Source organism: Cupriavidus sp. GW821-FHT07C08 (genome assembly GCF_059419025.1).
Genome location: NZ_JBWKQZ010000013.1, coordinates 1 through 55,637, shown reverse-complemented (window position 1 = coordinate 55,637; position 55,637 = coordinate 1). Strand labels below are relative to the sequence as shown.

Annotated in this window: 53 protein-coding genes and 3 pseudogenes (1 of these 56 running past the window's edge); 25 read left to right on the top strand and 31 right to left on the bottom strand. The window is 66.0% G+C overall.

What is annotated here, in order from left to right:
* From AC07UK_RS17800 to AC07UK_RS17790, 3 genes are all read right to left on the bottom strand, one after another.
* Positions 1–13: the beginning of an MFS transporter gene (locus tag AC07UK_RS17800; RefSeq protein ID WP_494686583.1), read on the bottom strand. Its footprint begins 1,295 nt before the window's first position; 13 of the gene's 1,308 nt are visible here — the first part of the coding sequence; its start codon is at positions 11–13; its stop codon lies off the left edge, out of view.
* A gap of 123 nt (positions 14–136) precedes the next feature.
* Positions 137–1,069, bottom strand: coding sequence for a 3,5-dioxohexanoate:acetyl-CoA acetone transferase (gene kce, locus AC07UK_RS17795; protein ID WP_494686584.1), 933 nt, complete (start codon positions 1,067–1,069; stop codon positions 137–139).
* A 74-nt stretch (positions 1,070–1,143) separates the two neighbouring features.
* On the bottom strand, positions 1,144–1,926 hold the full coding sequence (locus AC07UK_RS17790) for an SDR family oxidoreductase (protein ID WP_436220506.1): 783 nt from the start codon (positions 1,924–1,926) through the stop codon (positions 1,144–1,146).
* Between the two features lie 96 nt (positions 1,927–2,022).
* On the opposite strand from AC07UK_RS17790, the gene AC07UK_RS17785 reads away from it, so the two are divergent.
* A complete protein-coding gene (locus AC07UK_RS17785) occupies positions 2,023–2,805 on the top strand; it encodes a GntR family transcriptional regulator (RefSeq protein WP_436220507.1) in 783 nt (260 codons plus the stop codon).
* Positions 2,806–3,140: 335 nt separating this feature from the next.
* Here the strand turns inward: AC07UK_RS17785 and AC07UK_RS17780 are convergent, their stop codons facing one another.
* Both AC07UK_RS17780 and AC07UK_RS17775 read right to left on the bottom strand, forming a co-directional pair.
* Positions 3,141–4,916 carry an SWIM zinc finger family protein gene (locus AC07UK_RS17780; protein ID WP_436223024.1) on the bottom strand — a complete coding sequence of 592 codons (1,776 nt, stop codon included), beginning with the start codon at positions 4,914–4,916 and terminating at the stop codon, positions 3,141–3,143.
* Positions 4,917–5,098: 182 nt separating this feature from the next.
* Positions 5,099–5,392, bottom strand: coding sequence for a helix-turn-helix domain-containing protein (locus tag AC07UK_RS17775; protein ID WP_436220508.1), 294 nt, complete (start codon positions 5,390–5,392; stop codon positions 5,099–5,101).
* 363 nt (positions 5,393–5,755) lie between these two features.
* Between AC07UK_RS17775 and AC07UK_RS17770 the strand changes: the two genes are divergently transcribed.
* The 3 genes from AC07UK_RS17770 (at position 5,756) to AC07UK_RS17760 (ending at position 8,443) form a co-directional block, all read left to right on the top strand.
* Positions 5,756–6,106 carry a DUF2958 domain-containing protein gene (locus tag AC07UK_RS17770; protein ID WP_494686585.1) on the top strand — a complete coding sequence of 117 codons (351 nt, stop codon included), beginning with the start codon at positions 5,756–5,758 and terminating at the stop codon, positions 6,104–6,106.
* Positions 6,107–6,388: 282 nt separating this feature from the next.
* On the top strand, positions 6,389–7,735 hold the full coding sequence (locus tag AC07UK_RS17765; RefSeq protein ID WP_494686586.1) for an MFS transporter: 1,347 nt from the start codon (positions 6,389–6,391) through the stop codon (positions 7,733–7,735).
* Positions 7,736–7,750: 15 nt separating this feature from the next.
* Positions 7,751–8,443 (top strand): helix-turn-helix domain-containing protein, encoded by a 693-nt coding sequence (locus tag AC07UK_RS17760; RefSeq protein ID WP_494693887.1) that lies wholly within the window; start codon positions 7,751–7,753, stop codon positions 8,441–8,443.
* Between the two features lie 51 nt (positions 8,444–8,494).
* On the opposite strand, the gene hutG is transcribed toward AC07UK_RS17760, so the two are convergent.
* The 6 genes from hutG to AC07UK_RS17730 form a co-directional block, all read right to left on the bottom strand.
* The gene (hutG, locus tag AC07UK_RS17755) at positions 8,495–9,439 is read right to left on the bottom strand and encodes a formimidoylglutamase (protein ID WP_494687959.1); all 945 of its coding nucleotides are present in this window, start codon (positions 9,437–9,439) and stop codon (positions 8,495–8,497) included.
* Between the two features lie 2 nt (positions 9,440–9,441).
* Complete coding sequence (locus tag AC07UK_RS17750) at positions 9,442–10,203, bottom strand: amino acid ABC transporter ATP-binding protein (protein WP_492321519.1); 762 nt, start codon at positions 10,201–10,203, stop codon at positions 9,442–9,444.
* Entirely contained in the window at positions 10,200–10,868 is a 669-nt protein-coding gene (locus tag AC07UK_RS17745; protein ID WP_010811413.1) for an amino acid ABC transporter permease, read from the bottom strand. The genes AC07UK_RS17750 and AC07UK_RS17745 overlap by 4 nt, the downstream gene beginning before the upstream one ends.
* 18 nt (positions 10,869–10,886) lie before the next feature.
* Entirely contained in the window at positions 10,887–11,642 is a 756-nt protein-coding gene (locus AC07UK_RS17740) for a glutamine ABC transporter substrate-binding protein (RefSeq protein WP_494687958.1), read from the bottom strand.
* A gap of 88 nt (positions 11,643–11,730) precedes the next feature.
* A complete protein-coding gene (locus AC07UK_RS17735; protein ID WP_436223025.1) occupies positions 11,731–12,525 on the bottom strand; it encodes an IclR family transcriptional regulator in 795 nt (264 codons plus the stop codon).
* Between the two features lie 134 nt (positions 12,526–12,659).
* Positions 12,660–13,319 carry a methyltransferase family protein gene (locus AC07UK_RS17730; protein ID WP_494687957.1) on the bottom strand — a complete coding sequence of 220 codons (660 nt, stop codon included), beginning with the start codon at positions 13,317–13,319 and terminating at the stop codon, positions 12,660–12,662.
* A gap of 144 nt (positions 13,320–13,463) precedes the next feature.
* Here AC07UK_RS17730 and AC07UK_RS17725 point away from each other — a divergent pair, with 144 nt between their 5' ends.
* The gene (locus AC07UK_RS17725) at positions 13,464–13,787 is read left to right on the top strand and encodes a nucleotide pyrophosphohydrolase (protein ID WP_013955146.1); all 324 of its coding nucleotides are present in this window, start codon (positions 13,464–13,466) and stop codon (positions 13,785–13,787) included.
* Positions 13,788–13,809: 22 nt separating this feature from the next.
* Here the strand turns inward: AC07UK_RS17725 and AC07UK_RS17720 are convergent, their stop codons facing one another.
* Positions 13,810–14,664, bottom strand: a complete 855-nt coding sequence (locus AC07UK_RS17720) for a hypothetical protein (RefSeq protein ID WP_494687956.1) — start codon at positions 14,662–14,664, stop codon at positions 13,810–13,812.
* 270 nt (positions 14,665–14,934) lie between these two features.
* Between AC07UK_RS17720 and AC07UK_RS17715 the strand changes: the two genes are divergently transcribed.
* Positions 14,935–15,828, top strand: coding sequence for a restriction endonuclease (locus AC07UK_RS17715; RefSeq protein ID WP_436220517.1), 894 nt, complete (start codon positions 14,935–14,937; stop codon positions 15,826–15,828).
* A 43-nt stretch (positions 15,829–15,871) separates the two neighbouring features.
* Here AC07UK_RS17715 and AC07UK_RS17710 read toward each other — a convergent pair whose 3' ends face one another.
* Positions 15,872–16,375 (bottom strand): DUF2938 domain-containing protein, encoded by a 504-nt coding sequence (locus AC07UK_RS17710; RefSeq protein WP_436220518.1) that lies wholly within the window; start codon positions 16,373–16,375, stop codon positions 15,872–15,874.
* Positions 16,368–17,258: a class I SAM-dependent methyltransferase gene (locus AC07UK_RS17705; protein WP_436220519.1), complete on the bottom strand. Its 891-nt coding sequence runs from the start codon at positions 17,256–17,258 to the stop codon at positions 16,368–16,370. Before AC07UK_RS17705 ends, AC07UK_RS17710 begins: the two co-directional genes overlap by 8 nt.
* A 74-nt stretch (positions 17,259–17,332) precedes the next feature.
* On the opposite strand from AC07UK_RS17705, the gene AC07UK_RS17700 reads away from it, so the two are divergent.
* A complete protein-coding gene (locus AC07UK_RS17700) occupies positions 17,333–17,776 on the top strand; it encodes a helix-turn-helix domain-containing protein (protein ID WP_436220520.1) in 444 nt (147 codons plus the stop codon).
* Positions 17,777–17,884: 108 nt separating this feature from the next.
* A complete protein-coding gene (locus AC07UK_RS17695) occupies positions 17,885–19,003 on the top strand; it encodes a Fic family protein (RefSeq protein WP_494687960.1) in 1,119 nt (372 codons plus the stop codon).
* Positions 19,004–19,032: 29 nt separating this feature from the next.
* On the opposite strand, the gene AC07UK_RS17690 is transcribed toward AC07UK_RS17695, so the two are convergent.
* From AC07UK_RS17690 to AC07UK_RS17670, 5 genes and pseudogenes are all read right to left on the bottom strand, one after another.
* Complete coding sequence (locus AC07UK_RS17690) at positions 19,033–20,217, bottom strand: DUF3322 domain-containing protein (RefSeq protein WP_494687955.1); 1,185 nt, start codon at positions 20,215–20,217, stop codon at positions 19,033–19,035.
* Positions 20,214–23,588, bottom strand: a complete 3,375-nt coding sequence (locus tag AC07UK_RS17685) for an ATP-binding protein (protein WP_494687954.1) — start codon at positions 23,586–23,588, stop codon at positions 20,214–20,216. The genes AC07UK_RS17690 and AC07UK_RS17685 overlap by 4 nt, the downstream gene beginning before the upstream one ends.
* Positions 23,581–24,276 (bottom strand): DUF4194 domain-containing protein, encoded by a 696-nt coding sequence (locus AC07UK_RS17680; protein WP_494687953.1) that lies wholly within the window; start codon positions 24,274–24,276, stop codon positions 23,581–23,583. Before AC07UK_RS17680 ends, AC07UK_RS17685 begins: the two co-directional genes overlap by 8 nt.
* 2 nt (positions 24,277–24,278) lie before the next feature.
* Entirely contained in the window at positions 24,279–25,733 is a 1,455-nt protein-coding gene (locus AC07UK_RS17675) for a DUF3375 domain-containing protein (RefSeq protein ID WP_494687952.1), read from the bottom strand.
* 353 nt (positions 25,734–26,086) lie between these two features.
* A pseudogene (locus AC07UK_RS17670) lies at positions 26,087–26,692 on the bottom strand (cache domain-containing protein); the annotation flags it as partial.
* Between the two features lie 501 nt (positions 26,693–27,193).
* On the opposite strand from AC07UK_RS17670, the gene AC07UK_RS17665 reads away from it, so the two are divergent.
* The 3 genes from AC07UK_RS17665 (at position 27,194) to dbpA (ending at position 30,889) form a co-directional block, all read left to right on the top strand.
* Positions 27,194–28,399 carry a DUF4382 domain-containing protein gene (locus tag AC07UK_RS17665; RefSeq protein ID WP_494687951.1) on the top strand — a complete coding sequence of 402 codons (1,206 nt, stop codon included), beginning with the start codon at positions 27,194–27,196 and terminating at the stop codon, positions 28,397–28,399.
* A gap of 141 nt (positions 28,400–28,540) precedes the next feature.
* The gene (locus AC07UK_RS17660) at positions 28,541–29,446 is read left to right on the top strand and encodes a DUF72 domain-containing protein (RefSeq protein ID WP_494687950.1); all 906 of its coding nucleotides are present in this window, start codon (positions 28,541–28,543) and stop codon (positions 29,444–29,446) included.
* A gap of 33 nt (positions 29,447–29,479) precedes the next feature.
* On the top strand, positions 29,480–30,889 hold the full coding sequence (gene dbpA / locus AC07UK_RS17655) for an ATP-dependent RNA helicase DbpA (protein WP_494687949.1): 1,410 nt from the start codon (positions 29,480–29,482) through the stop codon (positions 30,887–30,889).
* A 32-nt stretch (positions 30,890–30,921) separates the two neighbouring features.
* On the opposite strand, the gene AC07UK_RS17650 is transcribed toward dbpA, so the two are convergent.
* The 3 genes and pseudogenes from AC07UK_RS17650 to AC07UK_RS17640 all read right to left on the bottom strand — a co-directional run bounded on the left by AC07UK_RS17650 (position 30,922) and on the right by AC07UK_RS17640 (position 33,381).
* Positions 30,922–31,347: a DUF2855 family protein gene (locus AC07UK_RS17650; RefSeq protein ID WP_494687948.1), complete on the bottom strand. Its 426-nt coding sequence runs from the start codon at positions 31,345–31,347 to the stop codon at positions 30,922–30,924.
* Positions 31,348–31,370: 23 nt separating this feature from the next.
* The gene (locus AC07UK_RS17645) at positions 31,371–32,762 is read right to left on the bottom strand and encodes a nuclease/transposase family protein (protein WP_494687947.1); all 1,392 of its coding nucleotides are present in this window, start codon (positions 32,760–32,762) and stop codon (positions 31,371–31,373) included.
* A pseudogene (locus AC07UK_RS17640) lies at positions 32,759–33,381 on the bottom strand (IS607 family transposase). The gene AC07UK_RS17645 and the pseudogene AC07UK_RS17640 overlap by 4 nt, the downstream one beginning before the upstream one ends.
* On the opposite strand from AC07UK_RS17640, the gene AC07UK_RS17635 reads away from it, so the two are divergent.
* From AC07UK_RS17635 to AC07UK_RS17615, 5 genes are all read left to right on the top strand, one after another.
* A complete protein-coding gene (locus tag AC07UK_RS17635; protein WP_494687946.1) occupies positions 33,374–34,072 on the top strand; it encodes a TetR/AcrR family transcriptional regulator in 699 nt (232 codons plus the stop codon). The pseudogene AC07UK_RS17640 and the gene AC07UK_RS17635 sit on opposite strands and share 8 nt — an antisense overlap.
* Positions 34,073–34,214: 142 nt before the next feature.
* Entirely contained in the window at positions 34,215–34,655 is a 441-nt protein-coding gene (locus AC07UK_RS17630) for a CBS domain-containing protein (protein WP_436220529.1), read from the top strand.
* Between the two features lie 223 nt (positions 34,656–34,878).
* Positions 34,879–36,444: an MDR family MFS transporter gene (locus AC07UK_RS17625; RefSeq protein WP_494687945.1), complete on the top strand. Its 1,566-nt coding sequence runs from the start codon at positions 34,879–34,881 to the stop codon at positions 36,442–36,444.
* Positions 36,445–36,524: 80 nt separating this feature from the next.
* Entirely contained in the window at positions 36,525–37,169 is a 645-nt protein-coding gene (locus AC07UK_RS17620) for a glutathione peroxidase (protein ID WP_456807539.1), read from the top strand.
* A 145-nt stretch (positions 37,170–37,314) separates the two neighbouring features.
* Positions 37,315–38,100 (top strand): oxygen-binding di-iron domain-containing protein, encoded by a 786-nt coding sequence (locus AC07UK_RS17615; protein WP_035826958.1) that lies wholly within the window; start codon positions 37,315–37,317, stop codon positions 38,098–38,100.
* Here the strand turns inward: AC07UK_RS17615 and gstA are convergent, their stop codons facing one another.
* The 6 genes from gstA to AC07UK_RS17585 form a co-directional block, all read right to left on the bottom strand.
* Entirely contained in the window at positions 38,101–38,724 is a 624-nt protein-coding gene (gstA, locus tag AC07UK_RS17610) for a glutathione transferase GstA (protein ID WP_494687944.1), read from the bottom strand.
* 144 nt (positions 38,725–38,868) lie between these two features.
* Complete coding sequence (locus AC07UK_RS17605) at positions 38,869–39,606, bottom strand: aspartate/glutamate racemase family protein (protein WP_013955163.1); 738 nt, start codon at positions 39,604–39,606, stop codon at positions 38,869–38,871.
* Positions 39,607–39,637: 31 nt separating this feature from the next.
* The gene (gene hydA / locus AC07UK_RS17600) at positions 39,638–41,059 is read right to left on the bottom strand and encodes a dihydropyrimidinase (protein WP_494687943.1); all 1,422 of its coding nucleotides are present in this window, start codon (positions 41,057–41,059) and stop codon (positions 39,638–39,640) included.
* Between the two features lie 4 nt (positions 41,060–41,063).
* Positions 41,064–41,792 carry a maleate cis-trans isomerase family protein gene (locus tag AC07UK_RS17595; protein WP_494687942.1) on the bottom strand — a complete coding sequence of 243 codons (729 nt, stop codon included), beginning with the start codon at positions 41,790–41,792 and terminating at the stop codon, positions 41,064–41,066.
* Positions 41,793–41,862: 70 nt separating this feature from the next.
* A complete protein-coding gene (locus tag AC07UK_RS17590) occupies positions 41,863–43,059 on the bottom strand; it encodes a serine hydrolase domain-containing protein (protein ID WP_013955166.1) in 1,197 nt (398 codons plus the stop codon).
* A 104-nt stretch (positions 43,060–43,163) separates the two neighbouring features.
* Positions 43,164–44,462: an MFS transporter gene (locus AC07UK_RS17585; RefSeq protein ID WP_436220536.1), complete on the bottom strand. Its 1,299-nt coding sequence runs from the start codon at positions 44,460–44,462 to the stop codon at positions 43,164–43,166.
* 41 nt (positions 44,463–44,503) lie between these two features.
* Between AC07UK_RS17585 and AC07UK_RS17580 the strand changes: the two genes are divergently transcribed.
* The 3 genes from AC07UK_RS17580 to AC07UK_RS17570 all read left to right on the top strand — a co-directional run bounded on the left by AC07UK_RS17580 (position 44,504) and on the right by AC07UK_RS17570 (position 47,781).
* On the top strand, positions 44,504–45,388 hold the full coding sequence (locus tag AC07UK_RS17580; RefSeq protein WP_494687941.1) for a GntR family transcriptional regulator: 885 nt from the start codon (positions 44,504–44,506) through the stop codon (positions 45,386–45,388).
* A gap of 25 nt (positions 45,389–45,413) precedes the next feature.
* A complete protein-coding gene (locus AC07UK_RS17575; RefSeq protein ID WP_494687940.1) occupies positions 45,414–46,262 on the top strand; it encodes a fumarylacetoacetate hydrolase family protein in 849 nt (282 codons plus the stop codon).
* 271 nt (positions 46,263–46,533) lie between these two features.
* The gene (locus tag AC07UK_RS17570) at positions 46,534–47,781 is read left to right on the top strand and encodes a M20 aminoacylase family protein (RefSeq protein ID WP_494687939.1); all 1,248 of its coding nucleotides are present in this window, start codon (positions 46,534–46,536) and stop codon (positions 47,779–47,781) included.
* 18 nt (positions 47,782–47,799) lie between these two features.
* Here AC07UK_RS17570 and AC07UK_RS17565 read toward each other — a convergent pair whose 3' ends face one another.
* Positions 47,800–48,678: an AraC family transcriptional regulator gene (locus tag AC07UK_RS17565; protein WP_494687938.1), complete on the bottom strand. Its 879-nt coding sequence runs from the start codon at positions 48,676–48,678 to the stop codon at positions 47,800–47,802.
* 127 nt (positions 48,679–48,805) lie between these two features.
* Between AC07UK_RS17565 and AC07UK_RS17560 the strand changes: the two genes are divergently transcribed.
* On the top strand, positions 48,806–50,041 hold the full coding sequence (locus AC07UK_RS17560) for an MFS transporter (RefSeq protein ID WP_494687937.1): 1,236 nt from the start codon (positions 48,806–48,808) through the stop codon (positions 50,039–50,041).
* 3 nt (positions 50,042–50,044) lie between these two features.
* On the opposite strand, the gene AC07UK_RS17555 is transcribed toward AC07UK_RS17560, so the two are convergent.
* Positions 50,045–50,596 carry a MarR family winged helix-turn-helix transcriptional regulator gene (locus AC07UK_RS17555; RefSeq protein WP_494687936.1) on the bottom strand — a complete coding sequence of 184 codons (552 nt, stop codon included), beginning with the start codon at positions 50,594–50,596 and terminating at the stop codon, positions 50,045–50,047.
* Between the two features lie 106 nt (positions 50,597–50,702).
* Between AC07UK_RS17555 and AC07UK_RS17550 the strand changes: the two genes are divergently transcribed.
* From AC07UK_RS17550 to AC07UK_RS17540, 3 genes are all read left to right on the top strand, one after another.
* On the top strand, positions 50,703–51,617 hold the full coding sequence (locus tag AC07UK_RS17550) for an EamA family transporter (RefSeq protein WP_494687935.1): 915 nt from the start codon (positions 50,703–50,705) through the stop codon (positions 51,615–51,617).
* Positions 51,618–51,662: 45 nt separating this feature from the next.
* Entirely contained in the window at positions 51,663–51,971 is a 309-nt protein-coding gene (locus AC07UK_RS17545; RefSeq protein ID WP_494687934.1) for a hypothetical protein, read from the top strand.
* A 103-nt stretch (positions 51,972–52,074) separates the two neighbouring features.
* Positions 52,075–53,058 (top strand): Bug family tripartite tricarboxylate transporter substrate binding protein, encoded by a 984-nt coding sequence (locus AC07UK_RS17540; RefSeq protein ID WP_494687933.1) that lies wholly within the window; start codon positions 52,075–52,077, stop codon positions 53,056–53,058.
* Here the strand turns inward: AC07UK_RS17540 and AC07UK_RS17535 are convergent.
* On the bottom strand, positions 53,055–53,735 hold the full coding sequence (locus AC07UK_RS17535; protein ID WP_494687932.1) for a response regulator transcription factor: 681 nt from the start codon (positions 53,733–53,735) through the stop codon (positions 53,055–53,057). The two genes, AC07UK_RS17540 and AC07UK_RS17535, sit on opposite strands and share 4 nt — an antisense overlap.
* 221 nt (positions 53,736–53,956) lie before the next feature.
* On the opposite strand from AC07UK_RS17535, the pseudogene AC07UK_RS17530 reads away from it, so the two are divergent.
* Positions 53,957–54,685: pseudogene (locus AC07UK_RS17530) on the top strand (response regulator transcription factor).
* Complete coding sequence (locus tag AC07UK_RS17525; protein ID WP_494687931.1) at positions 54,682–55,434, top strand: sensor histidine kinase; 753 nt, start codon at positions 54,682–54,684, stop codon at positions 55,432–55,434. Before AC07UK_RS17530 ends, AC07UK_RS17525 begins: the two are co-directional and overlap by 4 nt.
* Positions 55,435–55,637 lie beyond the last annotated feature (203 nt).

Genomic DNA, 55,637 nt, shown 5'->3' with positions numbered 1-55,637 from the left:
GTACGGTCTGCATGTGCGTAGTCTCCATCGGCGGATACAGCGCCACGCCCTGGGGCCGCGCGTCAGCCGTTCTGCCTGGTTGATGTCTTCAGTGTTCGATGGTTGGGCGGGGCCGGGCCGTGGCGGCCCCGCTTGTTCAGAACGCGGTGCCTGCCGCGCCCTTGAGGTCCAGGATGTCGCGGGCTTCGTCCGGCGTGGCCACGTCGATGTTCAGGGCTTCAAGCACGGTCCGGATGCGCGTGACCTGCTCGGCGCTGGAAGCCGCCAGCTGGCCCGGACCGATCCAGAGTGAGTCCTCCAGGCCAACGCGCACGTTGGCGCCCATTGCCGCGCCGATGGTCGCCAGCGGAAGCTGGCCTCGGCCGGCGCCCAGGATCGACCAGCGGAACTGATCGCCGAACAGGCGCCGGGCGGTGCGGTGCATGTGCATCAGGTCCTCGGGATCGGGGCCAATTCCGCCCAGGATGCCAAAGACGGATTGGATGAACACCGGACCGCTGACCAGGCCACGGTCAAGGAAGTGCCGCAGGTTGTACAGATGGCTGATGTCATAGCACTCGAATTCAAATCGCGTCCCGTTGACATTGCCGATGCGCAGGATGTTCTCGATGTCCTGGTAGGTGTTCTTGAAGATCAGGTTGCGGCTGTTCTCCAGGTGTTCACGCTCCCAGTCGTGCTGGAATTCCTTGAAGCGGTCGAGCATCGGGAACAGGCCGAAGTTCATCGAGCCCATGTTCAGCGAGGCCAGCTCCGGCTTGAAGGTCGTGGCCGGCAACATGCGCTCTTCCACCGTCATGTGCGGGCTGCCGCCGGTGGTGATATTGATCACGGCGTCGGTCTCGGCGCTGATCCTGGCGAGGAACGGCCGGAACAGCTCCGGGTCCTGCGACGGGCGTCCGTCCTTCGGGTCGCGGGCGTGCAGGTGCAGGATGGCGGCCCCTGCGCGCGCCGCGTCGATGGCGGCTTTTGCGATCTCGTCGGCGGTCACCGGCAGGTGGGGCGACATGCTGGGCGTGTGGATGGCGCCGGTCGGGGCGCAGGTGATGATGGCTTTGGCTCGCTTGGCCATGGTGATTCCTTGGTCGGGTGTTGTCTGGCTGCGGGCCGCGGATATCCGGCGGCCCCCGGAATGCGCTGGGCGCGCTAGCTGAGCGCCTGGGTCAGGCCGTCCACGACCATTTCCTGGCCGTGCACATTGGCCGCCTGGTCGCTGCAGAGAAAGCGCACCATGTTGGCGATGTCGCGCATCGTCACCATGCGGCACAGTGCCGCCTGCGACGTGTAGTTGCGCGTGACTTCGTCAAGCGGCTTGCCGAGCGACTCGGCCTTCGCGGCAATGACGGCGCGGATACGGGGGCCGTCGACCGCACCGGGCAGCACCGTGTTGACACGGATGCCATCCGCGCCCAGTTCAAGCGCCAGCGATTTGGTAAAGCCCACCACGGCCCATTTCGATGCGGAGTAGGCGGAACGGCCCGGCATGCCGAGATGCCCGGCAGCGGAGGACAGGTTGACGATCGACGGCGAACGCCCCTGCCGCAGGCGCGGCACCGCGGCGCGGGCGCACAGGAACTGGCCGGTGATGTTGACGGCAAGCGTGCGCTCCCAGTCGGCCAGGGACAGTGTTTCGACACCGCCGGTAGGGCCGGCAACCCCGGCATTGTTGACGAGGACATCCAGGCCGCCAAAGGCGCCATCCACCGCCTGGAACAGCGCCTCGACGTCGCTTTCCTTCGACACATCGGCCCTGACTGCCACCACGCCGGGCAACTCGGCACAGAGACGTTCGAGGCTGTCGCCAGCCACGTCGCAGACCGCAACGCGGGCGCCCGCCTCCACAAAGGCCCGTGTGATCTCCAGGCCAATTCCGTCCGCGCCAGCGGTCACCAGTACGCGTTTGCCGGCGAGCGATTCATCCTTCCACATGATTCCAATCCTCTCGGGAACAGGCGGCTGCCTGCCTTCCGGACGAAGATTAAAACTGTGATCACAGATCAAATATAGAGAATAACCCTATGTGCTATGCTTCGCGGCATGACCCTGAATGACCTTGTCACGCCCCTTGTCCGCCAGACGCTCAGCCGCGATGTCTACACGCAGCTACGAGACCTGCTGATCAGCGGCCAGATGATGCCGGGAGAGCAGATTTCCCTGCGCAACATTGCTGCCGCACTGAACGTCAGCGTCATGCCGGTGCGGGAAGCGGTGCATCGTCTGGTCGCCGAGCAGGCACTTGAGCTCACGCCAAACCGTGCACTGCGGGTACCGAGGATGAGCGTCAGCCAGTTCGAGGAAATCACAAAGATCCGGATTCAACTGGAGGGACTCGCCACCGCGACTGCGGCAGAGCGCATCAGCGATGAGGAACTGAAGCAGGTACAGGCACTGCACCGCCGGTTTGCCGACGAGATGTCGAAGCGCAGTCCCGACGGCGCGGATGTCATCGCCGCGAACCAGGCCTTTCACTTTGCCGTGTACGCGGCGGCGCGCATGCCGATCCTGTTGCAGATGATCGAGTCGCAGTGGTTGCGCATAGGCCCGATTCTTAACCACGACCTCCGCTCCGGATCGCGCCGCGTGGAAGAACGCGTCGCGGTCAAGCATCACGACAATCTGATCGAAGCGCTGCGCAGGCATGACAGTGCGGCTGCTTGTGCGGCGCTGCGCGGGGATATCGAGAGCGCGGCGGCCTATATTGTGTCGGCGGGAGTGTTAGTCAATGCGGATGAAGCTGAGGAAGCAGCGGCCACGCTGGTGCCGGTGAAGCGGGCGGCAAAGGCTGGGCGTGTGGGGGTGAAGCGCTGATCGGTGCTGAGGTCGTTAGCCATTCTGCGTGTGCGATTTGCGCGGACCGGCCGTGGCCGGCGCCGCGACCTGCGGTAGCTCCCCACCGGAGAGGATCCGCGAAGGCAGGCGTGGCTTGCGCGCTTCCGTCGGCCTAGCCCTCACCAGCATTGCCCTTCGGGTCACTGGTGTCCGGAATACCTGCCAGGTCAGTCGATAGGTGGCGCTGTCCAGCGGCTCGACGTGTGCACGCTCCAGCATCCGCAACAGTCCCCATCGGTCACTGAACTCATAACTCTTGTTGGTTCCCGCCTTCTGAGCCAGTGTCCGCTGAACATCAAGCAGACACGATAAATTCAGGACAATTTGGCGATCAACTTGATGAAGTTGCGCTTCGCGCGATAGGTGACGCGGATCTGCTCCAGTTCTCTGGTGAACTCGGCGCGCTCGCCCTGTTGTGCCCGCAGCCCTCCGATGGCGCGCACGATTTCAAATGCATCGTCATAGCGCGCACTGCCGGCGCCGTTCCGGACGGCCACCGGCAGCAGCCGGTGATAGAGGGCAATCGCGTCATGGGGGTGCGTTCTGCCGCGGACAGCTGCCATCCGAGGCCAAAGTTGCGTCGCGACCGGGCCGCCGACGAAGGCGTCCCAAGCCACATCGTTCTTTTCTTCGGAGAGGAGAATCTTGACCAGTTCGGTGCGCGTTGGCGTCTGCCAGTAATCGCGTTTCGATTTGTCGCTCGACTCCTCCTTTTTGATAAGCGCCCAAAGGTGCTTTAGTGCGCGTTCTCGGATCTCATCATTTTGACCGATGGCCGTAGCGACCTTCATCAAGGAGGGGAATGTGCCGGCCGCCGGCTGCATCTCGAAGCGACGCCATGCGAACGTAGCGGCCCGGTCGAATTCGCCGCGACGCAGATATGCTTCGACGCAAAAGTCGAGCAGGCGCGAGTCGACGTTCTTGCCCGACTCTCGAAGACCGCGTTCGGCCCACTCGAGACCCTCGTCCCGGCGCCCGTGCTTGACGCAAAGTTCCGCTATCTGGAGAAAGCAGTACGGGCTAGACAGGTCCTTGGTGCGAATTCGGATGAGTGCATCAATGTCGCCGTCAAGTTCCGCCAGCGATTGCATTGCGTGCGCTAGATTCAGGCGGCGCGGCTCGAATGACTGGCCACACTCATTGCCCGGAGCAAGCGGGACGAGGGCTTCCCAGGCCTCGCTGATCAGTTCACGGTAGCGACTCAACCCGCTATTGCCCAGAGGTCCTGCGTAAGCGGGCAAGACATCGAGGAAAGTACCCCACTTGCCTTCCACCTGCAGGCGGAAGAGCCGCTCCGCAAGCCTCACCGGGTCGGGGCGGGTCTGCTGGCATGCGTCGAGGTGGACAGACGCCAGCTCCAGGATGCCAGGCATCACGCCGCCGCCGGAATCGTCAATCTGCTCAAGGCTCTTTTCCGCCCCAGCAATTGCCAGCTCGGTGAGTTCGACAACTTGCGCGGCGTGCGGTCCAACCAGCCTCTGGCGCAGTGTCTCAGCCAGCGACATCACGCTGTCGCCGTATTCGCCGGCCTCCATCCAGCTCAGCGGCCGGGATATGCGCGTTATCTGGTGCACGGCAGTCCTCATGCTCGGCAAATCGGACGCTTGCGCCGTACGCGCGGCGAAGAGCAACCTGTCGCGTAACGTCCGGTCAAGCTCGACAGCTTCCAGCAGCAGTTCCTGAAGCGCGTCCCTGTCCAGCGTCGCCACGTATTCGCGAATCAGTTCCCCGTGGGTCTTTCGCTTCTTGCGCGGTTTCTCCTTGGCGGTCTCTTCGCCATGGAACACCTCTTCGCCAGTGTTTTCGAGCCAGGCGAGTGCAACGGCTACCGCGTGCTTGCAGAAAATGCCTTCATCGCCTACCGGACAGTTGCATACATAGGCGATTTCGCTTTCGCCTGCGACGGCCAGCTCAACGCGGTAACGGCGCGTTCCGCGCACGCTGGCGCGAACAGCGCCTTCGTCTGCGTCCAGACGAGACACTGCCCCGTCATGGAAATAAGCCATGCCACGCGCGAACGACCCGGCGTCGGCCTGCGCCTGGACTTTGGCGAGTGTGAGAATTTCAGCGAGCTTTGCTGGTGTGGACATCGAGTTGGCGTCGCATTGAAGGGATGCGATTAGTTTCCACGGAGCATTCTGTATGGCAATCCGGCTTAGCTCGCGTAGATCGCGGAATCGCAAGCGCTGTTGTCGTTTCGCATCGATTACCGCCGTGCCAACGTAGGGAGCGAATTTCATCGAACGACCGCATGAATCCGGCTGGGGCCTCCCTACTTCACGGTAGACACCGAACGCTTGCGGCCTGGCTTGAGCGACACCACAGGCTCCCTCGACTCCACGAACAATTCCTCAACCGTCACGCCAAGCGCGCTAGCAAGCAGGACCAGGTTGTCGAGAGAGATATTGACGATTTCGCGCTCTACTTGGCTGATGTAGGTGCGATGCAAGCCTGCGCGGCTGGCCAGAGCCTCCTGCGATACCCCCTGCTTGCCGCGTAAGGCTTTCACATTAGCCGCCAAGTGCGCCCGCACTTTACGCTGGGCTGAATTGATGCTCTCGTCCATGGAACGAGAGCATCACCTTAAGAACCTTATGAATCTACAGCCTTAGAATCTACAGATTTTAAATCTACAGACTTTACATCTCAAAAATACGGTTCTACACTGCTGCTCTTAACGGGCGGGAGCACGTCGGGGTGTGTGACATTGGGGTACGGGTTGGCACTCCCGCTTGCACCCGAAGCTTGCTTTGTTTGGATTCGTGCATGGCCACGACGATTTACGCCCCGTGAATGCTTAACGATGACGGACAGCGCTTGCGCCTAGTTCCGGCGCCGCACCGTACCGTGTTGGGGCCTGACGGCTCGCTTGGTATGCCAACGGTATCGCCTCGCTCCGCCGTGGAACGAACATTTCAGGAGGCTGAGAATGATTCAACCCCTTATCACCTCAGAACAACGCGAGCAACTGCTCGCAAACGGTCATGCATACGCAGCCGGTCACGGAAGCGACCCGGTGCCCGTAGTGCGGCTGTTTACCCCGGACGCGCATGCGATCTGGCTACTGGTCGCCCTGGATCCAGCCGATGGTGACACCGCCTACGGTTTATGCGACGTGGGTATCGGCATGCCCGAACTGGGCCATGTAAAGCTGTCCGACCTGGCATCCATCGTTGGACCGCTCAAAAAGCCGATTCTTCGCGACCTGTACTTCCAGCCAAACCGATCGCTATCGGCGTATGCACAGCTGGCGCAGGTAGACGGTTCGATCCCCGACTGACCGAACCCGCCGGCCACTCCGGTAGCCCTCTGCTGCGCCTCATTGGTTGCAGCAGGGGCGTCGATTCCGCACAAAGACCAGCATGGAAAGACGGTGCGCACGAATTGATGTCCGCGCGCCAACTGGGCATTTCCATGCAGGCGTGTCGCACCGGACGATGCCTGATCGGCATCGCTCACGCGCAATCAATGGGGTCTTGGTCTCAAAAGGACCGGCCCTAACCGAAGTCCATTGATCACTACCTGACGAGGACCGAACGTGAATCTACAACAGGAACCCCATGTGAATCCCCTGAGCGTCCCGGGCGGCGTCTTACCCGCTCCGGCACGCACGCTGGCTGCTCGCGACTATAAGACCTTGGCCCTGGCGGCCCTTGGCGGCACGCTCGAATTCTATGACTTCGTCATCTACGTCTTCTTCGTGACGGTGCTGGGCGCGCTATTCTTCCCGCCCAATATGCCAGATTGGCTGCGACAACTGCAGGCGTTCGGCATTTTCGCCGCGGGCTACCTGGCACGCCCGCTGGGCGGCATCGTGATCGCCCATTTTGGCGACCGGCTTGGCCGCAAGCGCATGTTTACGCTGTCGATCCTGCTGATGGCTGCGCCTACGTTGATGATCGGCCTGTTGCCCACCTATGCCAGCATCGGCGTCGCAGCGCCGTTGCTGCTGCTGGCGATGCGCGTGCTGCAGGGCGCGGCCATTGGGGGCGAGATGCCCGGTGCCTGGGTGTTTGTCGGCGAACACGTGCCGAGCGGGCATTACGGTTTCGGCATCGGCGCGCTGACCTCTGGCATCACGGGCGGCATTCTGCTGGGTTCGCTCGTTGCGGTCGCCATCAATCGCCATTACACGCCTGAGCAGGTGAGCGATTTCGCCTGGCGCATTCCCTTCCTCCTGGGCGGCGTCTTCGGAATGGTGTCGGTGTACCTGCGCCGGTTTCTGCATGAGACCCCCGTGTTCCGCGAGTTGGCTGAGCGCAGCAATCTGGCGCGCGAACTGCCGATCCGCACCGTGCTGCGCGATCACCGCTCGGCCAGTCTGTTCGTGGCACTGCTGACCTGGGTACTTTCGACCTCCATCGTCGTCGTGGTGCTGTATACGCCCGCCTACCTGCAGAAGATCCACCACATACCCGCCGCGCTTGCGCTCGAGACCAATGCGTTCGCCACCCTCATGCTGACCATCGGCTGCGTAATCGTCGGCTGGGCGTGCGACCGCATCGGCACCCGCGCCGTCATGCTGATCGGCTGGGGCGGGCTGTTCATGACCGCTTACCTCTTCTACGGCAGCCTGCCCGGCACGCCTGCCACGTTGTTCTGGCACTACGGACTGCTGGGTCTGTTCGTCGGCACCATCGCCACCGTGCCGATTGCCGGCGTGCGCGCCTTTCCGGCACCAGTGCGGTTCACCGGTCTCTCGTTCGCCTACAACATGTCTTATGCAGTCTTTGGCGGCCTCACGCCGATGGTCCTCACGCTCTGGCTACAGCACGACACCATGGCGCCTGCTCACTACGTAGCAGTACTGGCAGCTGTCGGATTCTTGCTTGCGTTCCGGCCCCTCGCCAGGAGCGGCCATGCCATGCGCAATGGCGTGGCCAGCACGGCTGGCCAGGTCGGTCGATAACGAAGGAGCAACGCAATGAATACGACGGAAAACACGCCACCAGTACGCCTGCTGACCCCCGCCGAGCTGGCTGTCTGCATCAAGGTGTTCCGCGACGCCCGGCAATGGACTCAGGAGCAGTTGGCCGTGATCGCCGGGCTCAACGTGCGAACCGTTCAGCGCGTCGAGCAAGGCTGGCCGGCCGACGCCGACACCTGCCGGGCGCTGGCCAGCGCGTTCGATTTCCTGGACATCGACGCGCTCAACAAGCCATTCGCGATTCCACCGGAAGACGAACTCAAGGCTGCGCAGGAACAGTTCGACCACGAACACGTCGCCTTCGCGGCGATTGCGCTGACTACGGGTAAGCAGTTGGCCGAGCTGGCGCAGACCAGCACGATGGACATGTCGCAGCTGGCCTTCGAGATGGGCCGCGAAGCGGATAAATGCTTCGCCGCGCTGATGGAATATTTCCGCAACTACCGGGATGGCCTGGACGCCTACACCGAAGCGCAGAAGCGCGAGGCGGCTGACACGATGCAAGCCAACATCGATGTGCTCAAGACCCTTGGCGTTTCGCTACGCTATGCCGAGCGCAACGTGCTGCTGAAGGGGGGCTCGGACCCGGACAGGCCAATGCCAGCTAACGTCCTGTACGTGATCGGGTTTCCGCTCGGCAAGGAACCCAAGCTGTTCGCCACGCCAACTTCCGTTGATATCCGTCTGTAGGCTGAAGGTTGACCAACCGCCGGGCGGCCGGGGGGGGGCGTGACCTGCCTGTCAGCCGAACAGGCGCCAGGCCAACCGCGCAGCCACGCGCGCGCCCAGGTGGTCGCGGTCGTACTGCGGGTTGTACTCGGCCAGGTCGGCCACGCGCAGCTTGCCGCTGCGGCGGGCAAGCAAGGCCACTTCCTCCACCACCGGCAACGGCACGCCATAGGCGGCGGGTGCCGACACGCCCGGCATCACGGCCGCCGGCAGCGCGTCGAGGTCGATGGTCAGGTACACGTGGTCCGTGGCATCGATGCGCGCCGCCAGTTCCGCGAGGCGCGATGCCAGGTGGCGCTCCTGCATGTCCACGTCTTCCACGTAGCAGACACCCAGCGCATCGGCGCGGCTGAACAGCGCCGGCGTGTTGCTGAGGCGGCTGACGCCCAGGCAGACATAGTCGAACGGCTGCCCGCGCTCGGCGCAGGCGTTGGCGATCTGGTCGAACGGCGTGCCGGAGCTTGCGGGCCGGCTGGTGCGCAGGTCGAAGTGGGCATCGATATTGATGATGAGCACGCGCCCGCCATCGTCCTGCGCATCCAGGTGCGCGCGCAGGCCTTGCCACGTGCCCCAGGCCACTTCATGGCCGCCGCCCAGCACCAGCGGCAGCCCGCCGCGCGCCAGCACGTCGCGCACGGTGCCCGCCAGCGCCCGCTGGGCTGACTCCAGGTCGCCGTCGTCACAGCTGACATTGCCGGCGTCGTATAACGCGGGCAGCCCATGCGCCGGCACGTTGGCCAGCGCCTGGCGGATGGCGTCGGGGCCGTGCGCGGCGCCGGGACGGCCCTGGTTGCGCAGCACGCCGGCGTCGCAATTGAAGCCGAGCAACACCGGTGCGCCGTCGAGGGGTGTCACGTTTGCCGCTTCCAGCGCATGCACGATGTGGAACAGGCGCGTGGTGTCGCCACGCTCGCCGTCGTCGACACGGCCCTGCCAGAGGTTCTGGGTCACAGCCATCGTCACGCCCGCGTCAGCACGGCCTGCAGGAAGCCGCGCGTGCGTTCCTGCGTCGGCGCCGAGAAGATGACCGACGGCGGCCCGGCCTCGATGATGCCGCCGCCATCCATGACGACCACCACATCGGCCACTTCGCGGGCAAAGCCCATTTCATGGGTGACCACGACCATGGTCATGCCTTCGGCGGCCAGCACCTTCATCACCTGCAGCACTTCGCCCACCAGCTCGGGGTCCAGCGCGGAGGTCGGCTCGTCGAACAGCATCACGCGCGGCTCCATGGCCAGCGCACGGGCAATGGCCACGCGCTGCTTCTGGCCGCCCGACAGGCTGGCGGGCATGGCGTGGGCCTTGTGCGCAAGGCCAACTTTCTCAAGCAGTCCCGTCGCCTTGCGCTCGGCTTCCTCGCGCGAGGCGCCGCGCAGCATGCGGGGACCGACCGTGACGTTGTGCAGCACCGACAGGTGCGGGAACAGGTTGAACGACTGGAACACCATGCCCACTTCCGTGCGCAGCTGGTTCAGCTCGTGCTCGCCGATCAGCTGGCCGTCGGTCACCAGGCGCTTGCCGACGATGTCGATGGTGCCGGCCTCGGGTTGTTCCAGGCCGTTGCAGCAGCGCAGGAAGGTGCTCTTGCCCGAGCCGCTGGGGCCGATCACGACCACGACCTGCGACGGCTCCACATCGAAGTCGATGCCGCGCAAGACCGTATGGCCGCCGAACGATTTGCCCAGGTTCCGGATCCGGATGATTGCGGAATCGCTCATTGCACCATGCCTCCCATGCGCAGCCGTTGTTCGGCGCGCCGCAGGATCAGCCCGGCCGCGCTCGTCAGGATCAGATAAACCAGCGCTATTGCCAGATAGACTTCCAGCGACCGGTACGACACGCTGATGATCTTCTGGCCCTCGTGCATCAGGTCGGCAATGGTCAGCAGCGACACCAGCGCCGAGTTCTTGATGAGGGCGATGAACTCGTTGCCCAGCGGCGGAATCATCCGCACGATGGCCTGCGGCAGGATCACCGCGCGCATGGCCTGGCCAGACGACATGCCGATCGAGCGGGCGGCTTCCATCTGGCCCTTGTCCACGGACTGGATCGCGCCGCGCACGATTTCCGACACATACGCGCCGGAATAGATGCCCAGCCCGATCACGCCGCACACAAAGGCCGGCAGCAGGATGTTGAACTGCGGCAGCCCGAAGAACAGCAGGAACAGCTGCACCAGCAGCGGCGTGCCGCGGATGAAGGTCACGTAGGCGGTGCAGATACTGTAGATGACGCGGCGCTTCGGGTCCAGCCGGCCGATGCCGACCAAGAGGCCCATGACGCAGCCCAGCACCAGCGCGCAGGCCGTCACCTCCACGGTGATGACGGCGCCGTGGACGATGTCATGCCAGCCGGCAAAAACAGGAGAAAAATCCAATTCCATGATGATGATCCGCGCGGCTTACTTGGCGGCCGTGCCGAACCATTTCTGGGTCAGCCTGGCGTAGGTGCCATCGGCCTTCACCTTGGCGAGTGCCGCATTGAGGTCGCGGGTCAGCTCGGGCGTGTCCTTGCGCACGGCCATGCCATATTCCTCGGTGGTCAGCGGCTGCTCCACCATGCGCAGGCCGCCGCGGGTCTTGACGTACTGCGTCGCGGCCGGCTTGCCGGTCACGGCGGCATCGGCGCGGCCGATCTCGACCAGGTTGAACATTTCCTGGTTCTTTTCGACTTCCACTCGCTGCACCTGTGGGTACGTGTCGCGCAGGAAGCTGACCGACTTGGTGCCCACCTGCACGCTGACCTTCTTGCCGTTCAGGTCGGCCGGGGCGTGGACGGTGGTGTTGCCGCTCTTGACCAGCGCCACCAGGCCGCCGGTGTAGTACGGCTCGGTGAAGTCCACCACCTTGCGGCGCTCGGGGGTGATGTAGATGCCCGACACTGCCATGTCGAAGCGGCGCGAGACCAGCCCCGGGATCAGGCCCTTGAAGTCGATGTCGGTCCATTCGACCCGCTTGCCCATCGTCTTGGCCATGGCCTCCACCAGCTCCACGTCAAAGCCGGTGCGCTTGCCGTTCTCGATAAATTCCATCGGCGGGAAGGTGGCGTCGGTGGCTACGCGCAGCACGGCATTGTCCTGCGCGTGCGCGGCGGTGCCGAGGGTCAGGGCGGTCAGGGTTGCCAGGCCGGCCATCAGGCATTTGCGACGAAGGTTCATGGAAGTCTCCTATTCTCGGGAACGAGGGATCTGCCGTCGCATGGGTGTGCCGACGGCGGCGGTAATGAATTGCTTGCTAGCTTGGAATTCAGTAAGACTGCAGCCGGGCGGAAATCCGCATCGCCGCTGCCACGGTCATGTCGATCAGCGCGGTCTCGCGCCCTTGCCGCCGCGTGGCCGGCACCATCAGCGTGATGGAACCCAGCGCATCGGCCTTGCTGCGCCGCGAGAACAGCGGCGCGCTCACGCCCCACACGCCCGGATCCACCTCGCCCTCGCTGACGGCGTAGCCGGTCTCGCGAATGGCGGCCAGCTCGGCCAGCAGCCGTTCGGCTTCGCCTGGCTCGCACTGGGCCCGGACCAGGCGCTCGCGCGCTTCGTCGCGCATGAACGCCAGCAGCGACTTGGCCGACGCACCGGCGCGCAGCGGCACACCGCGGCCCTTCTCGAACGAGCAGCGCAGTGACTGTCGGCTCTCCACCATCTCCAGGCACACCGCGTGATCCTTGACGGCGACGACCAGACCTACGCTTTCATCGGACTGCTGCGCCAGTAGCTGCATGTCGGGCAAGGCTTCGCGCGCCAGGTGCGAGGCCATGTCAAAGCCGAGCGCCAGTTGCAGGCTGATCGGGCCCGGCGCGTATTCGCCGTCGGACTCCAGCACAAAGCCCCAGCGCTTGAGCATCATCAGTTGCCGGTAGAGCGTGCTCTTGGGCAGGCCGGTCTTGGCAACCAGCTCGCGCACCGTGATCGGCGCGCCGTGTTGCGCCAGCGCCGCCAGCACGAACAGCACGCGATCGGCACCGCCCGCGGGCTGGCCGGGTTCGGCAGGCATGGAGGTCGCGGGCTTCACGGCGGTGGGGTTGTCGACGGCATTCAACATAGGGCCCAAGAATAGGACCTGATTCCCAGAAATCAAAACCGAGAGTCCCGGAAAATGGGAATGAATGACTAGGGATAACCCTTGATGGCTGGCAATTTGATCGGCCAAGTGCGTGGGGCGCCGCTGCGCCGCGATCAGTAGATGCCCGGCAGCATCCGCCAGGTCCTGTCGCAGTACGACGCGTACTCGTCGCCAAACTGGTCGCGCAGCAGCGCTTCTTCCGCCCGGATGCGCGCCAGCAGCACCGGCACCATCAGCAGCGTCAGCACCACGCCCACGCCTGAGCGGAACGCCAGTACCCATCCCAGCGAACTGACCAGGAAGCCGAGATAGCTCGGATGCCGGATCACGCCATAGATCCCGGTGGTCACCAGCGTATGCCCCGGCTGGATCGCCACCAGCCCGCTGAAGCGCCGCCCCAGCACAAACACCGGCCACAGCCGCAGCACGCCGCCGCCGGCAAACAGCGCCACGCCGATCCAGCGCATGGTGTCGCCATCGAGCGTCCAGAAGCCGATGCGGTCGGTAAAGGGCGGCAGGTACGCCGCCAGCAGCCCGAGCACGCCAAATACTGCCAGCACCCAGCGGTTGCCGCGGTCCTCGCGCATGCCGCTGCTGATGTTGCCGCCGGAGAAGAGTGCCGCGACGGACAGGGCGAACAGGACCAGGGTCAGGGCCACGCGCGCCGGGTGCGCGAAAAAGGGGGCGAAGCCGCCCCAACCTGCGATGGCGATGGCCAGGTAGGCGAGCGTGCCGGCCAGGGTGGCAATCGCCATGCCGGGAGTCGGGCGCATGGGAACCTCCGTTGAGACGGTGGATGCACAAGCGAAGGGTAAGCCTCAGGTGGCCCGGGTGTCGAGGGCGGCCGGGTCGTGATTAAATCTGCGTTTTGCGCCGGCGTATGCCGGGGCGCAGTGAACCGCTTTCGTCACACCACCATGCCCCTGATCGACATCAAGAACCTCCAGCAAGCCGCCCAAGACTTCGGCAAGGCCCGCAACTGGGGCAAGTACCACAGCCCCAAGAACCTCGCGATGGCGCTGAGCGTGGAGGTGTCCGAGCTGGTCGAGATCTTCCAGTGGCAGACCGACGCGGAATCGCGCGCCATCATGTCCACCGATGAGCGCGACCATGTGGAACAGGAGCTTGCCGATATCACCATCTACCTGGCGCAGCTGGTGACGGCGCTGGGCGTGGACCTGGACGCGGCGATTCGCGCCAAGATGGAGATGAATGCCAGGAAGTACCCGCTGCCGGAATGAGGCGCCCGGCGACGGCATGAGCTCACGACAATGGCCGGCTCCCCGCCAGGACGCACAACAGCAGCACTCCGTTCAAAGCGAGCAGTCCGCTCACCACAAGCACGATGGGCGGCGCATCCCGTGTCCGCTCGCGCAGGCGGGTGACCCCCGGCAGCCACTCGCCGCGCGTACGCCGGGACCAGCAGGCGACGCCCGCGCTGCACATGCCCAGCCACGCCAGTGTGCCCAGCGATGTCCAACCGCGTGATTGCGGCGCCAGCGTCGGACGGATGGACGCCTGCTGGGGCGTCGGGCCGGAGGCTCTCTGGATCACGACAGGTGGCGCTTGCATCCCCGGTTCGGCTAATGGCTCTGCCGGTGGCAGGGCTGGAGGCTGCTCCGCTACTGGTTGAGTTGCTGGAGGTGGCGCGACGGCTGGCCGCGAGGCCTCGACCGTGACCGTAGCTTGCTTGTTCCTCGACGCTTCCCGCGCCCGCGCCGCCGGCGGCGTTGGTTGCGGCGCGGCAGCCTGCGGCGGTTTCTTGCCTGGCTGCCGGCGCCAGCTGGCAAAGACCCTGTCCAGGCATGTCACCGACGTGCAGGCGTCCCGTCGCTCCCGCCAGGCGGCGATGTCGCTCCTATGGATCGCGCCGGCGCGCAGCCGGCGCTGCTGGTCCGCATGGATGCGCTCGTGTTCGCGCTGGAGCATCGCGTGATCGCAGATCAGGTCGGCGGCGTGCGGCACTGACTGCAGGCAGGACGTGCCGGCGGCGAGCGGATCGTCGCAGCGGGAAGGACGCAGCGTGGTCTTGCAGGCTATATCCGACGCCTGCGCACTGGCAGCCAGCAGAAGACCGAACGCGATGCACGCGGCCAGACGGCTCGAAAGCCTTGTCATCCTGTCACCCCGTGATAGTGGGGATCGTCCGGCGCTGAAGCGGGCGCCGATGGACTTCTATTCTGGTACGGCGCTATCCATCTACAGTTCGATATCCCACAGAACTGCGCAGCGAACCGTATGCGGGGTCTCGGATGCGTAGCCGAGGCCACAAATCCGGCGGACATACCTTCTTGCCTTCCCCATCGTCCCCCGCGTGCGCAGGGGCGACATGCCCGCCCCCGTACGGCATCCTTCGGTCTGACAAAAACAAAAAGCAAAGGGGGCATCATGGGTCGCAGGAAGCAATCGAGGGTCTTCGAGGATCTGTATGGCATTGCCGCCGCACTGCCATGGTGGGTAGGCGTAGCGTTGGCCATCGTTGCCTACGCGGTGCTGCACCGTTATGCGATTGCCGAAGTGCCGGTCAGTGCCGCGCCGGGGCAAATCGGCCAAATGGTCGTGACACAGATGGTCAAGGCGCTGTCGATGTACGGGCAGTACATCATGCCGCTGTTGCTGCTGGCCGGCGCGCTGGCTTCGTGGCTGGGCCGCCGCAAGCGGCAAGGACTGGTGCGCAGCGTGGCGGCGAGCCAGTCTGGCGACGCCCTGCGTCAGATGACCTGGCGCGATTTCGAGCGGCTGGTGGGAGAGGTGTTCCGGATGCGCGGTTATGCCGTGGCGGAGACCGGTGGCGGCGGTGCGGATGGGGGCATCGACCTGCGGCTCAGAAAGGGCAACGAGCTGGCGCTCGTGCAGTGCAAGCAATGGCGCGCCTACAAGGTGCCGGTCACGGTGGTTCGGGAACTGTATGGCGTGATGGCTGCGCAGGGTGCGGCGCAAGGATTCGTTGTTACGTCGGGGCAGTTCACCGCCGATGCGCGGGCCTTCGCGTCTGGGCGGAACATAGAGCTGATCGATGGCCAGGCACTCACGGTGCTGGTCAAGCGCGCCCGCGCTGCAGCGCCGACGGGGTCGACCGCACAGCCGCCTGCCGCCGCGAACGCGCCGACTCGCGCTGCGGAGCCGCCGAAGCCAACTGAAATGTCGCCGGCCGCCGTGCCAGGCTGCCCGCGCTGCGGCAGGTCCATGATCCAACGCATCGCCAAACAGGGCGCTAAGGCTGGCAATCCGTTTTGGGGCTGCGCCACGTTCCCCAAATGCCGCGGCGTGCGCGGCCTCTGACTTCCTGGTTCGGACAACGGCAGTCTGCCGCTGTACCCGCTTGTCAGATCGCTACCAGGCTCACAACCCAACCTGCCACATAGAGCCCCAGCCCGAACACCGCATGCGTCACCAGGCTATGCGCCCGTGCCACATTTGGCCGTGGCGTGCGGCTCGCAGCGATGCCGGCACCCATCGCCGGCTGCATCAGCAGGAACGGTGCCGCCACACTGCCGATGCCGACGATCAATGCGGGTGCCAGCGTCGGATGACGTGCCCAGTCGAGTCCCCATAGCCCCAGCAGGATGGCCGCGAACACGATGCCGGTCAGGTAATGCGCGATCCAGCCGATCCCGCGCTCGCCACGCACCGGTGGCGATGCAGCGATGGGATGGTGGCAAAGGCGTCCTCGTGGCAGCCACGCGAGCCAACGGCCTACTAGTCCATAGTCCAGCGCAGGGACGCCCATGAACCGCTTGCGGAGGATGGCCCAGGCGTCCATCACCAGCGTTGCGCCAGTGCCGATCACGATTGCATTGAACAGGAGCGCCATCGCTGTATCAGGCATGGGCAGTCTCCCCGGCCGTCTGTGATGTAGCCGAAGCCCGGGCGGTGATCATCCAGCAAGCAGCGGTGTAGCGCACGGTTGCGCCATGAACGTAAGGCTCGAATGCTGCGCGGACGGTTTCGATGACGCTGGTGCGTGTGCTTGCATCGGCCTCGCGCAGGGCCAGGCCGACGGGACCCAGGCGCGATAGGTAGTCCACCAGCGCAGGCTCCGGCAGCGTGCAGGCGAGGTCGATCGGCTGGATATCGATCCCGGTCCAGCCGCCCTCTTCCAGGATGGCATGCACGCGCTGGCTGTCGCCGAAGGCGAACTGCCCCGGCGCGCCCGGCTGCCGCGGCGGCAGGTTGGACAGCAGCGGTGCGGCCGCTCGCTCGGCGGTGGTCATGAACGGATTCTCTGCGGCGCTGCGCCAGGCGATGCAGTGCAGCGTGGCGTCCGGTGCTGCTGCCTGGCGCAGGTTGGCAAAGGCCCGGACCGGATCGCTGAAGAACATCACGCCCAGGCGCGACACGATGCTGTCGAAGCTTGCTAGCGCGAAGGCGTAGTCTTGCGCGTCGGCGCGAATAAAGCTGGCGGTCGAGCCGTCGTGCTGCGCGCGTGCCCGTGCAACGGCGAGCATCGGCTCGGAAATATCGATGCCGGTGCACCTGCCCTGCGTGCCGAGCTTACGCGCCAGCGCGATCGTAGTGCTGCCGGTGCCGCAGCCGACATCGAGCACATGCTGTGCCGAGGTCTTGCCGACCGCATCGACAAGCAGGCCTTCCAGCGGCCGGAACATGTCGTCGAGAACCGCCTGCTCCGCGACCCAGGCATGGCCGGACGGGCCGTTCCACAGTGCGGCCTGGTCGCCGCCGTTGCTGCTGGTCTGTTGTTGCTCACCCATGGTCGTATCCCCTTGCACGCCGTCCTGGCATGGAAGCTACACTGTGCCAGTTCAAGTCGACTTGAGGTCAAGCGGTGAAAAGCCTGGATATTGCGGAAGTGGCCCGGCAGGCTGGCGTGCCGGCCTCGACGCTGCGGTACTACGAGGAAAAGGGGCTGATCGCCTCCATCGGCCGGCGCGGGATGCGGCGCGTGTTCGATGCCGGCGTGCTGGAGCGGCTGGCGCTGATCGCACTGGGGCGTGCCGCCGGTTTCTCGCTGGATGACATTGCGCGGATGTTCTCGCCACAGGGCCAGCCGAACATCGACCGGCAGGTGCTGGCGGCCAAGGCGGATGAGCTGGACCGGACCATCCGCAAGCTGACTGCGATGCGCGACGGGCTGCGGCATGCGGCGGTTTGCCCGGCGCCCAGCCATATGGAGTGCCCGACGTTCCAGCGGATTCTGCGAGCGGCGGCGTCGGGGGCGATTGGTGGGCGGCGGGATCACGCCTCGGGGCCCCTTGGTGGTCCCCGCTAGGTGTCGAAAGGTCCTCTTGGCGGGCGTATGCGGAGATTGCAGTGATATTCACCGCAAGATTTGCGGTGAATGATTGGCGCATGCGGAGATAGCTGCCATAATCTCCGCATGAAACGCGGAGAATGGCTCTACATCTGGCAGTCGCCTGACTGGCCACAATTCCACTACGACCTGGCAGCGTTGGCTCGGCCGCTGGCTGATGTGACACACGCCCAGGGCAGGCTCCTCGGGCGCCTTGCCGACGTAGGCATGGCCTTGCGGGATGAGGCCAGCCTGACCGCGCTGACCGAGGACGTGGTCAAGACCAGCGAGATCGAGGGCGAACGGCTCAATGCCGATTCAGTTCGGTCTTCGCTTGCGCGCCGGCTGGGCGTGGACATCGGCGCGCTGGCACCCGTGGACCGGCATGTGGAAGGCGTCGTGGAGATGGTGCTGGATGCAACCGGCCGCTGCAACGAGCCACTCAGCAAGGAAAGGTTGTTCGGTTGGCACGGGGCGTTATTCCCTACCGGGTATAGCGGCATGTCGCAGTTATGTGTCGCTGCATGGCGTGACGATGCCAAGGGGGCGATGCAGGTCGTGTCCGGCCCCTACGGGCGCCAGCGCGTTCATTTTGAAGCGCCGCCGGCAAACAGGCTTGAGCCGGAGGTCGCGCGATTTATCGAGTGGGCCAACACGGACCTGACGGATGCGCCAGTACTGAAGGCCGGTCTGGCGCACCTGTGGTTCGTCACGTTGCATCCGTTCGATGATGGCAATGGCCGTATCGCGCGGGCGATCGGCGACTTGCTCCTGTCCCGGGCAGACGGCAGCCCTCAGCGGTTCTATAGCCTGTCGGCGCAGATCCAGCGCGAGCGGAAGGACTACTACGACATCCTGGAACGTACGCAGAAGGGCTCGCTGGACATCACTGAATGGCTCGCGTGGTTCCTTGATGCACTACTGCGGGCCGTACAGAATGCACAGCACACGCTGGATGCCGTCCTGGCGAAAGCGCGCTTCTGGCAACGCTGGGGTGCGACGCCCATGAACGAGCGACAGACGAAGCTGCTGAACCGGCGGCTCGATGGCTTCGATGGCAAGCTGACGTCCAGCAAGTGGGCTGCGATTGCCAAGTGCTCGCCGGACACGGCGCTGCGGGATATCAATGAATTGGTGGCGCTGGGGGTGCTGCGGAAGTCTGGCGCTGGCGGGCGCAGCACGTCATATGAACTGGCCGAAGGGTAGCGACTTTACTGTGGTGTGACGCCGTTTTCCTATATCGACCCCAATCGCTTCACCGCTTCTCGTACCCACTCGAACCCGACGCGCTCCTGTTCCAGCCGCAGCTTTGCTCGGATGCGGTTGTCCCGCAGATCGTCATAGACGGCTTGCTCTTCGGGTCGCAACCGCGACAGGTCGCGCAGCGTCTGGTTGTCCTCGACACCCCATTGGGCCTCGAATGCCATCAGCGTAGCGCGATCCATCAGCAAAGACTCGGCATGCCCGAACAGGCTGCGCAGCTGGTCGAGAATCGCGAACCCGTGTGTGTCGATGTCGCCCCAGTAATGCAGTTTGCATTGCGACAGCCATGTCGCCTTTGCGAGCAAGCTGAAGCCATAGCCCGCCCCGAATATCACCAGGCTGTCAGCGGCCTCGGGAAAGGCAAGGAAGTTGGTTTCGTTCTCTGTCATGAAGACACGCGAGACTCCCGGGCGCAGGGTGGCAAAACTGTCCGCATCGAGCGTCACGTCGTGTGTCGGGGCTTGGCCAGGCAGCGCGCGGTTAGCGCGGTCAAGCATCCGAAAACGGATGCGTTCGGGCTTGTCGCGAAAGCCGTAGCGTGAGGCGAACTGGCTCATGCCAGCATGCTGTCGATCAATGGCTTCAGGCGCCAGCGCCAGGTCCAGCAGCTCCGCAAGGACGCCGCGGTGGGCCTCGATGAACTTGGTGTGCACCCCAGGCAGATCCACCTGCCGCAGATAGACCCCCGGGCGCGGATGGCGTTGGAGCCAGCCCACGATTTCCAGCAGCCGGGGCCAGGAGTCGTACAACTCCAGCGCCCGCAGCGGACGCTGTCCCAGCCATGGGACTAGCAGCGGCTGCGCATTCCGGGTGCCGGCGAGCAGCGCTGTAAAGCGTTCAACCTCGCGGCGTTTGCTCAGCAGTGCGGCGGCATCGTCCAGTGTATCGATCCAGGCCGCGCAGGGCAGCATATTGGCGCCGAAGGTGCGGTGGCGGAACTCGCGCATCTCCAGGCGGCAATGGCTCATCTGCCTTAATTCAGCGAGCCAGTTGCGAACTGCCTCGAAGCTTTCCGTGAGCTCGCCGGAGGTGGGCACGCGCAGCGTGAGCCGCCTGGGGAATAGCGAATCGCCGCTGACCAGCGCGCCGAGGATGTCGCCGCGGTCCCAAAGCCTCTGTACCTGCGCGCGCAGGTCGGCGGGATGGCTCCAGTTCATGCCATCAACCTTGCCTTCTCGGCCCGGTACTCGTCGATCGACAGGTTGCGCACCTTGGACGCACGCCCGTCGTCGTTCTGCACGAACGCAACGCTGGATACGTAGGGCTCGATGATGTGGATCTTCTGCAGTGGCGTGACGATCAACAGTTGCAGGTTGAGCTTGGCAAACAGCTGCAGGCCGTATTGTGCCGACTCATCGGAGCCGCGTCCGAAGGCTTCGTCAATTACCACGAAGCGGAACGAACGGGAGCGCACCGCGCCCCACTCCAGCCCGAACTGATAGGCCAGGCTGGCAGCCAGGATGGTGTAGGCCAGCTTCTCCTTCTGTCCTCCCGACTTGCCGCCGGAATCCGAGTAGTGCTCGTACTCCGTGTCATCCTCGCGCCAGCGCTCGCTGGCACCGAAGACGAACCAGTTGCGCACGTCGGTGACCTTGGCGGTCCAGCGCCGGTCCTGATCGGCCTGCCCGGTGCGCCCGCGGAAGCGCTCGATGATGTGCTTGACCTGCAGGAACTTGGCTTCGGAGTACTGGCTGTCCTCCGATCCCGTCAGCGCGCCCTCAGTGCACGCGCGCAACTCGGACTGGAAGTCGCGGATCTCCGCATCAGGCGTGACCTGTGCTTCCAGGCGGATATAGCGGCCGGTGTTGTAGTCGATCTGCGTCAGTGATTCGTTGATGCGTGCCACGCGTTCGCGGATCGTCTGCTGCTCCTTGCCGAGCTGAGCGTTGAAATTGGCGATCTCGTTGATCGTGTTGACGTTGAGCAATTCCTTGAAGCGTGTTTCGAAGCGCGGCAAATCGTCGGCACGCAGCTTCTCCAGCATGTTGCGGTACTCGAATCCTGCGGAGACGCTGGCGTCGACTTCGCTGGTCTCCAGCTTGAAGGCTTCCTTGTAGGCAGACATCGCCTTGACGATGCTTTCGCTGAGCCGCCCCAGCCGCTTCGTCTCGGCATCAAGGCGAGCCTGTAGCGCATTGCGCATGTCGGTTTCCCGGCCACTGCACGCTTCGACGGTCAGCGTATGCTGGCCCAGGATTTCGGCGCGCAATGCATCGATGGTCTCGGCCGGCACCGCGTGGGCGAGGCTGCTGGATTCGTCCAGTGCCGCCTGGGTGTCGGCGCGCTGTTCCAGTGCATCGCTCTTCCTGCCCTCGGCCTTGGAGCGCTTGTCGCGGTGTTCCTCCAGCTGCTTCTCATTCGCTTGCTGTGCGGCTTCCACTTCGCTGAGCCGGACCGCCAGTTGCCGCAGCACATCGGACGCCGATTCGAGCTGACGCTTTTCCTCGGCGAGGCGCGCTGCTTCCCGCGCCGGCGTTTGCCAGTCCAGTTCCTCGAAATCGATGAACATGTCGAGCTGCGACAGCGTTGTGATTCTTTGCCTGAGTGCGTCACGCTCCGTTATCAGGCCGGCCACGAGATTACCCAGGTCGGCTAGCCTGGTTTCCAGCGCGCGCATCTCTCCTTCCAGGGCCGCGATCTTGGCGGCATTGCTCCAGCCGAGCACGTAGCGGCTGCGGTCGTCGAGGCGGTGGCGGTCATCCTTCTCATGCCGCTCACCCGGCATCTTGATCTGGCCGGCCCGGGTGACGGCGCGCGTCTCGCGCCGGAATTGTTCATGTGTCGCACAACATGCCACGTCAAAGCGCGCGGCGACTTCGCGCTCGAGCCAGCCATAGAATGGTGAATCGGGCTTGACCGCCAGCTTGCGTGCAAGCGAATCGCGATGCAGGGCCGGCAGGTCCGTCCTGGCGCCTTCACGTACCCGGAAGTAGACCAGCCGGCCTTTCAAGTGCGTGCTGTCCACCCACGCCGTCACCTGCGAGTAAAGCGAATCCGGGACCAGAAGCGACAAGCCAAAGTTGTGCAGCAAGCGCTCGGCAGCCCCTTCCCAGTCGCGCTCATGCTCTCGGACCTGTAACAGTTCGCCGGCGAAGGGCATGTCGTCTTCATGTAGCGAGAGCGCTTCGCACATCGCGCTGCGCATGGCGATCTGCGCCGCCGGGACATTGCTGCGTCGTGCCTTCAGGCTGCGGATTTCCTCGCTGAGCGCGGCATGCTCGGCCTTGCCCTGGTGCATCGTGACGCCGTGTTCGGTCAAGGCGTTGCCCACGTCGGTCTCACGCGACGTGGAGCTTTCAGCAAGCTCGGCAAAGCGCGATCTCAGCGTGACAAAGGCGTCTTCCTCGTCGGGTGGAGATTCCCCGATACCGCGCACGAGCTCCGCGTACCGGTCCGATCTCTGCCGGCGCTTGGCGGACTCCTCGTTTTGCACGCGGATCTCTTCCGTGAGCCGGCCGATACGGTCGCCGCCGTTCTCAGCAATGCTCCGGCGCAGCTCAGCTTCGTCGTTGCGCAGCGTGTCACGACGCTCCTGCAGGCGGCGCACATGGGTGTCCTCGCGCTCCCACTCTTCGGTAAGTCTCGCGATCCGTTCATCGAGCAGGCCCAGCTTGAGCCCGGCAAAATACGGGCGCAGCGCTTCGCGGCAGGCGCGTAGCTGCTCCGAAGCGGCAACCAGCTCGGCGTGTCGCTCGCAATCGGCCACCAGCGGCACCAGCATCTCTTCCTGGCGCTTGGCTTTCAGCACCGCTTCATGCGCGCGGTCCAGGTCATCAAAATGCCCGAGCAGCGCGGCGATGCGGGGCGCCACGTCGAACGGCTCCAGCATGTGGCTGCGTACAAAGTCAGTCAGGTTACCGACTGACTTCATCGAGACAGTCTGGTGGAAGAGTTCCAATGCCTGATCGTTCTCAATGCCGAAGCGGCGGCGGAACCAGGCACCGTAAGCGTTGAATGCGTCAAACATTTCGGCCTTCAGGCCGCGCAGCTTCTTGCGCAGCGCGCCGATGTCCGTGCCGAAGTGGGCAAAGTCGGTGGCAATCGACAGGTCCTGCTCCGCGCCGACATAGAAGCGCGCGGGCTGGCCATGTGATTCCTTCATCCAGAACACCTGTGCCAGCGTCACGGTCTGGTCGTAGCCGGCGTTATGAAAGACGCCAAGAATGACGGAATAGCTGTTCTGATCGCGCAGCGCGACGGGCCGCGCCGAGCCGGTGACTTCGTTGCGCTCGGACTTGTAGTGTCCCAGCACATAGCTGCGCAACGTCCGCTCGCGGCTTTCTGCGCCGGCGGCCTTATTGTAGGCGATGCGTTGGGCAGGAACGAGCAGCGTGGTCACGGCATCAACCAGCGTCGACTTGCCGGAGCCGATGTCGCCGGTCAACAGGCCGTTCCTGCCATCGGGCCGGATAACCCAGACACGCTTGTCGAAGGTGCCCCAGTTGAAGACTTCCAGGCGGGACAAGCGAAACCCGGACAGGGTGTCGTCATCGGTGAAGTCAAGGCTCAGGTTCTGTGCTTCATGCATCGGCCGGCCCTCCGTGCGCCAGGCCTGCAGGTCTTCCTGGCTGCCCACTCAATTGAATCTGGTAGGCAGCAAGCCGGGTATCGAACTCCGCAAGCCATTGCGCATCCACAAATGCCTTCAGGATGCGACGCACCTCGAACCCGGACTGGACCCCCGCACGGGCGCTGGTATCCGGCCTGAGTCGACGCATGAAGCCCAGTTCGACGATCTTGTTCACATGCAGTTCGATCTGGTCGATCAGCTTGGCCTCGTTGGTGCCGGCCGGCAGAAACACGCGCAGCAGCTCCGCGATCTCGTCAAGTGTCAGCACCAGCCGCGTGTCACCGCCGGTGGCGTCGAACTCGGCCAGCTTCTTGCGCAGCAAGGCCAGCGTCAGGCTGACCGGAAATGAAAGCTGGCGCCGCGCGATCAGGCGTGGCGGCCGATCGGCGCTGTCGTCCTCGCTTTCCGGCAGCGAGCGCAGGAAGGCATAGCCTTCGGCGTCATCGAGGACCAACTCCAGCCCCAGCACGGCAACATAGTCGCGCACGGTTGGCTGCAGGTTGAGCAGTGCGTGCCAGAGGGGCGCATCGGCATCCCGGTAGAGCACACCCTTCAGCAGGGGCACGACCAGCGCGGACAAGGCGAGGTCGGGAAGCGCGCCATTTGCCGGCGGCGAAGCTTCATCAAAGTCTTGGTCTTGGGTCATGCTCATCGGACGAAAATGACCCGGGGCAGCCGGGCCTGTCTTACCAGTGTGCCGCCATCCGGCACCTGCACTGTCCAGCTGACCGAATCGGTCGCGCTTTCATCCACATCGGTGCGGAACGTATCGCCCGCCAGCTGCAGGTAGGCGACCAGCTCGGCAAGGCCGTGCTGCAGCGGCCGCAGGTCGCACAACTCCTGCAGAGTGACCTGTGCGCGGTTTTGCAGTGCCTGCCGGACATGTGCGGCAAGTTCGGCCTTGTCGATCACGACCTGCGTGAACAGGGCGTGGGCGTCAACATCGGCGTCGCCGGTCTCAATGTCGCTCTCGGCAATGCGCGGTTTGAGGGCCGGTACAAACAAGGGCCGTTCCATCGGCAATTCGATCTCGGCCGCGATATCGTCCACCGCCATCACATAGCCTGGTGGCGGCAAGTCGCGCACAGCAAGTGCGCGGGTCTCGATGCCGCGCAGGATATCCATGATGCGGCGGTTCTCCAGCCACGCCTTGTCGTCGAGAAAGCGGCGCAGTTGCTGCGACAGCTGTGCCACGGTGCGTTGCGTATGCTCGCCGGCCTCCAGCCAGTCGTAGTGCACGCGGCGCAGGCGCGTATCGGGATTGAGCGCGGAGACCGGCGGCAGCGCCAGCACATGTTCGAGCAGCGTGGAAAGCTCTTCCTGTCGACTGCTGCTCATCAGCAAGTCCCAGAATGCACGGAAGCTGCGGCCCTGATCCGAATCGGCGATGGCGTCCCGCTCTCCCATGACTTCTTCGAGTAGCGCTCCCTTCGAGCCGTCCCACAATGCAATGCGTTCGCGCACGCGGCGATCCAGCGCACGGAAGTTGTCTTCCACTTCGCGGAAGTCGGTCAGCAGCTCGCGTGCCAGCGAAACAAACTGCTGGAAGCGGTCCTTCAGCGCGGTGTCATCCAGTAGCGCCAGGTCGCCTCCAGCCACGCGTGCGATTTCGGCGTCAATCTCGTCCCGTCGCCGGTGCAGTTCGGCCATGCGCGCCTGCGGGTCCGTCTGCGTGCCTTCGTGCATCTGCTTGAGCAGGTCGAAGAGCGTCAGCAGGCGTGACTCCGTGCCGACGAAGCTACGCTCGGCCAGAGTGCCGAGCCAGGCAATGGCCCGCTCCGTTGCAGGGGTCAGGTCGAATTGCGGTTCGTCGGATCCCTGGCGATAGAACTTGCGCAGCCAACCTTTCTCGTTGGCTGCCCACTCATTCAGGTAGTCGAGCGCGGGCCGGGGAAATGCTTCCTGTCCGAGGCGTTCGCGCAAGGCAAAAAGCTCGTCTTCCAGGGCTTCAGCCAGGTCGGCCTGCCCGACCGAACGCTGATTGGGTTCAACAAAGACACGTTGAAGGAAGGCTGCAACCAGGCTGGCGTGGTCGGAACGCAGCAACCGCCAGGCAGGATGGCCCTGGCGCAGGCGCTCGAGGGTTTCGAAATCGAAGCTCACGGGAGGTCGGCGGGCGGGCTGGATGCCGCGCTGCGGTGTTGGGTGCGGATGCCAGATTGTACGCTAGACCGGATCGCATAAAGTGATGTTACTGGCACTTGCAAAGGGATGGGGAAGGGGCTTCCTCTATACCCGCGTTACCCCAACCTGAACTGCCCCACCGCCCCCGCCAAGCTCCCGGCCTGCGTCTGCAGCGCCGCCGCGGCAGCCGTGGATTGCTCAACCAGCGCCGCATTCTGCTGCACCATCTGATCCAGCTAGCTCACCGCCATATTCACCTGTTGAATACCGCGGGTCTGTTCCATGGCTGCGTGAGTGATCTCGAAAATAATGCCGGTCACCTTGGAGACGTTGCTGACAATGCCGGCGGTTGCTTCGCTCTTGTCCAGTGCGACGATCATCATCCAGTCGGTGCCGGGGATCGCGCGTGCGCCGAGCAGCTTGGCGCTGCCGCCGACATCGACTTCCATCGGAGTCTTGGCGTCGATCAGCGCGGCGAGTTTGTCCGCCGGCACGAGTTCGGCGACGGGCTTGAGCGTGAGCTTGTCGTCGGTGTGCGCAACGATCTCCCCGGACTTTGCCACCAGCATGCCGAAGCTCGCCGGCGTCGGGCGGATCGCCTTGACGTTGGCGATCACGGCGTCCATCGCCACATCGCCGGACACCACGGCCCTGACTTCGCCATCGCGGACCACGGGCGTGGCAAATGTCACCACCAGCTTGCCGGTGCTGGCAGCGACATAGGGCGGCGTAACCACCGGCTTGCCGGCTGCTGCGGCCTGCTTGTACGAGGGCCGGGCGGTCGGGTCGTAGCCGGGCGGGACGCCTTTCGGGTCGGAGAATCTGGAGGTCTTGTCGGCATAACCGACGTAGACCTTGGTGAAGCGTCCGGCGTTGGCCACCTGCTTGAGCGCAGCATCGGGTTCGGGCTGCAGCACGGCATCCTGCAGCGACAGGATCGCGTTTGTGTGTGGGATTTCCACCTCGCTGTATACGGAGCGGGTGCGCCCGACTTGAGGCAGGCAGTCCAAATCCGGTCTAATGTGATCAGGTTGACGACACAACGCGCCGATTTGGTGCGCGATAGTGCGCTTGCGCGGCTCGGGAATACGCGCTGGTGAATGTCCATTCGTAACGCGAACACACGCAGAAGCGGGTGGGAGCGGGTTTCGGCGTGATCAAACGCTAGATCGGATGCATTGCAATACAAGCGGCGTTGCAATGCAGCGGTGATGTCGATACGGGCGTTCATGAGCGTGATGGCAACCGCAGCAGAACGCGTGTCGCAGCGCATCGGCCGGCGGCCCGGACGAGAGCGCATGCCATGTCAAGCCTTGCTGATCAGTCATGCAGACAAGCTAACGACTTTTTCACAACGTATTACAAAGACTTACAGCCGTTATGCGAACGGCAACATATCCTCCGATCACCTCACAAATAAACCAAGTGGAGAGCCTACCGTGTCAGCCCTTTCTTTGACTTCTGCGCCGCTGCGCGTGCTTGCCCTGAGCGGTGCCCTGGCGCTGGCCGCCTGCGGTGGTGGTGGTGGCGGCGATGATGGCGGCGGGCAGGGCACGCTCAAGGTCTCGATGACCGATGCGCCGGCCTGTGGCTTCAACAATGTCTTCGTGACCGTCAACAAGGTGCGCGTGCACAGTAGCGCCAGCGCCGAGGCGAGCGCCGGGGGCTGGGTCGATATCGACGTCGTGCCCGCGCGCAAGATCGACCTGCTGTCGCTGACCAACGGCGTGCTGACGGTGCTGGGCCAGACCGCACTGCCTGCCGGCAATTACCAGCAGGTGCGCCTGGTGCTCGATGCCAACCGTGGCGGCGGCGCCGGTGCGCTGGCCAACTCGGTGGTGCCCATCGGCGGCACTGAGCAGGCGCTGGACACGCCCAGCGCGGTGCAGTCGGGCATCAAGATCAACCGGCCGTTCACCGTGGCAAAGGGTACGCTGACCGACCTGGTGCTGGACTTTGACGCGTGCAAGTCGGTGGTCACGCGCGGCAATGGCACCTTTGGCCTGAAGCCGGTGGTGACGGCGATCCCGACGATCGTCAGCGGTGAAGTGAACGGCGTGGTCAGCGGGGCGCCGGGTGCGCGCGTGTATGCCGAGCGCAACGGCGTGGTGGTGAAGGCGACGGTGGCGGACGCCAACGGCAACTTCAAGCTGTCGCCGATCGAGCAGAGCAGCACGGCCGGCCCGGTTGACGTCGTGGTGGTGCCGGGTTCTGCCAATGGCAAGGCGGCGGGCATCGTGCGCGGTGTGCCGGTGGTGGTGGGCACGCCCACGGCGATCTCGACCGCGGCGGCGCCGATGTCGCTGCCTGCGTCGACCTATCGCCGGGTCTCGGGTACGGTCACGCCGGCTTCGGCGGAAGCGACCCTGCGCGCGCTGCAACTGGTCAATGGCGGCAATTTCGAGATTGCGGCGACGGCCGCCGCCAGCGATACCGGCGCCTACAGCATGTTTGTAACCGAACCGGCGCTGCCGGTGGCCGCGCCGGTGATCGGCACCTACCAGGCCGCGCTGCCGATTCCGCTGCAGCCGGACGGCGCCGCCGCGGGCAAGTACAGCGTGCAGGCCACCAGCGCCACGGGTACGGTGCAGACCAAGCCGGCGGACGTGAGCGTCGCCGACGCCGTGGTGAATTTCTCGTTCTGATTCCGGGGGACCGGGAACGGAGCCGGAAGGGGGCCTGGCCCTCTTCCGGTTTTTTTGTTTGGCCAGGAGCCCGGTTGCGCCGCCACCGCTTGGCGCAGTTTCCCGCTAGACTGCCAGTCTCGCGTTTCGGGAGATCGCGCCATGGCAGCACGCACCGCGGCGAAGGCCGCATCCAGGCCTGCAGCAACGTCAGAGGCCACACCCAGGGCCAAGTCGCGTACGGCCGCCGCACCGCCGGATCTGGTGCGCGTCGGTATCGGTGGCTGGAATTTCGCGCCGTGGCGCGACAACTTCTATCCCGCCGGCCTGGCACAGGCACGTGAGCTGGCCTATGCCAGCCGCCACCTGAGCGCGATCGAAATCAACAGCACCTACCACGGCACGCAGAAGCGCACCTCGTTCGCCAAATGGCGCGACGAGACGCCGGATGATTTTGTGTTCGCGGTGAAGGCCTCGCGCTTTGCCACCAACCGGCGCGTGCTGGCCGAGTCCGGCGAATCGATCGAACGCTTCATCGACAGCGGCATTGGCGAGCTTGGCCGCAAGCTGGGTCCGGTGGTGTGGCAGTTCGCGCCCACCAAGCATTTCGATGCGGAGGACTTCGAGGCCTTCCTGCAGCTGCTGCCTGATTCGGTGGAGGGCGTGAAGCTGCGCCACGTGCTGGAGGTGCGGCACGACAGCTTCCAGTCGCCGGACTACCTCAAGCTCGCGCGCAAGTACAAGGCCGCGACGGTCTTTACCGATTCGCCCAAGTTTCCGTCGATGGCGGATCTCACTGCAGACTTTGTCTATGCACGGCTGATGGCCAGCAGCGAGAAGCTGAAGACCGGCTACGCGCCCAGGGACCTGGATGCGTGGGCTGAACGGGTGCGCACGTGGGCGCAGGGCCACCAGCCAGACGACCTGCCGACGGTGGAAGACCGCAAGCCCGCCGCGCGCAAGCGCGAAGTCTTTGTCTTCTTTATCAACGGCGCCAAGGAACGCGCGCCGGCCGCGGCGCAAGCGCTGCTGGAGCGGTTGGACTGGACGCCGCCGGCCGATGACTGACGGATCGACATCCCTGGATCGCTATAATCTCGCATGAACTCGACCCCCGCCCAGCCGCAAGCCGGCACCGCTTTTTCCGCCCTGCCGCTCTCGCCCACCATGCTCGCCACGCTGGCGCAGCTTGGCTATGACGAAATGACGCCGATACAGGCGGCCAGCCTGCCGATCACATTGGCGGGCCAGGACCTGGTGGCGCAGGCCAAGACCGGCAGCGGCAAGACCGCCGCCTTCGGGCTGGCGCTGCTGCACCGGCTCGATCCGCGCCGCTTCGACGTGCAGGCGATGGTGCTGTGCCCTACGCGCGAGCTGGCCGACCAGGTCACGCAGGAAATCCGCCGCCTGGCGCGCGCGGAAGAGAACATCAAGGTGCTGACGCTGTGCGGCGGCTCGCCGATGCGCCCGCAGGTCGACAGCCTGATCCATGGCGCGCATATCGTGGTGGGCACGCCCGGCCGCATCCTGGATCACATCGATCGCGGCAGCCTGGACCTGTCTGGCATCAACACGCTGGTGCTGGACGAGGCCGACCGCATGCTCGACATGGGCTTCTTCGACGACATCGTCTATGTGGCCAGCCGCTGCCCGAAGGAACGGCAGACGCTGCTGTTCTCCGCCACGTATCCGCCTGGCATCGACAAACTCAGCCACCGCTTCCTGCGCAATCCGCAGTCGCTCAAGCTGGAGGCAACGCACGACAACACCACCATCCGCCAGCTGTTCTACGAAGTGGAAGAAGGCGAGCGCCTGAACGCGGTGGGGCGCCTGCTGGACCACTTCCGGCCGGCCAGCACGCTGGCGTTCTGCAATACCAAGGCGCGTTGCCGCGAGCTGGTGGAGCTGCTGAGCGCGCAGGGCTACCAGGCCCTGGCGCTGCACGGCGAGCTGGAGCAGCGCGAGCGCGACCAGGTGCTGGTGCAGTTTGCCAACCGCAGCTGCTCGGTGCTGGTGGCCACCGACGTGGCTGCGCGCGGGCTGGATATCGCGCAGCTTGAGGCGGTGATCAATGTCGAGATCACGCCCGATCCTGAAGTCCACGTGCACCGCATCGGCCGCACCGGCCGCGCCGACCAGGAAGGCTGGGCCTTCAGCCTGGTCAGCATGGACGAGATGGGCCGCGTGGGCAACCTGGAACAGCACCACGGCGGCGAGTTCGAGTGGCAGCCGCTGGCCGAACTGCGGGCCGCCAGCACGGAACGGCTGCTGCCGCCGATGGTGACCCTGCAGATGCTGGGCGGCCGCAAGGAGAAGATCCGCCCCGGCGATATCCTGGGCGCGCTGACCGGCGATGCGGGCTTCACCAAGGAGCAGATCGGCAAGATCAATGTGCTGGAGATGTCGACCTATATCGCGGTGGAGCGCAGCATCGGGCGCGAGGCGGTGAAGCGGCTCAATGCCGGCAAGGTCAAGGGCAAGAAGGTGAAGGTGCGGATGCTGACGGAGTGAAAGACGGGCCCCATGCGGGGCCCGTTCTGCTTTTACCCCACGACCACCACATACCCCTCCTGCGGCGCCCCGCTCCCCACCGCCAGCCGCGCGATCCGTGCCTGGGCGGCTTCAAATCCCCGTTCCTCCACCAGTGCCAGCCAGCGATTGGCCGGATCGCGCGCATGGTCGATAAAGCGGCGCTGCGCCGCGTTGAAGCGCCGGTTCACTTCCTGCGGTCCCCAGTCGGCATTGCGCTTGCGGATCTGCACCGGCGCGAAATAGAACTCGGGCTTGGGCCCGGGCAGGCTCAGGTCGCGCAGGAAGCCGATGTTCTGCGCCGAGCCGGCAAAGCAGTCATACACCAGGCTGTCGCCGAAATGCGCATGCACGCGCGCGCGCAGCGATTCATCGCTGGAGAAGTCGACATAAAGCGTAGGCTCGTCCACCGGCACCGATGCGGGTTCCGTTGCTGCCATGTCTTCTGTTCCATAAAATCTGCTCAAAGCTGAGCATTGGATTTATCCGCACTTCGTTGACGCGGCTTGCGCCGCCCAACTGAAGCCACCTGACGCTCAGTTGCGCCGGAGGAGCGCGCGAGCAGAATCTGCTTCACCTGGAGGTGAGGCATATACCGGGTGATTTCCCGGTCGTGCATCCTGTTCCGCACGTTCCGCGCAGCATTGGTATCCGCCTGAAGAACGTCCCCGTTGGTACGGTAAAACTTGTCGCCCTTGCGCTTGCCTTCGAGCAAGTCCGTGAACGAGTCCATTTGCGACGTGTAGGCGGCGTTGACGACGACGTGCGTCGCTCCACGCTGCGTGCAAACTTCATCGAGCGCTTGAGCCAGTACCCCCTTGGCCCATGCGCTCATGCGGCGGTTGTAGTTCCGCCACTGACTCTTCCCCTTGATGGGGGACGTCAGATCTTCCGAACCGACCATTGCCGCCTTGTCCACGATGGTATGGGCGGACTGGTAGGCAATCGTGCGCAACCGCTGCTTCGTGCGGTCCCTGCGCGCCTGCAGTTTCACGCGTCCGAGGTTGCACTTCCTGATGCGCTCGGCCTTGGCGATGCGACCGGCTTTGCGATGGGCTTTTTCAAGGGCATGCAGCCGGTTTCGTGCTTTCCCGGTCTTCGAAACCTGGTCGCTGAAAGCGCTCAGCACGGCGCCGAACGTCTGCCCATGATGCTCGCCATCTGAATCGGCGAAGGCCTCGGTGTAGCCTTTGTCGACGCCAATTTCCCCCGAACCGCAGGGGCGCCCGTGGGCCTTCGCAGTAGCGTAGTGGATTTCGACCGCGTCACCCTTGACGATCACACGCAGGTTGCAACCCGTGAGGTCCACGTTCTTGCCGTTGCTGTTCGTCCTGAGCTCGATCGGAGGGCCATATTGCCTGGCGATGTGTATGGTGATGACAAGGTGCCCGTCTCTGACGCGGCTCTGATGCTTGTCCGAGCGGACGATGAACTGATTGTCGCAACTCGAAACGCCGTGCCGAAAGTACTTGCGCATCATCCGGTGCAGGTACTTGTCTTCGAGCCACTTGTCACGTTTGAGCAGGGTATAGAGCCGCTTTCGCTCTGCCTCGTCGCAGGTCCGCTTCGCGATGGCCTGTCGCACCTTCGCGCATGCGGCCGCCTTGTACGTCAGGATGTCGTTGACGGCATCCTTTGTGGTCTCGGCTCGGATCGTGCCGTCCACCGCCAGCGACGCATACCAGCCGCCAGCAGTCACTTCCTTGCGGATGTCGGCCGCACTCTTGCCGACGTTCCCCAGCGCGCCGTAGCGACGCCAGAGGTCCGCTCGGACGAACGCCGTCGCCCTGCACACCGCGCGAAGCGCAGGCACGCACGACGACGTCGCATAGAGCGTGCGGGTGACGGTTGTCATTCCAGAATTTCCTTCGGTACCTTGCTATCCGGATAGTCTTCCTTGATCTGCTTTTTGTACTTGCGCATGCCGTACAGGCGGCAGGAGAACGTCTGGACGATGGCAAGCAGGTCCTCAACCATTTCCTGCTCTGGCGACAGCGATTCCTGATTGACCACGATGATCTCGCAAAGTTCTCGCGCGCAAGATGGTCGAGCAGGTCGAATCCGAAGCGAACGAGCCTGTCCTTGTGGGCGATGAGAACTCGCTCAACCTCATCACGCTGGATGCGCTCAATCGGCGCGAGGAAACGCTTGCGCTTGAAGTTCATGCCGCCGCCGACTTCCTGAATCCACTCGTCAACAGCAATTGCGCCAGCCCGGCAGTATTCCTCCATCGCCGCCACCTGAGATCGCAAGTCGTCGCGCTGCCCAGCGCTACTGACGCGGCAGTACACGACTGTCGATCGCTTCTCAGGCCCGCCGCCAAGCATCGCCCGAACATCGGACTCGTCAAAGTACCGATGTCCGGAAGGCAGGTGCTTAGCCGCCAGGATGCCCTCGCGCTCCCAGCGGCGCACCGTGCTCGGAGCCCGTCCGATGCGCTTTGCGAATTCGTTGATCCGATAAACCTTGATCAGCGGCGCCGCCGCCGGGTTCGGAAACGAAGCGCCCGCCGCCGGCGACCTGAAACGGCCCGCCACGCCGCGCAGCAAGCCGCTCAAGCGCCCTTCGCAGCAGCGCGCGCACTTCACCGTCAACGCCATCTACGACGCCTTTGTTCGGATCTGGCGCCGCGATGGCTGGGACGGCGTGACCACGCGCGCGGTGGCGCTGGAGGCAGGGTTCTCGGTCGGCGCGCTGTATGAGTACTTTCCCAGCAAGGAAGCGCTGGCGTCGGGCTATGTGCGCCACACGGTCGAGACCATGCTGGCGCGCATCGACACCGAGGTCACGCAACGGGCCAATGCCGACTGGTGCACGCGCGTGCGGAGGCTGGTGGCCATTGCCTGCGGCGCGGCCGATGATGTCGGCATCGTCTTCGATGCCGACATCATCGGCCTGGAGCCGCGCATCGCCGAGCCCAAGCACCACCGGCGCGTGTTCGAAGAGTTCTGCGAGGCCTGGCGCCGGGCGCTGTGCGCTTGCCCCGACTTGCCCACGGCCCCGGATGCCGCGAAGGTGCAGGCGCTGGTGCTGGCGGTCTGGGGGGCGCGCCGCTATCGGCTGCTGCTGCAGGGCGCGGCGCTGCAGCCGGCGCAATGGGTGTCCGAAATGCAGGCGCTGTGCCTGGCGGCACTGGACGAAAAAGCGACCGATGCGCAACCTTGACCCCACGGTTGCCATGCGGGCGTCACAACATTGCTTACAAAGATTCGCGTAAGTCACCCTGTAACGGCGCGCGTTACTTTGCTACTCTGATTGCATTGGCACCGCCAGCCGCATTGCATTGTCGACGGAAAAGGAGTTGGTGATGAAAACCGCACGCCAGGTTCTGGAGTCCAAGCCGAGTCAGGCTATTTACAGCGTCCCGCCCACGGCGACCGTCTACGCTGCGCTGCAGTTGATGGCGGAGAAAGGTATCGGCGCGCTGCTGGTGATCGAGCAGGGCAAGATCCAGGGGATCCTGAGCGAGCGCGACTACGCGCGCAAGGTGATCCTGATGCAGCGCACCTCGCGCGAGACGCTGGTGCGCGACATCATGACCAACGCGGTGATCTACGTCGGCGCCAGCCAGACCACCGACGAATGCATGGCATTGATGACCCGGCACCGGCTGCGCCACCTGCCGGTGATGGAAGGCGACGAGCTGATCGGCATGCTGTCGATCGGCGACCTGGTGAAGGACATCATCTCCGAGCAGCAGTTCATCATCGAGCAGCTGGAGCATTACATCACTGGGGGCGGGCGTTAGGCCTGTCGTGTCCGGGGGCCAGGTCGCATGGGATGCGGCCGCCCCGTCCACGATCCCGAATGCGAGCATCGCAAGCGCGATATGCGCTGGCCGCATATAATTATGCGTTCGCTGAATTAGGCCCCCGCGACGGCGTCACGCCCCCTCTCACGCGGTTCCCGGCCGATATTCCCTGCATTTGACGTTGCTTTCACCGCACATCGCTGCGGTTTCGTGCTTGCCCATGTCTTCACCCTCTTCCGCCGCATCCGCCCGGGACACCACGCCGGCCCTGCCCACCCACGACCATCGCGCCGTGATGCGGGTGATCGGCGGCATCGTGCTGTGCATCCTGCTGGCCGCGCTCGACCAGACCGTGGTGATCCCGGCGGTGCCGGCCATCGCCAATGACCTGAACGGCTTCAGCCACCTGTCGTGGATCGTGACGGCGTACCTGATCGTGTCGACGGTGACAACGCCGCTGTACGGCAAGCTGTCGGACAGTTTTGGCCGGCGGCGCCTGCTGATGGTGGCGATCACGCTGTTTATCGGCGCCTCGGTGGCATGCGCGCTGGCGCAGACGCTGGGCCAGCTGATCCTGTTCCGCGCGCTGCAGGGCGTGGGCGGCGGCGGGCTGATGTCGCTGGCGCAGGCAGCCATTGCCGATGTGGTGGCGCCGCGCCAGCGCGGGCGCTACCAGGGCTACCTGGCCACGGTGTGGGCGGTGGCGTCGATCGCCGGGCCGCTGGTGGGCGGCTGGGTCTCTGATCATATGTCGTGGCGCTGGCTGTTCTGGGTCAACGTGCCGCTGGGCCTGCTGGCGATGTTCATGTGCTACCGCGGGCTGGCCATGCTGCCGCCGCGTGGTGGGCGGGCGCGCGTGGACTGGATGGGGGCGCTGCTGCTGGCGGTGGCCATCGTCGCCTTCCTGCTGGCGATGAGCTGGGGCGGCGACGTCTACGACTGGCTCTCGCCGGAGCTGGGCGCCCTGCTCCTGGTCGCCGTGGCCGCCGTGGTCCTGCTGACCTGGCAGGAGCGCCGCGCCGCGGACCCGATGCTGCCGCCGCGCCTGTTTGCCAACCGTGCCTATGTTATGGGCGTGGCCGCCTCGGCGCTGGCCGCGCTCGATATCTTCCTGTGCATCTTCGCCCTGCCCCTGCACTTCCAGCTGGTGCGCGGCGCCGATGCATCGACCTCCGGCCTGCTGGTGATGCCGTTCCTGCTGGCCACCGTGGCGGGCAACTTTATCGTCGCGTGGCTGGCGCCGCGCGTGGGCCGCATGCGCGGCATCCTGACCGCCGGCTATATCGCCGGCGCGCTGGGGCTGATCGCACTGGCGCTGGTGACACCGGCGGTGCCGCTGGCCGTGGTGCTGGCGGCGATGACGCTGGCCGGCGTGGGCCTGGGCATGACCATGGTGGCCACGCTGATGAGCGTGCAGAACGCGCTGGAGCGCCGCGACACCGGCGCCGGCACGGGCGCGCTGCTGGTGCTGCGCTCGCTCGGCAGCGCGCTGGGCGGGGCGCTCGCCGGCACGCTGCTGACGCTGGAATTCCGCCATGCGCTGGCGGCCTCGGGGGTCACGCAGGCGCTGGACCTGGGCGCGCTGCGCCACGGCAGCGAGGCCTTTGCGCAACTGTCGCCGTCCGTGCGCGCGGTGCTGGCGGGCGGCGTGGAGTCGGGCTTCCACCTGATTTTTGCCGCGGGCGCGGCGGCGGCGGTGCTGGCGCTGCTGATCGTGCGCCGCATGCCGGACCTGGAGCTGCGCGGCAGCGTCACCGAACACGCTGCCACGCTGGCGATGGATTGAGCCGGCCTGCCGGAAAGCCGCTACCGGCGTAGACTATGGCGTACCCGATACAGCGAGCCGCCTTCCGGAGCCCCATCGCCATGACTCGTCGTTTCCCCTCGTCCGCCACACTCCAACAACTGCGCCCGGCCGCCCTCGCCGGCGCGCTGGCGCTGGCCGCAGCCGGGGCCGCACTATTGCCGCACCCTGCCCGCGCCGCCGACAAGCCGGCCACCGCGCCTGCACCGCAGGCAGCAGGCGCCTGCCCGGCGTCGCTCAACTTCAAGTTCCCGCGCCTGCAGGATGAAGCCCCGCAAAACCTCTGCCAGTACGCGGGCAAAGTCGTGCTGGTGGTCAACACCGCCAGCTACTGCGGCTTCACGCCCCAGTACGAAGGGCTGGAGGCGCTCTACAGCAAGTACCGTGACCGTGGCCTGGTCGTGCTGGGCTTCCCGTCGAACGATTTCTCGCAGGAGCCCGGCTCGGAGAAGCAGATCGCGGACTTCTGCTACAACACCTACGGCGTCAAGTTCCCGATGCTGGGCAAGTCGCACGTGCGCGGCAGCGAGGCCAACCCGATGTACGCGCTGCTGGCGAAGGAAACCGGCACCGCGCCCAAGTGGAACTTCTACAAATACCTGATCGGCCGCAACGGCCAGGTGGTGGGCAGCTACAACAGCAAGACCACGCCTGACGACAAGCAGTTCGTCGCCAAGATCGAAGAACTGCTGGCCAGCCCGCGCTGACGCGCGCGACGCCCGGCCGGGGTGTACACGCCTGATGACAGTCCGGCCGCTGGGGGGCGCGTGTTCGCTCCCCCATTGATTTGCATCAAGTTTGCAACGGGATTCGCTGAGTAACGTCGCCGCTTGCGACGAGCGGAGCGAGGCAATGGGAATCACGTTGTACGACGCGGACGGGCACACCTGCCTGATGTTCACCGACCTGGTCGAGGAAGCGCATGGCGAAGCGGTGCAGACCAACCAGTTCCTGGTCGTCGACCACGGGCATGGCGCGCTGATCGATCCCGGCGGGCAGATGACCTACAGCGAGCTGTATCTCACCATCAGCCGCTACTTTCCGCCCAAGCAACTCGACTACGTGCTGGCTTCGCATGCCGATCCGGACATCGTCGCGTCGGTCGGACGCTGGCTGACGGGCTCTGACTGCCGCATCTTGATTTCCAGCGTGTGGGCGCGCTTCCTGCCGCATTTCTGCCAGGCCGGTAAGACGGCCGGGCGCATCGTGACGATTCCCGATGCGGGCATGCATATCCCGCTCGGGCACAGCTCCCTGGTCGCGGTGCCAGCGCACTTCCTGCATTCCGAAGGCAATTTCCAGTTCTACGATCCTGTCAGCAAGATCCTGTTCTCGGGCGATCTCGGCGCGGCCATGACAGGCGCCAAAGCGGCCGGCACCACGGTGACGGATTTCGATGCGCATACTCGCCTGATGCTGCCGTTCCACCAGCGCTACATGAGCGGCAGCCGCGCGTGCCGGCTGTGGGCAGCCATGGCGCGGTCGATGGATATCGAATGGATCGTGCCGCAGCACGGGCCGTCGTTTCGCGGCAAGCACATGGTGGCGCGCTTTATTGACTGGATCGACGCGCTGGCGTGCGGGCTGGACCTGCTGACGCAGGACCACTATCGCGTGCCCGCACCCGCCATGCGCTGATCAGTCGCGCACGAGCCCTTCGGCGCGCATGGCTTCCTGCACCGCCGGCCGCGCGGCGATGCGCGACAGGTAGTCCTGTAGCGTGGGGTATGCCGTCAGCGGCATCATCAGCATGCGGGCCCAGCCGAGGATGGTGAAGCAGTAGGCGTCGGCCACGGTAAAGGTGTCGCCGGTCAGGTACTGGCGGCCCTGCAGGTGCTTGTCGAGCTCAGCAAAGCGCAGTTGCAGCTTGGCCTTGCAGGCCTCTACCGTGCTCTGCGCGGTTTCCTTGTGCCACAGCCACGGGCTGAAGACCTTGTGCAGTTCCGTTGAGACCAGCGTGATCCAGCCGGTGGCTTCCAGCCGCTCGCGCGTGCCGGCGGGCAGCAGCGCGCGTTCGGGCACCAGGTCGGCGATGTACTGCAGCAGCGATGCCGCCTCGGTATGGCGCGAGCCGTCGTCGAGCTGCAGCAGCGGCACGTAGCCGCGCGGGTTGATGGTGTAGTAGTCGTCGGTGCCGTCTTCAGGCACGGCCAGCTTGTGGTGGAGCAGGTCGACCTTGGCCAGCGTGACCGGCAGGCCGGCTTCGCGCAGGGCGATATGGACGGCCATCGAGCAGACGCCCGGAGTGTAGTAGAGCTTCATTGCGATCCTGTGGTGGTTGCCTGGCCGCCACGTCATGCGGCGGCCGTGCAGGCAGTCTAGGATCGCCCCCCTTATGCAGCAATGCGCGTCCTTGCGGACGCGCATTGCAGATTTGCACAGGGCTCAGTTTGCGCTCGGTTGCGCTCAGTCGAGCAGCTTTGCCAGCGCCGGCGGCAGGCCGGCATTGGGCTTGCGCGGCGGCCGCGCGAAGCTGCCCTGCGTGGCGCTGCCGGCGCGCAGGGCCACCAGCGATTCGCAATGCCGCACCGCGCTCGACACGCCATCCACTACCGGCACCGGGATGCGCCCTTGCAGCGAGCGCGCCAGTCCCGCCAGCGGCGCGCCGGCGACGATGATCACGTCGGCGCCGTCCTGCTCGATGGCTTGCAGGGCAAGTTGTTCCAGCCGCGCGGCATGGTCTTCCTGCACGCTGCCGATATCGCGCAGGGGTTCCTGCAGCGAGCGCACGCTGGCCAGCCGCGACGACAGGCCGTTGGCCGCCACGCATTCGCGGTACCACGCCTGGATGCGGTGCGAGATCGCGATGATGGAGAAGCGCTGCCCCAGCAGGCAGGCGCTGGCCAGCGCGGCTTCGGTCATGCCGACGACGGGGACGTCGAACAGCTCTTTCAGCCCGGCCAGGCCGGGGTCGCCGAACGCGGCGACCACCAGGCCGTCGAACTGGCCGGCGTGTTCCGCGGCGGCGCAGGCGGTGGCATAGCCGCCGACCAGCGCCTCGAAGCGGGTTTCGATATAGGCCACGCCGAAGGCCGCGGTGGCCATCTGCAGCGTGGTGGTGGCGGCGGCGGTGCGCCGCGCTTCCGCCTCGATCAGCGCCGTGACGGATTCGCTGATATTGGGATTGACGATCAGGAGTTTCATGGTCGATATGGGTTGGCTGCGGGCGTGGCGATCAGCCCAGCATCGGCGCGCCCGCCGGCAGGAACTGCCCGCGGCCGGCCTGGGGTTCCTGGTACTGGCCATCGCGCACGAGCATCTCGCCGCGCGAGAAGCAGTGCACCGGCCAGCCGGTCACTTCGATGCCTTCGTACGGCGTGTAGTCCACCGCATGGTGCAGCGCGCTGTTGCGGATCTGCACGCGCTTGTTCGGGTCCCACAGCACGATGTCCGCATCCGCGCCGATGGCGATGGTGCCCTTGCGCGGATACAGGCCATACAGCCGCGCCGGCCGCCACGAGGTCAGCTCGACAAACTGGTGCAGCGACAGCTTGCCGCGCGCCACGCCGTCGAACAGCAGCGGCAGGCGCGTCTCGATACCCGGCACGCCGTTGGGGATATGCTCGAACGAAGGCCGTTCGCCGCCCGGCTGCTTGCCTTGCGGGTCGTCATAGCGGAACGGTGCATGGTCTGACGAGAACACGCTGAACACGCCATTGGTCAGTGCGCGCCAGACCGCGGCCTGGTTCTCCGGGTCGCGCGGCGGCGGGCTGCACACGCACTTGGCGCCTTCGTAGCCGTCGTCGCCGGGCAGGGCCATGTCGTCGGCGGTCAGGTACAGGTACTGCGGGCAGGTCTCGGCCAGGATCTGCAGCCCCCTGCCTTGTGCCCAGCGGATCTGCTCGATCGCTTCCTTGCCCGAGACATGCACGATCAGGATCGGCACGTCGACCAGTTCGGCAAAGGTGATGGCGCGGTGCGTGGCTTCGCGCTCCACCGCGGCGGGCCGTGCCAGGCCGTGGAAGCGCGGTGCGATGCGCCCTTCCCCGACCAGCTTGTCGGTCAGCCACGAGATGCAGTCGGCGTTCTCGGCATGCACCATCACCAGCGCGTTGTTCTGTTTGGCGACGTCCAGCACCGACAGCATTTCGCGGTCGGACAGCTTCAGGTCGTCATAGGTCATGTAGACCTTGAACGAGCTGTAGCCCTTGCGGATCAGCGTCGGCAGTTCATCGGCCAGCACCGCCGGCGTGGGGTCGGCCACGATCAGGTGGAAGGCGTAGTCGATCACCGCGCGGCCTTCGGCGCGGCGATGGTAGTCCGCCACGGCAGCCTTGAGCGATGCACCCTTCTCCTGCGCGGCAAACGGGATCACGGTGGTGGTGCCGCCGCACACCGCGGCGCGCGTGCCGGTGAAGAAGTCGTCGGCCATGCGCAGGCCGTCGGGCATGGGCTGGTCGAGGTGGCAATGGCCATCGACGCCGCCGGGCAACGCCAGCAGGCCATCTGCATCGATCTCGCGCGCGGCTTGCGGCAGTGCGTGGCCGAGCGCGACGATCTGCCCGTTGCGCACGCCGATATCGCAGCGGAAGCGGTCAGAGGCAGTGACCACGTCCGCGCGCCGGATCACCAGGTCGAGGCTGTCGTGAGCGGACATCGGCTTACTCCACTTCGCGGAACAGGCGGCCCCAGCCGCGCAGCTCACGCGTGTCCACGCCGCACAGGCGCAGCGACTTCCACACCACGGTGGAGATGGTGTCGTACAGCGGAATGCCGGTTTCGGCTTCAAGCTCTTCGGCCAGGTGCGCGGCGCGCAGGTTGGTGCAGAAGGTGGTGATGGCCTGCGGCTGGTGCTGGGCCAGGCCGCGCACCATCTCGCGGATGGTGTCTTCCTCGACCTCGGCGAAGCTGTAGTTCACATGCAGGTCCAGGTGGCTCTCGGCCACGCAGTTGAAGCCGCTGCGCTCGTAGTTGGCGATGATGCGCTGCTGCACGTCGTCCAGGTACGGCGTGGCCAGGCCGAAGTTGCGCGCGCCGGTTTTTTCCAGGATCTCGTTGAGCGCCAGCACCGACGTGGTGGCCGGGATGCCGGTGGCTTCGGTGATCTGCTTGCACAGCGCTTCATCCTTGTCGAAGCCGAGCCAGCCGGAAGAGGTGCCGTTCCAGGCGATGACATCGACGCGCGCATCGGCCAGCAGGCTGGCGGCGGCCAGGATCTTGTCCAGGTTGAACTGGCCCAGGGCCTGGTCGCGCAGCGAGATCTCGGTCACGGTGAAGCGCGAGAAATGCGCGCTGACGTGGGGCAGGCCGCTGACCATGGCGCTGGTGATCGGTTCGAGCGCCGTGTTGGAAGACGGGGTCAGCATGCCGAGGCGGATTTGCTTGGTCATTTCAGTCGTTCTCAGGAGTGAGCGGGCGCCGTCCGCCTGGATATGCCGGGGGCGGCGCTGCTTCGATTGTTTATTGTTCGGGTTTGTCGTTGAAGGCGAGGGCGGTGCCGGGTACGCCCTGGCTGCTGCGCGCCAGTTCCAGTTCCTTGCGCAGCGCCGCCTGCCGCGCGGCGTCGGGCTTGACCGACTTGCCGGCCTGCAGCGCGGGCAGCACGTAGTCATTGACCATGCGCCGGTACAGGTCGAGGTACGCCGCATCGCGCAGGCCGCCTTGCGTGGACATGATGCTGTTCATCACGATCACTGCGTTCTGCTTCGGCAGCACTGTGATGAACTGGCCCTTGTAGCCCATCGCGCTGAACTCGCGCTCGCTTTGCACGATGTTGTTGACCCAGCAGTAGAAGCCATAGTCCTTCGCCGGACCCGCAGGCGTGGTCATGCGTGCGACCCACGAGGCCGGCACGATCTGCTGCCCGTTCCAGCGGCCTTCGTTCAGCATCAGCATGCCGAGCTTGGCCATGTCGATGGAGCGCAGCCGCAGGCCCCAGCCGCCCGATACCGCGCCCTTGCCGTCGGCGCCGTCCCAGCGGTAGTGGCTCATGCCGAGCGGGCCGAACAGGCGCGCTTTCGCATACTGGTCTTCAGGCTGCCCGGCGGCCTGCGTGACGGTTGCGCCGACCAGCACGGGATTGACGTCGATATAGTCGAACTCGGCGCCGGCCTTGGTGCGCACGGCGGCGGTCGCCGCCACGCGCAGGCGGTCCGGCACGCCGTAGTAGAGCGTGTCGGTGCCTTCCACCAGCTTGTACGACAGGCCGCTGGACATCGACATCAGGTGGCGCAGCTGGATCGCCTGCTTGTCTGCCAGTGCCGGGGCGAGGTCGGGGCGCGCTGCCGCCAGGCGCTGCGCGGGTGTGTCTTCAGCGCTCAGCTTGCCGTCGCCGACCAGTGTGCCGACCAGCAGCGCGCTGATGAACTTGGTGACGGAATACAGCTCGTGGTTGTAGTCGCGCGACAGGCCGTCGCCATAGCGCTCGAACACCAGCTTGCCGTCCTTGATGACGAGCAGGCTGCGTACGTCGAGCTTGTCGCGGCGGATCCATTCGGACAGTGCGACGAGTTTTGCCGAATCGACGCCGACGGCTTCGGGTTGTGCGGTCGGCAATCCATCACCGGCAGGTGCCGATGGCGCTGCCGGCGCGGCGTGCGCCTGCGCTGCGCCCAGCACGAGCAGGGCGGCTGCCAGCATACGTGGGAAGCGGTTCATGACATGTCTCCTCCACCGCTGCGCCGGTAGCGGCCGGCGCAGCGTGTGTGGTTTGCCTTGCATGAGGCAATGTTTGAGTGTGGGTCCTTGGGTACCGCAGCGGATCAGACCGGGATCTTGGTCTCGTAGTCGATCGCGGTCGAAGCGAACAACAGACCCACGCCGGCTGCCGCGAAGAACATCAGCGCCAGGAAGTAGGAGCCCGTGGCCTGCACGATCAGGCCAACGATGATCGGCACGCTGATGCCGGCGATATTGCCGCCCAGGTTCATCAGGCCGCCCAGGAAGCCAATCTTGTTGCGGGTGGCCAGCATCGACGGTACGGACCAGAACAGGCCGCACCAGCGCAGGAAGAAGAGGGTGGAGGAGAGCAGCGCCACCACGGCCACTGCGTCGGTGACATAGGCCACCGAAAAGATCGACACGGTGGCGACCACGGCCGCAATGCCGAACAGCGTGCGCATCACCACGTTGGGGCGGCCGCCGGCTTCCTTCCACTTGTCGGCGATCCAGCCGCCGACGAGTTCGCCGACGAAGCCGCTCATGAAGATGATGAAGCTTGCGCCGCCCATCGTCTTGAGGTCAAAGCCGCGGGCCTTGCTCAGGTAGGTCGGCATCCAGGTGAGCAGGCCGTAGAAGACAGTGTTGAAGCACATCCAGCTGACGGCCATGCACCACACCGAGCGGTACTTGAAGAAGTCGAGCGAACGGCCGGACAGGTTGGTGGGCTCGGCGCTGTGCTCGCGGGCATGCGCTTCCTCGATGTGGCGCGCTTCGAGTTCATTGACGCCGCTGTGTTCGCGCGGCGAATTGCGGATGTACCACCAGGCCACGAAGCCGGCGAGCACGGTGCCGACGCCGGCCACCACGAACGACATGCGCCACGAGCCGAGTTCGCTGATCAGCCCGGCAATGATGAGGGAGCCGAGCGCTGCGCCCAGCGGCGCGCCGCCGTCAAGCAGCGTGGCGCCGCGACCGCGTTCGTTCTGCGTCATCCAGATGGCGTTGAGCTTGCCGCCGGCCGGGTAGATCGGCGCTTCGGAGGCGCCCAGCCCGAGCCGGGTGATCAGCAGCGAGGTGGCGTTGGTGCAGGCCGCCGCGATCGCCTGGAAGAAGCCCCAGAACACGGTGGCGCAGGCAATCACGATGCGCGGCTTGTACTTGTCGGCCAGCATGCCGCCCGGGATCTGCATGAAGGCGTAAGTCCAGAAGAAGGAGCTGAGGATCAGCCCCTGCATGGCGGGACTGAGGTCGAACTCCTTGGCGATCAGTGGCATGGCCACCGACAGCGAGGCGCGGTCAATGTAATTGATCGCGACGAGTAACAGCATCATCAAAAAAATCTTCCAGCGCACCGAGGTCTTGGCCTCTGTGATCACTGTCGCCCGGCTTGTCGTCTCCATGACGGCGTCTCCTGTTTTAGTCCTTGGGTGAGGCAGTTCTGTTGGCGTTCTGCGCAACAGGTCGGAGTATAGGATACGTAATCTGTAATTACAACGCGTGTAAGTCATTGATTTTGCGATATTGCGCATGCACAATTTTGGTATGTGGTAGCCTTGTCGTGGTGCATTTCCCCATTCTGGTGACGTCTGTGACACAAACGCTTTCCCAAACCACGCGCCTGCGCACGCTCGGCATGTCGGCCGAAATCGCCGCCCGGCTGCGCACCATGATCGAAGAGGGCGAACTGCCGCCCGGCGCGAGGATCGATGAACGGGCCTTCTGCGAGACCTTTGATGTCTCCAAGACGCCGCTGCGCGAGGCGCTGAAGGTGCTGGTGTCCGAGGGGCTGGTGCTGCACCGGCAGTACATCGGCTACCGCGTGGCGCCGCTGGACCTGGAGGAGTTGCGCGCCACCTTCGAGACCCTGCACGGGCTGGAGGCGCTGGCGGGTGAACTGGCCGCGCAGCGCCTGGGCCCGGCGGTTATGGCCAAGCTGGAGCGGCGCCACCTGGCCATGATCGATGCGCATGCCGCGGGCCGGCGCACCGACTATTTCCGCATCAACCAGGAAATCCACCAGCTGATCATCGACGGCGCGGCCAATCCGGTGCTGGCCGGCGTCTATGCCACGCTGATGAGCAAGGTGCACCGCGCGCGCGGTGCGGCCAATGCCGATACCATCCGCTGGCAGGAGTCGCATGAGGAACACGAGGCCATCATGGCCGCGCTGCGCGAACCCGGCCGGCCGCGCTTGGCTCAGGTGCTGCGCGCGCACTCCGAGAACACCGCCACGGAAGTCCTGAGCGTGGTGGCGCAGACCCTGGCCGAAGCCGGCGCAACCGGCGCAACCGGCGCAACCGGCGCCGCGCTCAAGAAATCCGCCTGAACAACCCCTGAAGACAACGACGACGATGAAACTGGTTCGAGTAGGCAAGCCCGGCGCCGAGCGCCCGGGCATGATCGATGCGCAAGGCCGTGTGCGCGACCTGTCCGGCGTGGTGGCCGATATCGGCGCGGCGCAGCTGGCGCCGGCGGCGCTGGCGCAGCTGGCGCAGGTGGACCCCGCGTCGCTCCCGGTGATCGAGGGCGCACGCTTTGGCGTGCCCTGGAGCGGCGTCGGCAAGATCGTGGCGATCGGCCTGAACTATGCCGACCACGCCGCCGAGGCCGGCATGCCGCTGCCGGCCGAGCCGATCGTGTTCCTGAAGGCCAACAGCTCGCTGAATGGTCCCGACGACGCGGTGATGCTGCCGTTCGGCTCGGAAAAGACCGACTGGGAAGTCGAGCTGGGCGTGGTCATCGGCAGCACCGCGCGCAATGTCTCGCGCGAAGCGGCGCTGAACCACGTGGCCGGCTACTGCGTGGTCAATGACGTGTCGGAGCGCGAGTTCCAGATCGAGCGCGGCGGCACCTGGGACAAGGGCAAGGGCTGCGACACCTTTTGCCCGGCCGGCCCCTGGCTGGTGACGCGCGACGAAGTGCCGGACCCGCAGGCGCTGGGCCTGTGGCTGGAGGTCAATGGCGAGCGCATGCAGAAGGGCAGCACCGCCACCATGGTCTTCGACGTGGCCACCGTGGTCAGCTATGTCAGCCGCTTCATGACGCTGCTGCCGGGCGACCTGATCGCGACCGGCACGCCGCCGGGGGTGGGCATGGGCTTCAAGCCGCCGCGCTTCCTGAAGGCTGGCGACACCATGCGCCTGGGCGTGGACGGGCTGGGCGAGCAGACGCAGCAGGTGGTGCCCTACGGCGAACGCTGAGGGCAGGGCCGTGGCAGCGCGTCACCCTTCGGGGTGACGCATGCCGGCATGCGCTGCATGCGGGCTAATACACCATCCCCAAAGGTTCCCCATCGATACGCTTTCACACAAAGCGTTGGGTTTCCATACAAAGCGTACGATTAGGGCAACAGTTCCGGTGCCGAAACGGGCCCGATTACATGGTTTTACAGGTAAACGCACACTTAGCGTTTCGCTCGCGTTTTCTGCGTGAAATACTGGTTATACAGGTTTCGCCAGAGAGCAAAACACCATGTCTGAGCACGCCCCCGAAATCGAGTCCTATCTCGGCACCACCCTCACGGCGTCCCCCGCGTCGCCACTCAAGCACCGGTACTGCGCGCTGGCCGACACCCTGGACAGCCGCGCTGAACTCGAAGTCATCCGGCGCAATATCCACCAGCATCCCGAACTGGCCTTCGACGAGGTCCGCACCGCGGGCCTGGTCGCCAGCCTGCTGGAGACGTGGGGCTATACGGTCACGCGCGGCGTGGGCGGCACCGGGGTGGTGGGCACCCTGCGCTGCGGCGACAGCGGGCACAGCGTGGGCATCCGCGCCGACATGGACGCCTTGCCGATCCACGAACGCACCGCACTGCCATACGCCAGCGCCAATGCCGGCCGCATGCACGCCTGTGGTCACGACGGCCATACCGCGATCCTGCTCGGCGCGGCAAAGCAACTGGCGCGCACGCGCAACTTTGACGGCACCGTGCACCTGATCTTCCAGCCGGCCGAGGAAATCGGCGCGGGCGGCGGCGCCGAGCGCATGCTGGCCGACGGGCTGTTCGAGCGCTTTCCCTGCGATGCGATCTTCGGGCTGCACAACCATCCGGGGGTGGAGCAGGGCAGTTTCCTGTTCCGCTCGGGCCCCTTCATGGCGGCGTGCGACACGGTCACCATCACCATCCGCGGCAAGGGCGGCCACGCCGCGCGCCCGCACCAGTCGGTCGACCCGATCCTGGTGGCCGGCAGCCTGGTGATGGCGCTGCAGTCGGTGGTGGCGCGCTATGTCGACCCGAACGAGACCGCGGTGGTGACGATCGGCACGCTGCACGCCGGCCACGCGCCCAATGTGATCCCGGACAATGCGCGCATGGAGATCAGCGTGCGCTCGTTCAACCCCGAGGTGCGCGCATCGGTGGAGAACCGCATCCGCCAGCTGGCCACCTCGCACGCCGAGGGCTACGGCGCGGTGGCCGAGGTCGACTACGTGCGCGGCTACCCGGTGCTGGTCAACAGCGAGCGCGAGACCGAGTTCGCGCGCCAGGTGGCCGAGGAACTCGTCGGCGCCGACAAGGTGGTGGACCAGGCCGCGCGCATCGCCGGCAGTGAGGACTTTGCCTACTTCCTGCAGCAGCGCCCGGGCTGCTTCGTGCGGCTGGGCAACGGCGCCAACCAGCCGCTGCTGCACAACGCCGGCTACGACTTCAACGACGAGAACCTGACCGTCGGCGCGGCCTACTGGACGCGGCTGGTGGAGCGGTACCTGGCGCGCTGACCGGCCTGGCGCCTACGCTCAGCGGAAGAACGCACTTGGCGGCACGCCGAACTGCCGCCTGAACATGGTCGCAAACGCGCTCGGGCTGTCGTAGCCCAGGTCCAGCGCCACATCCACCACCTTGCTGCCGGCGGCCAGCTTCTCCAGCGCCGCCAGCAGGCGCGCCTGCTGGCGCCATTGCCCGAAGGTCATCCCGGTTTCACGCGCAAAGCGGCGCTGGATGGTCTTGGGGTCCACCCCCAGCCGTGAACCCCAGTCCGCCAGCGTCAGCGCCGTATCGGGCGCGCCGGTGATGGCATCGCAGATCTGCCGCAGGCTGTCGTCGGCCGGGCGCGGCAGGTGCAGCGGCAGCGACGGCACCAGCATCACTTCATCGAGCAACAGCCGCATCAGCCGCGCGTCGCGCGTGTCGGGGGCGTAGGGCAGGGGGATGTCGATCGCAGCCAGGATTAGCTCGCGCAGCAGCGCGGAGATGCCCAGCACGGTGCAGCGCTGCGGCAGGTCGGGCGCGGCATCGGGGCGGATATAGGCGGTGCGCATCTGCACCCGGCCGACCATGCGGATCCAGTGCGTGGCGCCGCCCGGCATCCACATGCCGCGCGTGGGCGGCACGATCCACTGGCCTTCGGCGGTGGCCACCACCATCACGCCATGCACTGCATGGATCAGCTGCGCGTGCGGATGCTGGTGCGGGTTGGTCACGTGGCCGGGCAGGTAGTCGGCGGCCATGGCGGTGACGGGCAGGGGGCTGCGGTCGAAGCGGACGTAGGGCGGGGGATCGGCGTAGGTGTCGCCCAGCGCCAGCGTCTCGGGCGTGGGGGCAGGGGGCGCATGCTGGTCGCGGGGGCGGCGGCGGGCCGCGCCGGAAGCAGAAAGGGGGCGAGGGGCGCGCGGCATGTCCTTTTCTCCAAGGTTGCGGACCTATTCTCGCAGGACAGGCGCCAGGGCGCCAGCTAGCATCGGTGCTCAGTTCCTTCCAGGCCGGCGCCCCCGCTGGCCGCTTTCCGTCTGTCGAGAGCCGCCAATGAGCACAACCATCGACTCCGCGCCTGCTGGCGCGACACCGTCCGCGACATCCCCCCAGGCCGAACGCACCGGTTTCCGCGTGCTGTCGGCGATCAGCTTCGCCCACTTCCTCAACGACATGATCCAGTCGTTGATCCTGGCGATCTATCCGATGCTCAAGGGGGGCTTCAACCTGAGCTTCACCCAGATTGGCCTGCTGACCATGACCTACCAGGTCACGGCGTCGCTGCTGCAGCCGGTGGTGGGCCTGTACACCGACAAGCATCCCAAGCCGCATTCGCTGGCCATCGCCATGGCGTTCACGCTGGCGGGCCTGCTGCTGCTGTCGGTGGCGCCGAGCTACGGCGTGCTGCTGGTGGCCGCTGCGCTGGTCGGCACGGGGTCGTCGATCTTCCACCCCGAGTCGTCGCGCGTGGCGCGCATGGCCTCGGGCGGCCAGCACGGGCTGGCGCAGTCGATCTTCCAGGTGGGCGGCAACGGCGGCAGCGCCATGGGGCCGCTGCTGGCCGCGCTGATCGTGCACCAGCAGGCCAGCCTAGCGTGGTTCTCGCTGGCGGCGCTGGTGGGCATGGTGGTGCTGTGGCGCATCGGCGGCTGGTATGCGCGCCAGCTGGCGCAGGGCGCGCGCAAGCGCAAGGCCGCGGGCGCGGCGGCCAGCCCGGTGCCCACGCGCGTGGTGGTGCGGGCCATGGTGGTGCTGATGGTGCTGGTGTTCTCCAAGTACTTCTACATGGCCAGCCTGACCTCTTACTACACCTTCTACCTGATGGAGCGCTTCGGGCTGGCGCGCCAGGACGCGCAGCTGCACCTGTTCATGTTCCTGGCCGCGGTGGCGGCGGGCACCATCCTGGGCGGCCCGATCGGCGACCGCATCGGCCGCAAGCGCGTGATCTGGGCGTCGATCCTGGGCGTGGCGCCGTTCACGCTGATGCTGCCGCACGTGGGCCTGTTCTGGACCACGGTGCTGACCTTCATCATCGGCTTTATCCTGGCCTCGGCGTTCTCGGCGATCCTGGTGTTCGCGCAGGAGCTGATTCCCGGCAAGGTGGGCATGGTGTCGGGCCTGTTCTTCGGCTTTGCCTTCGGCATGGGCGGCATCGGCGCCGCGGTGCTGGGCGGCATGGCCGATACGCACGGCATCCGCGCGGTGTACGAGTACTGCGCCTACCTGCCGCTGCTGGGCCTGCTGACGGTCTTCCTGCCCGATCTGCGCGAGCGTCCGCAGCGGGCCTGACGCTCAGGCCGGGTCATTGCCTTCGCCGCCACCGCCCGGTGGCGGCTCGAACATGCGCAGCCAGCGGCGCAGCAGCGCGGCCAGCTGTGCGCGCTCCGTCGCGGTCAGGTCCGCCAGCAGGTGGTGCTCGTTGGCCACGTGCAGTTCCAGCGCGCGGTCGACGCGCTCGCGTCCGGCCTCGGTCAGTTCCACCAGCAGCCCGCGCCGGTCTTCCGGATTGGGCTGGCGCCGCACCAGTCCGGCCCGCTCCAGGTGGTCGAGCCGGTTGGTCATGGTGCCCGAAGTGATCATCAACGAGCCGATCAGCGCGCCCGGCGACAGCGCATACGGCGGCCCCGCGCGCCGCAGCGTCGCCAGCACATCGAATTCCCACGGCTGCAGGCCGGTTTCCCCAAGCGCGGCTTCAATGGCGCGGCTGGTATGGCGGTTGAGCCGTCCCAGCCGGCCGATCACGCCCATCGGCGAGGCATCCAGGTCCGGGCGCTCGCGCGCCCATTGGGCGAGAATGCCGTCGACATGGTCAGGCGTGTCTTCGGGTTTGCGGCGGGTAGTCATCGAGGAGCAGGCGTGCGAATACGCGGGTGGCAGGAACACCGAAGTATCTTGACATCAACCAATCGGCTTCGTAAAGTCTATTTATCTTGACATCAAGAATATCGACATGAAGGCGACTGGATCTTCCTCCCTGGCCGCGTCCGGCGGCGTGACCCTCAGGGACATCCTGCTGACCGGGCTGGCCCCGGCGATCTGGGGCAGCACCTACCTGGTCACCAGCCAATGGCTGCCGCCGGGGCAGCCGTTGCTCTCAGGCGTGATCCGGGCCCTGCCGGCCGGGCTGGCGATGCTCGCCTTTGGCCGGCAACTGCCGCGCGGCGGCTGGTGGTGGCGCGCGGCGGTGCTGGGCGTGCTCAATATCGGCTTCTTCCAGGCCATGCTGTTTATCGCCGCGTACCGGCTACCGGGCGGGGTGGCTGCCACGGTCGGCGCGATCCAGCCGCTGATCGTGGTGGTGCTGGCGTGGGCCTGGCTGGGTGCGCGCCCGCGGCCGGCTGCCTGGATGGCCGGCGTGGGCGGGCTGCTGGGCGTGGCGCTGCTGGTGCTGGGCCCGGCCGCGCGGCTCGACGCCGTCGGCGTGGCGGCGGCAGCGGCCGGGGCGGTATCGATGGCGGTGGGCACGGTGCTGACGCGGCACTGGCGCCCGCCGGTCTCGCCGCTGGTGCTGACGGCATGGCAGCTGTGCGCGGGCGGGCTGTTCCTGCTGCCGTTCGCACTGGTGCTGGAACCGCTGCCCGGGCATTTCACGCTGGCCAACTGGCTTGGCTATGCGTGGCTGAGCATTGTCGGGGCCGGCTTCAGCTATGCGCTGTGGTTCCGCGGTGTCGGGCGCATGCCGTCGTCCGCGGTGGCGGCGCTGGGGCTGCTGAGCCCGGTCAGCGCCACCGTGCTCGGCTTCCTGGTGCTGGGCCAGGCATTGACGGCGATGCAGGCCGCCGGCGCGCTGCTGGTGCTGGGCAGCGTGTGGCTGGGCCAGCGCGCGGCGACGCCGGCCGCGGTGGCGCGCATGCAGCCGGCCTGATCCGATTGCGTCAGCGGCTGCTGCCGGGCGGCGTTTTGCGGCATCATGGCGGGCATGAAGTCTGCCGTGCCCCCGTCCCCGCCACCCGTCCAATCCGCGTCAGCACCGTCTGCCGCGCCCGCCACGCCTGCCTGCGAGCGCTGCCTGGCGCTCGCCGCCGACCCGCGCCGGCGCGAGCCGCCGTCCTGCCTGGCGCTGCGCGGCACGGTGCCGCTGGTGAGTCAGAGCGCCGCCGGCGTGCCGTTCAGCATGCTTTCCTTTGCCTGCCGCGACTGCGGCACGGTATGGCGGCTGTATGACCGGGCCAACGAACTCTTTGTCTCGTGGGTGCCGGAACGCCCGCTGGTGCGCTGAGCGCGCAGGTTTCGATCGGCTAACATAGCGACTGCTCCGCGCCAGGCCGGCAATCCGCTGCCGCGCCCGGCGCCTTCCTGTCGAACTCTCCCGCATTTCCATCATGGCCTTCCCCTTCCGCTCATCCCTGCTGGCCGCCCTGTGCGTGACCAGCGGTGCTGCCGCACTGCCTGCCGCCGCTGCCGACGCCTATCCCAGCCGCCCGATCCGCCTGATCGTCGCCTACCCGACCGGCGGCATCAGCGACACCGTGGCGCGCGCGCTCGGCGAGCGGCTGTCGGCGCAGATGGGCACCTCGGTGGTGGTCGAGAACAAGGCCGGCGCGGGCGGCAGCATCGGCATCGACGCGGTCGCCAAGGCTGCGCCGGACGGCTACACGCTGGGCTTTGCCGCCACCAGCCCGCTGACGCTCAACCCGCATGTCGGCCGCGTCAACTACGATCCGCAGAAGGACGTGGCGCCGGTGATGAGCGTGATGTACTCGCCGGTGCTGGTGGTGGCCACCTCCGGCTTCAGCGGCAAGAGCTTTGCCGACGTGGTCGGCCAGGCCAGCGCCAAACCGGGCTCGGTGCGCTGGGCAACGTCGGGCCTGGGCACGGTCGGCCATGTGGTGCTGGAACAGATCAAGCAGAAGTCGAAGGCCGACATCACGCTGATCCCGTACAAGGGCGCGGGCCAGCAGATGAACGACGCGCTCGGCGGCCAGTTCGAGGTGATGAGCACCAACGCCAGCCCGGTGCTGACCCAGCATATGCAGGCCAACCGCCTGCGCGCGCTGGCGGTGGGTGCGCCCAGGCGCCTGGAGAGCCTGCCCTCGGTGCCGACGCTGGCCGAGCTGGGCTACCCCAAGGCCAACCTGACCTCGACCTTCGGTATCTTCGCGCCGGGCAAGACGCCCGCGGCCATCATCAGCCGCCTGAACGCCGAACTGAACAAGGCGCTGGCCGAGCCGGAAGTCCATGAGCGCCTGCTCAAGGGCGGCGAGGTGCCGACCGGCGGCACGCCGGCGCAGTTTGCCAAGGCCATCCGCGAAGAGTCCGCGGAGAACGCTCGCATCGTCAAGGAAGCGGGCATCAAGGCCGACTAGGCCGCGTCCAGGCGGCTGCCCAGCCCATACACCGACGACAGCCGCACGCCGTTGTGCGGCCACAGCGCCAGCTTGGTGCGCACGCGCGACAGGTGGCTGTCCACAGTGCGCGAGGCCGGGTCCATGTGGTAGCGCCAGACCTGGTCGGCCATGGTCTGGCGCAGCACCAGCGAACCCAGGTTGCGGAACAGCAGTACCGCGAGATCGAATTCCTTGGGGGCCAGCAGCACCGGCTTGCCCTGGACCCACACGCGCCGCTCCGCGGTGGCAAAGCGGAACACGCCGTGCTCCAGGTCGCATTCGTCGCGCGCCGGCCTGGCGCGGCGCAACAGCGCCAGCACGCGCGCGGCCAGCTCGGCCGTGCGCAGCGGCTTGGGCACGTAGCTGTCGGCGCCCTGCGCAAAGCAGGCCGCGACGAAGGCTTCTTCGTTGGAGGTGCCGGTCAGCATCACCGGCATCTCGTTGCCGAGCGTGCGGCGCACCCATGCCAGCACTTCCAGGGCCGGGATCCCCGGCGTATCGCAATCGAGCATCAGCAGATCGAACGACCTGCCGCGCAGCGCGCCGATCATGGTGCGTCCGCTGAGATAGCGCGTGCACTGGTGCCCGTTCAGGCGCAGGGTCTGTTCGATGCTGACAGCGAGGGTCGGGTCCGCCTGCAGCGCGGCGATGGTCACGAGAGTGGCTCCTGCGCGGGCGCATCGGAATGCGCCGATGTATGGACAGAGCATGGCACTGCGGTCCCGCTCGGCACGCAGCGAAGCCCATGGTAGGAGCGGCCCGCTGAGGCGAGAAGTAAAAGATTGTTGAAAATCGAGATTGAGGTCTTTCCTATTCGTGCGGAAGGCAACGTGGTCTTAAATGTCCCGCTGGTGTCCTGTTCCGTCGGAGACAACACATGGGAAAGAAAATGGCATCGCGCATTGCCTCGCTTGAGGACGCGCCCGCGGATGCGGCGGCAGGTCATTGCCGGCGCGGGACATGACTGCGTGACCTTCGCTGAAAGCCGGCGCCCGCTGCTGGCGCTGCGCGACGCGGACTTCGACCTGCTGCTGTTGGACTGGCAGATGCCGGACTTGTCCGGGCGCGAGGTGCTGGCCAGGGTGCGTACCCACCTCGATCGCCGCGTACCGGTGATGTTCTTGACCTGCCGCGAGGCCGAGCCCGACATCGTCAATGCCCTGGCGGCGGGCGCTGACGACTACATGGTCAAGCCGGTGCGCCCGGCCGAGCTGGCCGCGCGCATCGACTGCCTGCTGCTGCGCGCGTACCCCGCGCAGCTGGCGCCGCTCGCGCCGTTGCGGCTGGGTGAATACGCCTTCGACTGCGCCCTGCGCAAGGTCACCTGCAACGGCGATCCGGTCGGCCTGACACCGAAAGAGTTCGACCTGGCGGTGCTGCTGTTCCGCAATGAGGGGCGCATTGTCATCGCGACCACATCTCCGCCGCGGTCTGGGGCCGCGAGATCTCGCCGCTGTCGCGCACCATCGATACCCATGTCTCGCGCGTGCGCAGAAAGCTTGGCCTGCAGGCAGGGCATGGCTTGCGGCTGACCCCGGTCTACACGCATGGCTACCGGCTGGAGCGCACCGATCGCCCGGAGCGCACCGAGCGGGCTGCCGCATGAAAGCGTCCCGGTTGCACCAGGCGGGGCTGGCCGTGGCACTGTGGCTTGGCGGCCGCTGGCTGGCGCGGTGCCTGCGCGGCCGGCCGGCTGGGCAGCGCCGCGCTGATGTGCGCAACCCCGCCGCCGTGCACGACATGCTGCTGCACGTGCTTGGCCACGACCTGCGCGCGCCCAATGCCTCGCTGCTGGCCTGGCTGGAGCTGCGCCGCACGCAGGACCAGGCCGACGCCGCGCTGCTGGCGCAGGTTGGCGGCCATGCGCGCCGTTCGCTGCGCCAGATCGATGACCTGAACCGGCTGCTGCGCGAAACGCGCCACGCCTATCGCATGCGCCGTATCGCCATGGAGTCGCTGCTGGATGAAGCGCTGGACCGCGTCTGGCCCCTGGCCAGCGAAGCCGGCATCCGCTTTGAACGGCCGGCAGGCCGCCTGCCGCGCCTTGGCGGGGACCAGGCCATGCTGGCGCAAACGCTGGAATCGCTGCTGACCAGCGCCATTGGTGCCGCAGCGCGGGGGACTGCGCTGCGGGTCACGTGCCGTGGCCACTCCGGCGGCCTGGCGCTGTGGCTGGCGCTCGATCCCGCCGATGACGAGAGCGCCGCGCGGCTGGCGCAGCCCGGGCCGGCACTGCTGTGCGCGCAGCGCGTGGTGGCGCGCCACGGCGGCGTGCTGGTGCCGCTGCAGCCGATGGGCGAAGCCGCCTCGCCGGCCGGCTGGTACCTGTGGCTGCGGCGCCGGCCGCGCGCATGAAAAAAGGCATCCCGAAAAGGCAAGGGGTCGCTTAAAGTGTTGACGGGGTTAACGAGAAAGGCATAGAGTACTGTATATCCATACAGTGCCTTATTCCTTTGCTCCACACCTTTGAAACCCGCCTCGATCTGACCCCCGAGTTAGCCGCCTTGTTGGCGGTTAACTCGGAACGCTGGTCGTGGGGCGCGCGTAAGGCTTGGAGT

Excerpts from the sequence above, each read along its gene's own strand:
- AC07UK_RS17540 (WP_494687933.1), top strand. The coding sequence starts at position 52,075 with ATGGCCTTCCCCTTCCGCTCATCCCTGCTGGCCGCCCTGTGCGTGACC.
- AC07UK_RS17790 (WP_436220506.1), bottom strand. The coding sequence starts at position 1,926 with ATGTGGAAGGATGAATCGCTCGCCGGCAAACGCGTACTGGTGACCGCT.
- AC07UK_RS17570 (WP_494687939.1), top strand. The coding sequence starts at position 46,534 with ATGTCTGAGCACGCCCCCGAAATCGAGTCCTATCTCGGCACCACCCTC.
- AC07UK_RS17725 (WP_013955146.1), top strand. The coding sequence starts at position 13,464 with ATGCCCCTGATCGACATCAAGAACCTCCAGCAAGCCGCCCAAGACTTC.
- dbpA (WP_494687949.1), top strand. The coding sequence starts at position 29,480 with ATGAACTCGACCCCCGCCCAGCCGCAAGCCGGCACCGCTTTTTCCGCC.
- hutG (WP_494687959.1), bottom strand. The coding sequence starts at position 9,439 with ATGGCTGTGACCCAGAACCTCTGGCAGGGCCGTGTCGACGACGGCGAG.
- AC07UK_RS17780 (WP_436223024.1), bottom strand. The coding sequence starts at position 4,916 with ATGTCCACACCAGCAAAGCTCGCTGAAATTCTCACACTCGCCAAAGTC.
- AC07UK_RS17645 (WP_494687947.1), bottom strand. The coding sequence starts at position 32,762 with ATGACAACCGTCACCCGCACGCTCTATGCGACGTCGTCGTGCGTGCCT.
- AC07UK_RS17595 (WP_494687942.1), bottom strand. The coding sequence starts at position 41,792 with ATGACCAAGCAAATCCGCCTCGGCATGCTGACCCCGTCTTCCAACACG.
- AC07UK_RS17785 (WP_436220507.1), top strand. The coding sequence starts at position 2,023 with ATGCTTCGCGGCATGACCCTGAATGACCTTGTCACGCCCCTTGTCCGC.
- AC07UK_RS17745 (WP_010811413.1), bottom strand. The coding sequence starts at position 10,868 with ATGGAATTGGATTTTTCTCCTGTTTTTGCCGGCTGGCATGACATCGTC.
- AC07UK_RS17720 (WP_494687956.1), bottom strand. The coding sequence starts at position 14,664 with ATGACAAGGCTTTCGAGCCGTCTGGCCGCGTGCATCGCGTTCGGTCTT.
- AC07UK_RS17560 (WP_494687937.1), top strand. The coding sequence starts at position 48,806 with ATGAGCACAACCATCGACTCCGCGCCTGCTGGCGCGACACCGTCCGCG.
- AC07UK_RS17590 (WP_013955166.1), bottom strand. The coding sequence starts at position 43,059 with ATGAACCGCTTCCCACGTATGCTGGCAGCCGCCCTGCTCGTGCTGGGC.
- AC07UK_RS17715 (WP_436220517.1), top strand. The coding sequence starts at position 14,935 with ATGGGTCGCAGGAAGCAATCGAGGGTCTTCGAGGATCTGTATGGCATT.
- AC07UK_RS17685 (WP_494687954.1), bottom strand. The coding sequence starts at position 23,588 with ATGCATGAAGCACAGAACCTGAGCCTTGACTTCACCGATGACGACACC.
- AC07UK_RS17605 (WP_013955163.1), bottom strand. The coding sequence starts at position 39,606 with ATGAAACTCCTGATCGTCAATCCCAATATCAGCGAATCCGTCACGGCG.
- AC07UK_RS17585 (WP_436220536.1), bottom strand. The coding sequence starts at position 44,462 with ATGGAGACGACAAGCCGGGCGACAGTGATCACAGAGGCCAAGACCTCG.
- AC07UK_RS17555 (WP_494687936.1), bottom strand. The coding sequence starts at position 50,596 with ATGACTACCCGCCGCAAACCCGAAGACACGCCTGACCATGTCGACGGC.
- AC07UK_RS17730 (WP_494687957.1), bottom strand. The coding sequence starts at position 13,319 with ATGCGCCCGACTCCCGGCATGGCGATTGCCACCCTGGCCGGCACGCTC.
- AC07UK_RS17690 (WP_494687955.1), bottom strand. The coding sequence starts at position 20,217 with ATGAACTGGAGCCATCCCGCCGACCTGCGCGCGCAGGTACAGAGGCTT.
- AC07UK_RS17565 (WP_494687938.1), bottom strand. The coding sequence starts at position 48,678 with ATGCCGCGCGCCCCTCGCCCCCTTTCTGCTTCCGGCGCGGCCCGCCGC.
- AC07UK_RS17735 (WP_436223025.1), bottom strand. The coding sequence starts at position 12,525 with ATGTTGAATGCCGTCGACAACCCCACCGCCGTGAAGCCCGCGACCTCC.
- AC07UK_RS17705 (WP_436220519.1), bottom strand. The coding sequence starts at position 17,258 with ATGGGTGAGCAACAACAGACCAGCAGCAACGGCGGCGACCAGGCCGCA.
- AC07UK_RS17575 (WP_494687940.1), top strand. The coding sequence starts at position 45,414 with ATGAAACTGGTTCGAGTAGGCAAGCCCGGCGCCGAGCGCCCGGGCATG.
- AC07UK_RS17625 (WP_494687945.1), top strand. The coding sequence starts at position 34,879 with ATGTCTTCACCCTCTTCCGCCGCATCCGCCCGGGACACCACGCCGGCC.
- kce (WP_494686584.1), bottom strand. The coding sequence starts at position 1,069 with ATGGCCAAGCGAGCCAAAGCCATCATCACCTGCGCCCCGACCGGCGCC.
- AC07UK_RS17750 (WP_492321519.1), bottom strand. The coding sequence starts at position 10,203 with ATGAGCGATTCCGCAATCATCCGGATCCGGAACCTGGGCAAATCGTTC.
- AC07UK_RS17695 (WP_494687960.1), top strand. The coding sequence starts at position 17,885 with ATGAAACGCGGAGAATGGCTCTACATCTGGCAGTCGCCTGACTGGCCA.
- AC07UK_RS17770 (WP_494686585.1), top strand. The coding sequence starts at position 5,756 with ATGATTCAACCCCTTATCACCTCAGAACAACGCGAGCAACTGCTCGCA.
- AC07UK_RS17760 (WP_494693887.1), top strand. The coding sequence starts at position 7,751 with ATGAATACGACGGAAAACACGCCACCAGTACGCCTGCTGACCCCCGCC.
- AC07UK_RS17620 (WP_456807539.1), top strand. The coding sequence starts at position 36,525 with ATGACTCGTCGTTTCCCCTCGTCCGCCACACTCCAACAACTGCGCCCG.
- AC07UK_RS17680 (WP_494687953.1), bottom strand. The coding sequence starts at position 24,276 with ATGACCCAAGACCAAGACTTTGATGAAGCTTCGCCGCCGGCAAATGGC.
- AC07UK_RS17740 (WP_494687958.1), bottom strand. The coding sequence starts at position 11,642 with ATGAACCTTCGTCGCAAATGCCTGATGGCCGGCCTGGCAACCCTGACC.
- AC07UK_RS17660 (WP_494687950.1), top strand. The coding sequence starts at position 28,541 with ATGGCAGCACGCACCGCGGCGAAGGCCGCATCCAGGCCTGCAGCAACG.
- AC07UK_RS17710 (WP_436220518.1), bottom strand. The coding sequence starts at position 16,375 with ATGCCTGATACAGCGATGGCGCTCCTGTTCAATGCAATCGTGATCGGC.
- AC07UK_RS17550 (WP_494687935.1), top strand. The coding sequence starts at position 50,703 with ATGAAGGCGACTGGATCTTCCTCCCTGGCCGCGTCCGGCGGCGTGACC.
- AC07UK_RS17650 (WP_494687948.1), bottom strand. The coding sequence starts at position 31,347 with ATGGCAGCAACGGAACCCGCATCGGTGCCGGTGGACGAGCCTACGCTT.
- gstA (WP_494687944.1), bottom strand. The coding sequence starts at position 38,724 with ATGAAGCTCTACTACACTCCGGGCGTCTGCTCGATGGCCGTCCATATC.
- AC07UK_RS17630 (WP_436220529.1), top strand. The coding sequence starts at position 34,215 with ATGAAAACCGCACGCCAGGTTCTGGAGTCCAAGCCGAGTCAGGCTATT.
- AC07UK_RS17525 (WP_494687931.1), top strand. The coding sequence starts at position 54,682 with ATGAAAGCGTCCCGGTTGCACCAGGCGGGGCTGGCCGTGGCACTGTGG.
- hydA (WP_494687943.1), bottom strand. The coding sequence starts at position 41,059 with ATGTCCGCTCACGACAGCCTCGACCTGGTGATCCGGCGCGCGGACGTG.
- AC07UK_RS17615 (WP_035826958.1), top strand. The coding sequence starts at position 37,315 with ATGGGAATCACGTTGTACGACGCGGACGGGCACACCTGCCTGATGTTC.
- AC07UK_RS17775 (WP_436220508.1), bottom strand. The coding sequence starts at position 5,392 with ATGGACGAGAGCATCAATTCAGCCCAGCGTAAAGTGCGGGCGCACTTG.
- AC07UK_RS17545 (WP_494687934.1), top strand. The coding sequence starts at position 51,663 with ATGGCGGGCATGAAGTCTGCCGTGCCCCCGTCCCCGCCACCCGTCCAA.